41 protein-coding genes, 4 tRNA genes and 1 pseudogene (1 of these 46 running past the window's edge) are annotated in these 57,671 nt (G+C 32.7%); 40 read left to right on the top strand and 6 right to left on the bottom strand.

The features are described 5' to 3' along the window. The 3 genes in view from AAC008_RS12080 to hemL are tightly spaced (each overlapping or abutting the next) and all read left to right on the top strand, a layout consistent with a single transcriptional unit that may run on beyond the window. Positions 1 to 362: the 3' end of a pyridoxal-phosphate dependent enzyme gene (locus tag AAC008_RS12080; RefSeq protein ID WP_339889540.1), read on the top strand. The gene continues 544 nt to the left of window position 1, outside the view; 362 of the gene's 906 nt are visible here — the last part of the coding sequence; its start codon lies off the left edge, out of view; its stop codon occupies positions 360 to 362. Continuing rightward, complete coding sequence (locus tag AAC008_RS12075) at positions 352 to 1,173, top strand: glucosaminidase domain-containing protein (protein ID WP_339889539.1); 822 nt, start codon at positions 352 to 354, stop codon at positions 1,171 to 1,173. The genes AAC008_RS12080 and AAC008_RS12075 overlap by 11 nt, the downstream gene beginning before the upstream one ends. Continuing rightward, on the top strand, positions 1,173 to 2,459 hold the full coding sequence (gene hemL / locus AAC008_RS12070; RefSeq protein WP_339889538.1) for a glutamate-1-semialdehyde 2,1-aminomutase: 1,287 nt from the start codon (positions 1,173 to 1,175) through the stop codon (positions 2,457 to 2,459). The genes AAC008_RS12075 and hemL overlap by 1 nt, the downstream gene beginning before the upstream one ends. Before the next feature lie 55 nt (positions 2,460 to 2,514). Here hemL and AAC008_RS12065 read toward each other — a convergent pair whose 3' ends face one another. The 3 genes from AAC008_RS12065 to lysS form a co-directional block, all read right to left on the bottom strand. After that, positions 2,515 to 2,841: a hypothetical protein gene (locus tag AAC008_RS12065; RefSeq protein ID WP_339889537.1), complete on the bottom strand. Its 327-nt coding sequence runs from the start codon at positions 2,839 to 2,841 to the stop codon at positions 2,515 to 2,517. Positions 2,842 to 2,926: 85 nt separating this feature from the next. After that, positions 2,927 to 3,370, bottom strand: coding sequence for a DUF4890 domain-containing protein (locus tag AAC008_RS12060; RefSeq protein WP_339889536.1), 444 nt, complete (start codon positions 3,368 to 3,370; stop codon positions 2,927 to 2,929). 163 nt (positions 3,371 to 3,533) lie between these two features. Continuing rightward, the gene (lysS, locus tag AAC008_RS12055; RefSeq protein WP_339889535.1) at positions 3,534 to 5,231 is read right to left on the bottom strand and encodes a lysine--tRNA ligase; all 1,698 of its coding nucleotides are present in this window, start codon (positions 5,229 to 5,231) and stop codon (positions 3,534 to 3,536) included. 242 nt (positions 5,232 to 5,473) lie between these two features. Between lysS and lipB the strand changes: the two genes are divergently transcribed. Beyond that, positions 5,474 to 6,172: a lipoyl(octanoyl) transferase LipB gene (lipB, locus tag AAC008_RS12050; RefSeq protein WP_339889534.1), complete on the top strand. Its 699-nt coding sequence runs from the start codon at positions 5,474 to 5,476 to the stop codon at positions 6,170 to 6,172. A gap of 29 nt (positions 6,173 to 6,201) precedes the next feature. Here lipB and AAC008_RS12045 read toward each other — a convergent pair whose 3' ends face one another. After that, on the bottom strand, positions 6,202 to 6,801 hold the full coding sequence (locus tag AAC008_RS12045; RefSeq protein ID WP_339889533.1) for a ribonuclease HII: 600 nt from the start codon (positions 6,799 to 6,801) through the stop codon (positions 6,202 to 6,204). A gap of 199 nt (positions 6,802 to 7,000) precedes the next feature. On the opposite strand from AAC008_RS12045, the gene AAC008_RS12040 reads away from it, so the two are divergent. From AAC008_RS12040 to AAC008_RS11895, 30 genes are all read left to right on the top strand, one after another. Beyond that, on the top strand, positions 7,001 to 10,093 hold the full coding sequence (locus AAC008_RS12040; RefSeq protein WP_339889532.1) for a SusC/RagA family TonB-linked outer membrane protein: 3,093 nt from the start codon (positions 7,001 to 7,003) through the stop codon (positions 10,091 to 10,093). 12 nt (positions 10,094 to 10,105) lie between these two features. Continuing rightward, positions 10,106 to 11,599, top strand: coding sequence for a SusD/RagB family nutrient-binding outer membrane lipoprotein (locus tag AAC008_RS12035; RefSeq protein WP_339889531.1), 1,494 nt, complete (start codon positions 10,106 to 10,108; stop codon positions 11,597 to 11,599). Positions 11,600 to 11,621: 22 nt separating this feature from the next. Continuing rightward, a complete protein-coding gene (locus tag AAC008_RS12030) occupies positions 11,622 to 12,482 on the top strand; it encodes a hypothetical protein (protein ID WP_339889530.1) in 861 nt (286 codons plus the stop codon). 14 nt (positions 12,483 to 12,496) lie between these two features. Beyond that, a complete protein-coding gene (locus AAC008_RS12025) occupies positions 12,497 to 13,507 on the top strand; it encodes a hypothetical protein (RefSeq protein WP_339889529.1) in 1,011 nt (336 codons plus the stop codon). A gap of 88 nt (positions 13,508 to 13,595) precedes the next feature. Continuing rightward, positions 13,596 to 15,482 (top strand): putative porin, encoded by a 1,887-nt coding sequence (locus AAC008_RS12020; RefSeq protein ID WP_339889528.1) that lies wholly within the window; start codon positions 13,596 to 13,598, stop codon positions 15,480 to 15,482. A gap of 272 nt (positions 15,483 to 15,754) precedes the next feature. Further along, positions 15,755 to 16,735, top strand: coding sequence for a pyridoxal-phosphate dependent enzyme (locus AAC008_RS12015; protein WP_339889527.1), 981 nt, complete (start codon positions 15,755 to 15,757; stop codon positions 16,733 to 16,735). Between the two features lie 88 nt (positions 16,736 to 16,823). Next, the gene (locus AAC008_RS12010; RefSeq protein ID WP_339889526.1) at positions 16,824 to 18,092 is read left to right on the top strand and encodes a DUF2851 family protein; all 1,269 of its coding nucleotides are present in this window, start codon (positions 16,824 to 16,826) and stop codon (positions 18,090 to 18,092) included. A 28-nt stretch (positions 18,093 to 18,120) separates the two neighbouring features. Beyond that, complete coding sequence (locus AAC008_RS12005; RefSeq protein WP_339889525.1) at positions 18,121 to 18,342, top strand: PspC domain-containing protein; 222 nt, start codon at positions 18,121 to 18,123, stop codon at positions 18,340 to 18,342. A 73-nt stretch (positions 18,343 to 18,415) separates the two neighbouring features. Beyond that, complete coding sequence (locus AAC008_RS12000; RefSeq protein WP_339889524.1) at positions 18,416 to 20,230, top strand: sodium:calcium symporter; 1,815 nt, start codon at positions 18,416 to 18,418, stop codon at positions 20,228 to 20,230. 2 nt (positions 20,231 to 20,232) lie between these two features. Further along, a complete protein-coding gene (locus AAC008_RS11995; protein ID WP_339889523.1) occupies positions 20,233 to 20,394 on the top strand; it encodes a hypothetical protein in 162 nt (53 codons plus the stop codon). 12 nt (positions 20,395 to 20,406) lie between these two features. Beyond that, positions 20,407 to 21,294, top strand: a complete 888-nt coding sequence (locus AAC008_RS11990) for a helix-hairpin-helix domain-containing protein (RefSeq protein ID WP_339889522.1) — start codon at positions 20,407 to 20,409, stop codon at positions 21,292 to 21,294. A gap of 24 nt (positions 21,295 to 21,318) precedes the next feature. Continuing rightward, positions 21,319 to 22,488 (top strand): acyl-CoA dehydrogenase family protein, encoded by a 1,170-nt coding sequence (locus AAC008_RS11985; RefSeq protein WP_339889521.1) that lies wholly within the window; start codon positions 21,319 to 21,321, stop codon positions 22,486 to 22,488. A 203-nt stretch (positions 22,489 to 22,691) separates the two neighbouring features. After that, positions 22,692 to 22,886 carry a 30S ribosomal protein S21 gene (gene rpsU, locus AAC008_RS11980; protein WP_026718432.1) on the top strand — a complete coding sequence of 65 codons (195 nt, stop codon included), beginning with the start codon at positions 22,692 to 22,694 and terminating at the stop codon, positions 22,884 to 22,886. A 67-nt stretch (positions 22,887 to 22,953) separates the two neighbouring features. Further along, positions 22,954 to 23,847, top strand: coding sequence for a tyrosine-type recombinase/integrase (locus AAC008_RS11975; RefSeq protein ID WP_339889520.1), 894 nt, complete (start codon positions 22,954 to 22,956; stop codon positions 23,845 to 23,847). 28 nt (positions 23,848 to 23,875) lie between these two features. Next, positions 23,876 to 24,178 carry a ribosome-associated translation inhibitor RaiA gene (gene raiA, locus AAC008_RS11970; protein ID WP_339889519.1) on the top strand — a complete coding sequence of 101 codons (303 nt, stop codon included), beginning with the start codon at positions 23,876 to 23,878 and terminating at the stop codon, positions 24,176 to 24,178. Between the two features lie 92 nt (positions 24,179 to 24,270). Then, a tRNA-Thr gene (locus AAC008_RS11965) sits at positions 24,271 to 24,344 on the top strand. A 68-nt stretch (positions 24,345 to 24,412) separates the two neighbouring features. Further along, positions 24,413 to 24,493, top strand: a tRNA-Tyr gene (locus AAC008_RS11960). 65 nt (positions 24,494 to 24,558) lie between these two features. Further along, a tRNA-Thr gene (locus tag AAC008_RS11955) sits at positions 24,559 to 24,630 on the top strand. Positions 24,631 to 24,692: 62 nt separating this feature from the next. Continuing rightward, entirely contained in the window at positions 24,693 to 25,880 is a 1,188-nt protein-coding gene (gene tuf / locus AAC008_RS11950) for an elongation factor Tu (protein WP_339889518.1), read from the top strand. A gap of 65 nt (positions 25,881 to 25,945) precedes the next feature. After that, positions 25,946 to 26,016, top strand: a tRNA-Trp gene (locus AAC008_RS11945). Positions 26,017 to 26,032: 16 nt separating this feature from the next. Continuing rightward, positions 26,033 to 26,230, top strand: coding sequence for a preprotein translocase subunit SecE (locus tag AAC008_RS11940; protein ID WP_339889517.1), 198 nt, complete (start codon positions 26,033 to 26,035; stop codon positions 26,228 to 26,230). A gap of 9 nt (positions 26,231 to 26,239) precedes the next feature. Beyond that, positions 26,240 to 26,791: a transcription termination/antitermination protein NusG gene (nusG, locus tag AAC008_RS11935; protein WP_339889516.1), complete on the top strand. Its 552-nt coding sequence runs from the start codon at positions 26,240 to 26,242 to the stop codon at positions 26,789 to 26,791. A 67-nt stretch (positions 26,792 to 26,858) separates the two neighbouring features. Next, positions 26,859 to 27,296, top strand: a complete 438-nt coding sequence (gene rplK / locus AAC008_RS11930; RefSeq protein ID WP_339889515.1) for a 50S ribosomal protein L11 — start codon at positions 26,859 to 26,861, stop codon at positions 27,294 to 27,296. A 19-nt stretch (positions 27,297 to 27,315) separates the two neighbouring features. Next, entirely contained in the window at positions 27,316 to 28,005 is a 690-nt protein-coding gene (gene rplA / locus AAC008_RS11925) for a 50S ribosomal protein L1 (protein ID WP_339889514.1), read from the top strand. 22 nt (positions 28,006 to 28,027) lie between these two features. Beyond that, a complete protein-coding gene (gene rplJ, locus AAC008_RS11920; RefSeq protein ID WP_339889513.1) occupies positions 28,028 to 28,522 on the top strand; it encodes a 50S ribosomal protein L10 in 495 nt (164 codons plus the stop codon). A 55-nt stretch (positions 28,523 to 28,577) separates the two neighbouring features. Continuing rightward, positions 28,578 to 28,949 (top strand): 50S ribosomal protein L7/L12, encoded by a 372-nt coding sequence (gene rplL / locus AAC008_RS11915; protein ID WP_339889512.1) that lies wholly within the window; start codon positions 28,578 to 28,580, stop codon positions 28,947 to 28,949. Positions 28,950 to 29,194: 245 nt separating this feature from the next. Next, positions 29,195 to 33,007, top strand: coding sequence for a DNA-directed RNA polymerase subunit beta (rpoB, locus tag AAC008_RS11910; RefSeq protein ID WP_339889511.1), 3,813 nt, complete (start codon positions 29,195 to 29,197; stop codon positions 33,005 to 33,007). Between the two features lie 81 nt (positions 33,008 to 33,088). Next, a complete protein-coding gene (gene rpoC, locus AAC008_RS11905; protein WP_339889510.1) occupies positions 33,089 to 37,399 on the top strand; it encodes a DNA-directed RNA polymerase subunit beta' in 4,311 nt (1,436 codons plus the stop codon). Positions 37,400 to 37,612: 213 nt separating this feature from the next. After that, positions 37,613 to 37,924, top strand: a complete 312-nt coding sequence (locus tag AAC008_RS11900) for a DUF3467 domain-containing protein (RefSeq protein ID WP_339889509.1) — start codon at positions 37,613 to 37,615, stop codon at positions 37,922 to 37,924. Positions 37,925 to 38,181: 257 nt separating this feature from the next. Beyond that, on the top strand, positions 38,182 to 40,254 hold the full coding sequence (locus AAC008_RS11895) for a T9SS sorting signal type C domain-containing protein (protein ID WP_339889508.1): 2,073 nt from the start codon (positions 38,182 to 38,184) through the stop codon (positions 40,252 to 40,254). Positions 40,255 to 40,553: 299 nt separating this feature from the next. Here AAC008_RS11895 and AAC008_RS11890 read toward each other — a convergent pair whose 3' ends face one another. Further along, entirely contained in the window at positions 40,554 to 40,766 is a 213-nt protein-coding gene (locus AAC008_RS11890) for a hypothetical protein (RefSeq protein WP_339889507.1), read from the bottom strand. Positions 40,767 to 41,601: 835 nt separating this feature from the next. Here AAC008_RS11890 and AAC008_RS11885 point away from each other — a divergent pair. The 4 genes from AAC008_RS11885 (at position 41,602) to AAC008_RS11870 (ending at position 52,596) form a co-directional block, all read left to right on the top strand. After that, positions 41,602 to 47,070: a GEVED domain-containing protein gene (locus tag AAC008_RS11885; protein ID WP_339889506.1), complete on the top strand. Its 5,469-nt coding sequence runs from the start codon at positions 41,602 to 41,604 to the stop codon at positions 47,068 to 47,070. Between the two features lie 12 nt (positions 47,071 to 47,082). Next, positions 47,083 to 47,283, top strand: a complete 201-nt coding sequence (locus AAC008_RS11880) for a hypothetical protein (protein ID WP_339889505.1) — start codon at positions 47,083 to 47,085, stop codon at positions 47,281 to 47,283. A 289-nt stretch (positions 47,284 to 47,572) separates the two neighbouring features. Next, the gene (locus AAC008_RS11875; protein WP_339889504.1) at positions 47,573 to 52,381 is read left to right on the top strand and encodes a lamin tail domain-containing protein; all 4,809 of its coding nucleotides are present in this window, start codon (positions 47,573 to 47,575) and stop codon (positions 52,379 to 52,381) included. Between the two features lie 44 nt (positions 52,382 to 52,425). After that, positions 52,426 to 52,596: a hypothetical protein gene (locus tag AAC008_RS11870; protein WP_339889503.1), complete on the top strand. Its 171-nt coding sequence runs from the start codon at positions 52,426 to 52,428 to the stop codon at positions 52,594 to 52,596. A 70-nt stretch (positions 52,597 to 52,666) separates the two neighbouring features. Here AAC008_RS11870 and AAC008_RS11865 read toward each other — a convergent pair whose 3' ends face one another. Beyond that, positions 52,667 to 54,256, bottom strand: a complete 1,590-nt coding sequence (locus tag AAC008_RS11865) for a peptide chain release factor 3 (RefSeq protein WP_339889502.1) — start codon at positions 54,254 to 54,256, stop codon at positions 52,667 to 52,669. Positions 54,257 to 54,635: 379 nt separating this feature from the next. On the opposite strand from AAC008_RS11865, the gene AAC008_RS11860 reads away from it, so the two are divergent. Both AAC008_RS11860 and AAC008_RS11855 read left to right on the top strand, forming a co-directional pair. Then, complete coding sequence (locus AAC008_RS11860; protein ID WP_339889501.1) at positions 54,636 to 54,926, top strand: hypothetical protein; 291 nt, start codon at positions 54,636 to 54,638, stop codon at positions 54,924 to 54,926. A 31-nt stretch (positions 54,927 to 54,957) separates the two neighbouring features. Next, a pseudogene (locus AAC008_RS11855) lies at positions 54,958 to 57,671 on the top strand (hypothetical protein); the annotation flags it as partial.

The raw sequence follows: 57,671 nt of genomic DNA, 5'->3' as shown, positions 1-57,671 counted from the left end.
ATGGTCAACAAATTGTTGGTTTTCCTTCCTTAAAAGGTGATTTTATTTCAAATGAGATTAGTAACTTTGCAAACAAATCTAATTGGAATATAATTTCGGACTATCATTTTGGAGGTTATGGTAAAATAACTGAGGATTTAATTCGTTTTATTAATGAATTTTATACAACTCATAAAATACCATTAGACCCAATTTATACAGGAAAAATGATGTTTGGAATTGATGATTTAATCCAAAACAATTATTTTCCTAAAGGAAGTAAAATTTTAGCCATTCATACAGGAGGTTTGCAAGGTATAAACGGAATGAATACTTTATTAGAAAAACAAAAAAAAGAAACAATAATAACTGATGAAATTTAAAATTGCCCTAATCGTTATCTGCACTCTATTTTTAATGAGTTGTGGTTCGCATAGAAAAGTTAGAACAACAAGTTCCAAAAAGCCTGCTAAAAAAACTAATGTTGCAACCAAAAGCAAAATAAATAAAAACGAACTAGAAAAATTGGAAGCTACTTCATTTGTAGTGGTAACTTTTGAAAACGTTGAAGAATATATTTCTTGGTTTAAAAATACAGCCATTAGCAACATGATTAATTATAAAATTCCGGCAAGTATTACTTTGGCTCAAGGGATTTTAGAGTCTGGTGCAGGTAAAGGGGAATTGTGTAAAAAAGCAAACAATCATTTTGGAATAAAATGTCATGTTGGTTGGGAAGGAGCAAGCGTGCATCATGATGATGATGAAGCTCAAGAATGCTTTAGAAAATATAATCATCCAGCAGAATCGTATAGAGATCATTCTTTGTTTTTAACTTCTAGAGACAGGTATAAATCTTTATTTAAATTAAAAGGAAATGATTATAAAGGCTGGGCTCAAGGTTTAAAAGATGCTGGTTATGCAACCGATCCAAAGTATCCAGCAAAGCTTATAGCTATCATAGAAAGATATCAATTGTATAGATTTGATGCTGAAACGTTAGGTATTTCAAATGATGATGTTGTTTATGAAGCTCCTAAAAAAGCAATAAGCAATTCGGAATATGAAGTAATTAAAGGCGATACATTGTATTCAATTTCAAGAAAACATAATATCTCTGTAGACGATTTAAAAAGTAAAAATAATATTTCTGACAATGCCATTTCTATTGGTCAGATTTTAAAGATAAAATAATGTTATATAAAAGAAGTAGCGAATTATTTGTTGAAGCTAATAAAGTAATTCCAGGAGGTGTAAATTCACCAGTAAGAGCCTTTAAATCTGTTGGGGGAACACCAATATTTGTAAAAAGTGCCAAAGGACCTTATTTGTTTGATGAAGACGGAAATAAATTAATTGATTATATCAACTCTTGGGGACCAATGATTTTAGGTCACGCTCACGAACCAGTTGTTAATGCAATAATTGAAAGAGCTAAGCTAGGAACATCTTTTGGAACACCAACAGAACTAGAGACAAAGATTGCTGAATTAGCAGTTTCTATGGTCCCAAATATTGATAAAATTCGTTTTGTAAATTCGGGTACAGAAGCTTGTATGAGTGCAGTTCGTTTAGCTCGTGGTTATACCAAAAGAGATAAAATAATAAAATTTGCAGGCTGTTATCACGGCCATTCAGATTCGTTTTTAATTCAGGCAGGAAGTGGAGCTATTACTTTTGGTTCGCCAAATAGTCCTGGAGTTACAGAAGGAACAGCCAAAGACACATTATTAGCAAATTATAACGATGTTGAAAATGTAAAAGCCTTATTTGAAGCAAATAAAAATGAAATTGCAGCTTTAATCATTGAACCTGTTGCCGGAAACATGGGTTGTATTCCTCCAAAAGAAGGTTTTTTGAATGCTTTAAGAGATCTTTGTGATGAATATGGTGCAATGCTGATCTTTGATGAAGTAATGACTGGATTTCGATTGGCAAAAGGTGGTGCACAAGAATTATATAACATCAAAGCAGATATTGTTTGTTTCGGTAAAGTAATTGGTGGTGGTTTACCCGTTGGAGCTTTTGCAGCAAAAACAGAAATCATGGATTATTTAGCACCAATTGGTCCTGTTTATCAAGCAGGAACATTGTCAGGAAATCCACTTGCAATGGCTGCAGGATTTGAAATGCTGAAAGAATTAAATTCAGATATAGAAATCTACAGCAGATTACAAGAAAAAACAGCTTACTTACATAAAGGAATTTACAAAGTTTTATCAGATAAAAAAATTGATTTTACTATAAATAGAGTAGGTTCGATGATTTCGGTACATTTCGATAAAAACGAAGTATCTGATTTTGAAACAGCCAAAAATGGGGATAATGAAAGTTTTAAAAAGTTCTTTCATAGTTTGTTAAACGCAGGGGTTTATATTGCTCCATCGGCTTACGAAACGTGGTTTATTACTGATGCTTTGTCTTATGAAGATTTAGATTTCACCATAAATGCAGTAAATAAAGTAGCGGATAGTTTGTAAAAAAAAATCCCGTTTAGTTTTTAAACTAGACGGGATTTTTTTAATAGTAAGATAATTAATTTTTAATTAATTTCTTGTATAATTCTGGATCGGCTTTTAATTTTTCAATTTCACCAGCATCCAATGTAGCTGCTAATTTATGCTCAATTACATCAGATAAAACTTGTATTCTTTCTTGAGATAATCCTTGAATTAATAAAGTTCGATGTTTTTCGATAAATAAATTCTGTAAATCAGTTACAATTTGACCGTCAATTTCTAAATATTGAGCTAATGCTACTGCATCTTGTTTTCCTAATTCTTCAGCAGTTTTTCCTTCTTGTGCATTTGCATTAAAAGAAAGTGCAAACATAAATACGAAAAGTGCAATTATTTTTTTCATGATATTTTATTTGTTTTGATTTTGAAAGTCAAATCTAACTAAATTTTTTTAATTTCAAAATAATATAGCTACTTTTTTATTTTACTTATTCTGATTTTTTAGCTCTTCTTTCTTTCATTTTTTCTTTTCGATCGCCCATTTTTTCATTTCTATCTTCTTTTGTTGCTTCCCATTTTTTATACTGGTCGTCTGTTAAAATAGATTTCATTTTTGCATCAATAGCTTCTTTTTTCTTGTCCATTTTTGCTTTCATTTCTGCTCTTTGTTCTTTGGTAGCTTTCTCGGCAGTTTCTTTCATTTCTTTTCTTTTCTCCATCATTTCAGAACGATCTTCTTTCTGAGTATTTAAAAGTTCTTTGACTTCTTTTTGTTGTTTTTCATTCAAATCAAGATCTTTTGTCAATTTCTTAACTTGCATTTCTGTTCTTTGTTCTGGAGACATTTCTTTTCCTTCTCCTCTTTTACCTTTTTCTTGAGCAAATGTTGTCAAACCAACAACTAATAATACTAATACAAATAATTTTTTCATTTTTATAATTTTTAAAGTTTGATGATAAGACCATCAAAAAATAAAAAGGTTTAATCTTTAACAAAAATTTAAATTTTTTCTAAAAAAAAATAGCCACAGATTCATAGATTTTTATTTATAATCTGTGAATCTGTGGCTAAATATATTTTAAGCCTATTGACTCTTAACTTTTAAGCTCTACAATTTTACTTTCCCCTTCAACTCTAACAGAAGTCATGTTGTGTTTTGCTAAACCTTTCATAGCAGCATCCCATTTTTTTCCACTTAAATCAGCTTTTGTTTTAAGTTCCGCTAAATCCATTGCATTTTCGTTTTTAGCTAACAAGTCAACAATCATTTTTTCTTCTTCCGACAATTCAACTTGTTTTTTCTCTGGTCTCATTTGAGGAAAGAATAACACTTCTTGAATCGATTGATTGTTTGTTAAAAACATGATTAATCGGTCCATCCCAATTCCTAATCCAGAAGTTGGAGGCATTCCGTATTCTAAAGCTCTTAAGAAATCTTCGTCAATAATTCCGTTTGCTTCATCATCTCCTTTTGCTGCTAAAGCCATTTGGTTTTCAAAACGAGCTCTTTGGTCAATTGGGTCATTTAATTCAGAATAAGCATTTGCTATTTCTTTACCACAAACCATTAATTCAAAACGTTCTGTTAATTCTGGATTATCTCTATGTTCTTTACATAATGGAGACATTTCTTTTGGATAATCCGTAATAAATGTTGGTTGAATAAAGTTTCCTTCACATTTTTCACCAAAAATTTCATCAATTAATTTCCCTTTACCCATAGTTTCATCAACTGCAATTCCCATTGAACGAGCAGCGTCAAATAATTCTTTTTCAGATTTTCCAGTAATGTCAAATCCTGTAAAGTTTTTAATGGCATCGGTCATAGTAACTCTTGCGTAAGGAGCTTTAAAACTCACTTTATGTTCTCCAAAAGTTGCATCCGTTGTTCCGTTTACTTCATTAGCACAGTGTTCTAATAAATTTTCGGTAAATTCCATCATCCAATTGTAGTCTTTATAAGCTACATATATTTCCATTGCCGTAAATTCTGGATTATGCGTTCTGTCCATTCCTTCATTTCTAAAGTTTTTTGAGAATTCATAAACACCATCAAATCCACCAACAATCAATCTTTTTAAATATAATTCATTCGCAATTCTCATGTACAAAGGAATATCCAAAGCATTGTGATGAGAAATAAAAGGTCTAGCTGCAGCTCCACCCGGAATAGCTTGTAAAATAGGAGTTTCAACTTCTAAATAACCTGCTGTATTGAAGAAATTTCTCATAGCCGTAAAAAGTTTAGTTCTCTTTACGAAAACCTCTTTTACTTTTGGGTTAACTACTAAATCTACATAACGCATTCTGTATCTTAATTCTGGATCAACAAAAGCATCATGAATATTTCCTTCAGTATCTGTTTTTGGTAACGGTAACGGACGAAGTGTTTTACTTAATAAAGTTAAATTAGTTACTCTAACCGATTTTTCACCAACTTGAGTTGTGAATAACGTTCCTTCAATTCCAATAAAATCACCTAAATCAAGTAATTTTTTAAAAACCTCATTGTATAAAGTTTTATCTTCATCAGGGCAAATTTCATCTCTATTTACATAAATCTGAATTCGACCCTCACTATCTTGCAATTCCGCAAACGAAGCTTTTCCTTGGATACGAGTACTCATCACACGACCAGCTAGAACCACCTTTTTACCTTCTTCATAGTTTTCCTTAACTTGTTTTGAGGTAGCATCCACAGGAAATAAATCTGCTGGATAAGGGTTAATGCCTAGACCACGAAGTGTGTTTAGTTTTTCTCTTCTAATGATTTCTTGTTCGGAAAGTTGCATATTGTTTTTATTTTAAGCCTGCAAAGATAAGTAATTGTTTAAAAGTTTCAGAGTTTCAGCGTTTTTTTCTGAACATCCTAAATCTGAACATCCGAAAATCTATTAGAAGCAAATGGTTTGGGCTTCTTTAGTTATGTAATTCCTGCCATCCATTCTATCTTTTTTTTACAAAAAAAGGATGCCATTCCTGTCAGGGCTATTTGAGAAATCATTTGTATCTTTGTGGAGATATAATTAAAGGAATGAATAAAGCAATAAGACTTCAAGATTTAGGACAAAAAGATTATAAAAATACTTGGGATTATCAAGAAGAACTTTTCAAAGAAATAGTCGATTTAAAAATCAAAAACAGAAGAGAAGAAAGGAATGATGAAACACCAAATTATTTTTTATATGTTGAGCACCCTCATGTTTATACTTTAGGTAAAAGCGGAGATTTATCAAACTTGCTTTTATCCGAAAAACAATTGGTCGATAAAGGAGCTACTTTTTACAAAATAAACAGAGGAGGAGATATAACTTATCATGGACCAGGACAAATTGTTGGTTATCCAATTTTAGATTTAGAGAACTTCTTTACAGACATTCATAAATACTTACGTTTTCTAGAAGAAGCTATAATTTTAACTTTAGCAGAGTATAATGTAATAGGTACAAGAAGTGAAGGCGAAACTGGTGTTTGGCTTGGAGTAGGAACACCATTTGCTAGAAAAATTTGTGCATTGGGTGTTAGAGCAAGTCGTTGGGTTACTATGCATGGATTTGCCTTAAATGTAAATGCAGATTTAGGCTATTTTGATAACATAATTCCATGTGGTATTAAAGGAAAGGCAGTTACCTCATTAAATGTAGAACTTGGTGTTGAAAAAATAGATGAAGAAGAAGTTAAAAGTAAAATTCTAAAACATTTTTCTATATTGTTTGATTGTTCGATTATATAAATTTTCGAGAAATCGATGCTTCGAGAAATTTAAAGATCCAAACTCAATTGTTCGGGCAATAACCTAAATGTCATTCTGTGGTATTTGGTTGGTCCATATTTTCTAATAGCTTCTCTGTGCTCTTTTGTTGGGTAGCCTTTATTTTGCCTCCAATTATACATAGGAAATTCTTCATGTATCTTATTCATATATTCGTCTCTGTAAGTTTTAGCTAAAACTGAGGCAGCAGCTATGCTCATAAATTTACTATCACCCTTAACTATTGTAGTATGTGGGATGTCATTTACAGGTTTAAACCTGTTTCCGTCAACAATAATGTATAAAGGAGTAGGATTTAACTTTAAAATACTTTCTTGCATTGCTTTTATTGATGCGTTTAGAATGTTAATTTCATCAATAATTAGTGGTTCTAAATGCGTTACTGCAAAAGATAAAGCTTCGTTTTCTATAATTGGTTTTAATATTTCTCTGTTTTTTTCTGATAATTGTTTAGAATCATTTAAAAGATTGTTTCTAAAATTGTCTGGAAGAATTAGGGCAGCTGCAGTTACAGGACCGGCCAAACAACCTCTTCCGGCTTCGTCTGTACCGCATTCATGCTTAAATCCTGAAAAGTTAAATTTTAACATTCCTTTTTTTTGATAAAAATATAAATTTTAACGCAACCTTTTGCATTATTCTGCATCTTTTAAATGTCTTTATAAAGCAAAGTTAGTTTTAGGGTAATAAATTTTAACATAATTAAAAACTAATTATTAGTTAATAAAATTTGTTTATTTAAGAAATTATTAAGAAGTTTGCTGAATAACTAACTCAAATAAATTTAATATGAGATCGAAGTTCAAATGGATTTTTACGCTTTTAGTAGCGTTTACAATGCAGTTTTCGTTTGCACAAGAGAAAACTGTTACGGGTAATGTTTCTGATGAATTAGGAACATTGGCTGGTGCAACTGTTGTTGTTCAAGGTTCAAACCGTGGGGTAACAACAGATTTTGATGGAAATTATTCAATTTCTGCAAAGCAAGGTGAGGTTTTGGAATTTTCTTTCGCAGGAAAGAGAAAGTCAACAGTAACCGTTGGTGCTGCAAATGTTTATGATGTTGTTTTACAAGAAGGTTTCGTAGGAGACGAGATTGTATTAACAGGTATCGTGGGTGTTGCTAGAAAAGCTGATGCTGTAACTTCAACTTACCAAGTGGTGAAAGCAGAAGAATTGAATCAAGCAGCCAATCCGAATGCTGTACAAGCTCTTGCTGGTAAAGTTTCAGGATTGCAAATTTCAACAACTAGTAATGGTGTTAACCAAACTAACTCAATTGTGTTAAGAGGTAACCGTTCTATTACAGGTAGTAACGAAGCGTTGATTGTTATTGACAATGCAATTTCTTCTGCTACAGTTTTACAAAACTTAGCTCCAGAATCAATCGAGTCTATGAACGTAATTAAAGGTGCTCAAGGAGCTGCTTTGTACGGAGATAGAGGGGTTAATGGTGTTATTGTTGTAACAACAAAAAGAGGTAATGGTGAAGAAAAAGTGAGTATATCTCTAAACTCTTCTATTGCTTTTGAGAATATTTCATTCATGCCTACACGTCAAGAACGTTTTGGTCAAGGATGGAGTGGACAACATGTAACTTATGAAAATGGTGCATGGGGTGCAGAATTTGATGGTGTTTCAAGAACAGTAGGTCAAGTTCAAGCTGATGGTACTTATATCATGGCTCCATATTCTCCAATTGATAAAAATATCAATGAATTCTTTAAAACAGGTACGTTATTCCAAAACGGAATTAGTATTAGTGGAGGTTCTCTTGAAAAAGGGTATGTAAGTATTACTGCTAACAAGCAAAATACTGACTTCGTTGTTGATGGAGATAAATTAGATAGAGCATCTTTTATTGTAAGAGGTGGTAAGAAAATTGGTAAATGGACATTAGACGGAAACGTTAATTACATTACGTCTAAGACAGAACAAACTACACCGGATATATTACAAGAGCTTTTACAAGCTGCTACTAATATTCCTGTAGAGAAATTTAGAAATTCAGGAAATGAAGGTGCTTGGACATCTTACTACAGAAATCCTTATTGGAGAGCTGACAATGAAAGACAAATTGATAGATCTGATTACATGACTGGTAGTGCAACTCTTGGTTATGAAGTTAATAAAAACATTAAATTAAATTATATTGCTAACGTAAGAACTTTCCAAAATAACGGATATAGCTATATTAACGAATATATTGATAATATCCAGTTAGGTGGAGGTGATGCATCTACTGTATCTTCTTTTTCACAATATAATTCAGGTCAAAGAGATTTCTACGGAGATTTAACTGCTAACTTTAATTATAAATTAACTGATAAAATCGGATTTAATGGTACTGTTGGTAATAATGTTACTGATAGATTCTTTAAAAGAACTACTGTTGGAGGAACTAATTTAACTATCCCTGGTTTATATACTATTGATAATGTTGAAAATGTTGCTGCAACTACAGGAACTAGTAACTATGAAACAAGAGCTAGATCAGCTTCTTTCTTTACTAACTTAGATTTTGATTATAATGACTATTTATATTTAACATTAACAGGTCGTTATGATATGATTTCTGAATTAGTTGGTAGTTCTCAAGGAAATAAATATTTCTATCCATCTGTTGGTATGTCATTTATTCCTACAAAAGCTTTTGAAGGACTTAGAAGTGATAAAGGTTTAAAATATGCTAAAGTATATGCTAACTACATTAGAGTAGGTAATAGATCTACTATTGGTGCATATGATTTAAATAATTTATATACTGGTGGTGCTGGTTTCCCTTATGGTAACAACAATTCATTTGTACAAGATATAACTGTTACTGATGGTGCAATTAAGCCAGAATTTCAAACAACTCTTGAAGGAGGTATTAACTTAGGTTTCCTTAAAGATAGATTAACTTTAGATTTTTCAGCTTACAAAACAACTACTACTGACCTTATTACAAGTGTAGATGCTTCTGCTGCTTCTGGATTATCAAGATTAGAAACTAATATTGGTAAAATGACTAATAAAGGTTTTGAAGTTGATTTAGGATTTACTCCAATTGCAAAATCAAGTTTTAATAACTTAGGTTTAGTATGGGAAAACAGATTAAGTTATACAACTTATAAAGCTATCGTTGATGAAGTTTCTGACCAAGCGGATGAAGTTGCATTAGTTACTGGTGCTGAAGCTAGTATTTTTGCTGTTAAAGGTGAAGAATTCCCTGTAATTAAAGGAACTGCTTACGAAAGAGATGATCAAGGAAGAGTAATCATTGGTTCGAATGGTAACCCATTACGTGCTGAAGGATTAAAAGTATTAGGTAAATCAACTCCAGATTATATTCTTAACTACAGTACTTCTGTAAGTTTCAAAGGTGTTAAATTATCTATGGTAATGGATTATAGAACTGGTCACCAGTTTTATGCTCAATCAAAAGATTGGTTATCATGGTCAGGTCACTTATATGAGTCTGCAGTAAATGGAAGATCTGGATTTATATTCCCTAACTCTTCTATTGAAACTACTCCTGGTGTGTATACAGCCAATACAAGTACAGTAACTGGTGGTAATACTTATTCTTCTTATTTATCTTATTTTCAAGATGAATATGCAGATATAGCTGAAAACATGGTGTTAGATGCTACTGCTTTAAAAATTAGAGAGATTGCTTTAAGTTACGGTTTACCAAGTGAAACTGTTAAAAGAATTGGTCTTTCTTCGCTACGTTTTAGTGTTTCTGCAAGAAACCCATTCGTATTCTTAGCTAAAGAAAACAGAGGTTATGCTGATCCTGAATCTTCTTTCTCTAATGGTAATGGTAAAGGTTTTGCTAATATTGGTAGATACCCTACAACTAGAACTATGGCATTTACATTAAACGCAACATTTTAAAAAAAATTAGATATGAAAAAAATAAAAATTTTAGCTCTGTTCGCATTTCTAAGTTTTATGTCATGTGATAATTATTTGGATATTAATGATTCTCCAAATAATGCTAAAGATACTGATGTAACACCTGATTTAGCTTTGGCAGCAGCTCAAACAAGTTCTTACGCAAACGTAACAACTTCAATGAACTTTTTAGGTAATTTATTTATGAATAACTGGGGGTATGACGTAAATTCATTTGCGGTAACTAATCCTGCTGAGTTTTCTTATTCAATAGATAATAATTTTTACGCAGCAATATGGAATACTCCTATGCGTAATACGGCTAACTTAAGTAATATTATTAATACTGAGTTTCCTAATTATGAAAATCACGTAGCTATTGCAAAAATTTGTAAAGCTTACTATTTTCAAATTTTAGTAGACATGTATGGTGATGTTCCTTATACAGAAGCTCACCAAGGTGTAGCTGATATTACTCCTGCTTATGATGGTGCAAAATCTGTTTACCGTGATTTATATGCACAACTAGATCAAGCTATTGCTTTAATTGACAATTCTCCATCAGCAAAAGCTGTTGGTGCAGAAGATGCAGTTTTTGGTGGTAACATGTCACAATGGAAAGATTTTGCTAATACAATGAAATTAAGATTGCTTATGCGTCAAGTTGATTTAGCAGAAGCTGGTACTGATAGTGAAACAACAACTTATGTTGCTGATAAATTTGCTCTTTTATCTGGTGCTTCTTTCTTAAGTGTTAATGCAACTTTAAACCCTGGTTACTCAGATACTCGTGCTGATACTCGTAATCCATTCTGGAATATTATGTATGGTGAGGATAACACAACAGTAACTGCTTTCTACAGACAATACAAAGCGTCTAAAAGAAATGCTGACAACTTAAATTCTACTTCTGATCCAAGAAGATCAAGATTATTTACTTTAGTTGGTGGTTCTGTAGTAGGTGTATTACAAGGAGATAGTTCTGTTGTAAATGGAGGAACTGCTCCTGCAGTTTTATCATCTTTTGGACTTGGTGTTTTATCAAGTGCTTCTCAAGATGCTTACATGTTCTCGTTAGCAGAAAGTTTGTTATTACAAGCTGAAGCGGTTCATAGAGGTTATTTAACTGGAAGTGCTCAAAGTTTGTTTGATGCAGCAATTGATGCGTCTTGTATTCAATTGGGAACAACAGCAGGAACTTATACAGGTTCTATTAATGGTACTCCTGGTAAAGGATATGGTTCTGGTACGTATGCTCAAAAAATTGAAGCAATTATGTATCAAAAAAATATTGCATTACAAGGTACAAGCCAATCTTTAGAAACTTTTATTGAATATACAAGAACTGGTCTTATAGATTCTGTTCCTGGTTCAATCTTAGGAGCTACTCAAGCTAATAGACCAAGACGTTTATTATACCCAACATCAGAATATACTAGTAACTCAGCAAACGTTCCTGCTCAAGGTAATGTTTTTGCTACTGGTTCTTTCTGGTATGCATATTAATCAATTTAAAAAAATATAAATTATGAAAAAGATTTTATCATTATTTGCTATTACAACGGTACTTTTTTCTTGTACCAATGATGATATTAGAGCTGAACATCAGCTTGACTCAGGAAGCAAGATTGTAGGTTTCTCAAAATCATTTGAAACTGTATCTTACTTTACTGATGAAGGGCAAATACAATTAGGATTTCCTGTTACTTTAATTGGTACTGGAAATGGTCAAACTTTAAGCGCTCCAATAGAAGTGCAATATCAAGTTGACTTAGCTAGTAGTACTGCTACTGAAGGTGTAGAGTTTAACTTTGCTAATACTACTGGAAAAGTTACTATTCCAGCTGGAGGTACATTTGCTGAATTTCCTCTTTTAATTAACACTGGGCAATTAAACCCAACAATGAAAACTGAATTAGTTGTTAAATTAACTTCTGCTAGTAACTCTACAGTAGTTGGTACACAATATGAGTCATTAAAAGTGATTTTTGTAGGGTGTCAATCTTTAATTGCTGGTCCATCAGGTGTTGGAAATTATACTGTTTCTGTTAAGAGAGCGGATCTAGCATCACCTTCTGTATTTGTTGGAGAAACTGTTACTGAAACATCAGTTAATAATTTTGTAACTCGTACTTCTGGTAACTATGCGTTTGGAGTTTTGAGTGCTTCAACTAGACAAGGTTATGATTTTGCTGATATTTGTGGAGAAATTACTATTCCAGAACAAAATTTAGCATCTGTATATTCTAATATATTAAGACCAAATAGTGCTAATAATGGTTTAGACGGAACAGTTACAGATATTAATCAATTCATAACAAAATATGAAATTGGTTTTACAGGAAACACTGTATGGAGAAGCTACACTGGTACTTATACAAGAATTTAATTTAAACTTAAAACATGAAAAAACATTTTATAAATAAAGCTTTTTTTGCTTCAATAATGGTTTCGTTGTTTTTTACATCTTGTAATGAGATTGAGAATGACACTACTGACGCTCGTTCAGTAAAGCCAGTTGTTACTGCGAATCAAACTAATTTTACAATTGAGGAAGGCGAAACAGCAACTGTAACATTAACAACTGCTACAGCTCTTAACCTTGATATGACTTTTAAATTAGAGTTGGTTGGTGGAACAGGATCTTTTGGTGACTATATGTGTTCTGGAACAGAAACTTCAGATGGTGATGGTTTTGGTGCTATTGGTCATATTGTAACTGTACCTGCTTATGCTTCTACAGGAACATTTGATATTACTCCAATATTTGACTTATTGCCTGAAGGTACAGAAACACTACAATTTAGATTGTATTCAGATTCTTATTCAAGAGGTGCTATTGCATCTGGATCAGATATGATTAATGTTTCGGTAATTAACAAAACTTCTTCGGATTTTGTTACTGTACTTGATTGGACTCAAACATCTGCTAATTCATTTGGATCTGTAAGTGAAGGTTCTTATCTTGGTACAGATGGAAATCAGCATGGTTATTGCGATTTAGATTTTGATTTAGAGATATATGACGAATTTGAAACTAGTGTAGTTGCAGATAGTTACTCTAGTTGTCCTGAATCTATTACTTTAGATGCTACAACGCCTGATGGTACTTATGTTATTGTTCCAAGTTTATGGACAACAACTGGTAATTCATTACCTGCAAGTGATTTCTTCTTTAAAGTTAAAGTAACGATGTCTAAGCCTGGTGTATTCATTAAAGAAATTAATGTTGACAACAACTGGAAATTTTCTGAAGGTGGTGCTCAACAAGGTAATCCTAGTGCATATTATCCAATTGCTAGATTAACAAAAACTGGTACTAATTATGTTGTAAAAGACTATACTACTGGTGATGTTTTAGCATCTGGAAAACTTGCTAACTTCAAGTTAAAATCAAAAAAAAATAAAATTTAATTATAATTAAATTATAAATTTTTAAAGACTGCTTTTTAAGCAGTCTTTTTTTGTTTTTAAATTATTACATTTGCTCTTATTTATGCAAATGAAAAATATATTTTTACTATTCTTTTTTTTAATAAGCTTATCTTCTTTTTCTCAAGAAGACAATGTTGATGGACTTGAAACATTTCCTAAAAAGGAAAAACCTTCTATTGATCTTTATAAAATATATACATTAGAAAAAGATACTACGTTTCTAGATACTACTTTAAGCCTACAAAAAGAATATAAATTCAATATGTTAAGAAAAGACATATTCGGACTGCTTCCTTTTACTAACGAAGGTCAAACTTATAATACACTAAACTTTGGGTTAATAAATAATGGAACTTTGCCTAACTTTGGTTTTAAAGCAAAACACTTTAATTATTTAGAAGTAGATGATATTAAGTATTATTCTGTTCCAACACCTTTGTCAGATTTATATTTTAAAACCGTTATGGAGCAAGGACAATCGCTTGATGCTTTCTTAACCATAAACACAAAGCCAAATTTAAATTTTTCTATAGCATACAAAGGGATTAGATCTTTAGGGAAATATATAAATAACTTATCAAGTTCAGGTAATTTTAGATTTACTTCAAGTTATTTTACAAATGATAAAAGATATGTTTTAAATGCTCATTTTACCGGACAAGATATATTAAACCAAGAAAATGGAGGTATAACTACTAATGCTGATTTTGAGAGTAGTGAAGCACCTTACGATGAAAGAGCACAATTAGATGTGTATTTTAGAGATGCCAAAAATCTTTTAAAAGGTAATAGGTTTTTAATAGATCACTCATTTAGACTTTCTAAAACCAACCCTAATAGTTTAGTTTTTAGCCATCAATTTAATCAAGAATATAAGTTCTTCGAATATAATCAAAAAACAGTAAGTACTAGGTTTGGAGATTCATTTTCAAATTCAATTTATAATAAAACAAGATATAATCATTTTTATAATAAACTTGGTGTAGCCTACAAAACAAAAGATTTTGGTAACGTTGAGTTTTTTGTCGATGACAATAACTATAATTACTATTACAACAGTGTCGTTAATGATACTTCTGGAAACATTACAGTTCCAAATGCCCTAAATGACAGAATAAATAATGTTGGAGGAACTTACACTTACTTTGCTAATAATTTAGTGGCTAAATTATTAGTCTCTAATGCAATTACAGATCAATCTATTTCAAATATTGAAGCAAATGTTACTTATAAGTTAAATGACGATTATAATTTTTCATTTGAATACCAAAAGCTAAACAGCCTTCCTGCTTTAAATTATACTTTATATCAAAGTAATTACGTAGATTATAATTGGTATAATAACTTTAAAAACGAAAAATTAAACCAATTTAAAATTTCTGCTACTACCAAATGGATTGATTTAGCTTTCAATTATAAAATCATAAATGATCATTTGTATTTTGAAAATGAGAATAACGACATCACATTGTTAAAAGTTAAACCAAAACAATTTGATAATACTATAAATTATATTTCATTTCAAGCCAAAAAAGAAATTAAATTCTGGAAGTTTGCTTTAGATAACACTGTTTTATATCAAAATGTAGATCAATCAAGCAATGTGGTTAATGTGCCTCAAATTGTAACAAGAAACACTCTTTATTTTACGGATAAGATTTTCAAAAAAGCCATGCAAATCCAAACCGGAATTACCCTTAATTATTTTACGGAATATTATGCAAACGATTACAATCCTTTGCTAGGTGAATTTTATGTGCAAAACCAAACCAAAATTGGTGGATTTCCGACATTAGACTTTTTTATTAATGCAAAAGTACGTCAAACCAGAATATTCTTAAAAGCGGAGCACTTTAACTCTTCTTTCACTGGATATAACTATTATTCTGCACCCAATTACCCTTACCGCGATTTTATTGTTCGATTTGGTTTAGTTTGGAACTTCTTTCAATAATTTTTTAGAATTGCATACTTAGCTTGTCATTGTCTGTAATTCCTGCTTTTCGTTAGCACTACAAAGTCGTAGTGTTCATCGAATTCAAACATGTAAATAGCGTTTTGTGAGATAATCTGTGTTAGATGTCATTTTGTATTGCTTTTCTATAAAGGTCTCTAAAAAAGCGTTATTACAACAAATCGTAAACTTATTTTGCTATCCTATATCAAACTCATATCTTTGCACGCAATTAAAAGAATCTATAATTATAACGATTCAATAACAAAGACATGATATACGCAAAAAACATACTAGAAACTATTGGAAATACTCCAATGGTTAAAATAAACAAACTTACCGAAGAACTTCCTTGTTTAGTACTAGCTAAATATGAAACCTTTAACCCAGGAAACTCTGTTAAAGATAGGATGGCTCTTCAAATGATAGAAGACGCTGAAGCCGATGGAAGACTAAAACCCGGTGGAACAATCATAGAAGGAACTTCTGGTAACACTGGAATGGGATTAGCACTTGCAGCCATCATTAAAGGATACAAATGTATTTTTGTAATGGCCGACAAACAATCCAAAGAAAAAGTTGACATTTTAAAAGCTGTTGGAGCAGAAGTAGTAGTTTGTCCAACAAATGTAGATCCAACTGATCCAAGATCGTATTATTCAGTTTCAAAACGATTAGGAGAAGAAACTCCAAATTCTTGGTATGTAAATCAATACGATAACCCAAGTAATGCAAAAGCACATTATAAAAGTACTGGTCCAGAAATTTGGGAACAAACGGACGGAAAAGTTACTCATTTTGTAGTTGGAGTTGGTACTGGTGGAACAATTTCGGGTGTTGGAAAATACTTAAAAGAAAAAAATCCAAACATCAAAATTTGGGGAATAGATACTTATGGTTCAGTATTTAAAAAATACCACGAAACCGGAATTTTTGATGAAAAAGAAATATATCCTTACGTAACAGAAGGAATTGGAGAAGACATTTTGCCTCTAAATGTAGATTTTTCAATTATCGATGGTTTTACAAAAGTAACCGATAAAGACGCAGCAATTTACACACAAAGACTTTCAAAAGAAGAAGGAATGTTTTTAGGAAATTCTGCTGGGGCTGCGATTAAAGGTTTATTACAATTAAAAGAACATTTTAAACCAGAAGACGTAGTTGTTGTGTTGTTTCATGATCACGGAAGTCGTTATGTAGGTAAAATGTATAATGATGAGTGGATGAAGAAAATGGGTTACATTGATTAATCTGTTTTAATAAATAAATGCATAGAAATCCCAATTGATATTTTTTCAATTGGGATTTTTTATATCTTAGTGTTTCAATTTTAAGTTAATGAAAGAAGATTTTCTACACTATATCTGGCAAAATAAAAAGTTTGATTTTTCTAACCTTAAGACTACACAAGGAGAAAATGTTCTACTTGTCAATGTTGGTAATTATTTGCAACAAGAAGGACCTGATTTTTTTAATGCTCAATTAATAATAGATAATCAAAAATGGGCAGGAAATGTAGAGATACATATGAAATCTTCTGATTGGTATTTACACAATCACGAAAAAGATACAAATTATGATAGTGTAATCCTTCATGTAGTTTGGGAGCATGATACCGAAATTTATAGAAAAGATAATTCAGTAATTCCTGTTTTAGAGTTAAAAAACCTTGTGCTTCAAGAAGAATTATCTAAATACAATGAATTGCTAACTCCAAAATCTTGGATATTTTGCGAAAAAGAAATTGCTTCTGTTAAGGAAATAGTGTTAACTAGTTGGCAAGAAAGGTTGTTTTTTGAACGATTAGAAAATAAAGCCATTCCTTTCAATGTTTTATTAAAAGAAAATCATTCAGATTGGGAAGCTACACTCTTTTGTATGTTAGCCAAGAATTTTGGACTCAATATCAATGGTCAATCCTTTCTCGATTTGGCAAAGTCAATTCCGTTTTCAATTCTAAAAAAAGAATCTTTCGAAGTTGAAAATTTAGAAGCCTTGTTTTTTGGAAGAGGTCAATTGCTAAACGATGAAAAGCAAGATAATTATTTAATTGATTTACAAAAACGTTGGCGATTTTTAGCTCATAAATATCAATTAAAAACTTCACACATAACACCCATTCAGTTTTTTAAATTAAGACCCGATAATTTTCCAACAATTCGTTTGGCACAATTAGCAATGCTTTATCACACAAAACAGACCTTGTTTATAGAACTAATATTAGCAAACTCAAAAGAAGAAATTTATACCGTTTTTAATAATGCAACGTCAAATTATTGGATAAACCATTATAATTTTGATTCGCAAAGTAAAAGTAAAGTAAAGAAAATTAGTAATTCATTCGTAGATTTAGTCATCATCAATACAATAATTCCTTTGAAATTTCTATACGCAAAAGCTAATGGAAAAGAGAATGTTGAAGATTTAATTGATTTGATTCAATCTTTAAAATCAGAAAAAAATGCTATTATAGAAAAATTCGATTTCTTTAAAATTAAATCGAAAAATGCTTTTGAATCGCAATCTTTATTACAGCTAAAAAATGAGTATTGTAACAATAAAAAATGTTTACAGTGCGCTATTGGACTAACATTATTAAAGAAATAATTATATCTTTGAATTAAGAAAAAACACAATGATTAGAAATATATTACATTTTTTTGAGAAAAACGGATTTTTTGTTGCTTCAAGATTGGCTGATCGATTAGGCATGAAAGCAACCAATGTGCGTTTGTTTTTTATTTATATTTCATTCATTACGGCTGGTTTGTGGTTTGGTGTTTATCTAACTTTAGGGTTTTTGTTAAAGCTTAAAGATATGGTTTATACAAAACGTTCTTCTGTGTTTGATTTGTAAAAGTCAATAAATTCTTTGTTTTTTCAATGGTTTTATTATCTTTGAAAAACTAATAACTAACCAAAAATATTTTATGTCTACAAAAGCAGATTCTTGGGGCTCACGTGTCGGCCTTATATTAGCAATGGCTGGAAATGCAGTTGGACTTGGAAATTTCTTAAGATTTCCCGTCCAAGCAGTGCAAAATGGGGGTGGAGCCTTTATAATTCCTTACTTAGTTTGTTTCCTTGTAATGGGAATTCCTTTACTTTTTATTGAATGGTCAACCGGTAGATATGGTGGAATTAGAGGAAATCATAGTACACCTTACATTCTTAATACAATGGCAAAAGGTAGAGTTTGGAAATACATTGGTGTTTTCGGAATTTTTACAAACATAGCAGTAGCAGCTTATTATTGTTACATAGAGTCTTGGACAATGTCTTATGTTTATCATACGTTAATTGGTACTTTTAATGGTATGAGTCAAGCTGATGTGGCTGGGTTTTTCAACTCCTATGTTGATGTTGCTCAGTCTACAACAGGTATTCCTTATGAAGCGGTTGTCTTTTATATAATCTGTTTGCTTTTAAATACTTATATTCTTTCTAAAGGTTTAGGTGGTATTGAAAAAGTAGCAAAAATAGGTATGCCCTTATTAATCATGTTTGGAGTTGTTTTAGCAGTTCGTGGATTAACACTCGGGACGACAGGTGCTTCAGATATATTTCCTGATGCAAATGCATGGGATGGTTTAAATTTCTTATGGACACCGCAATTTGATTCGTTGACTAATCCAAAAGTCTGGCTGGCAGCAGCAGGACAAATTTTCTTCACATTATCTGTGGGAATGGGAACTATTCAATGTTACGCTTCGTACATTAGAGAAAAAGATGATATCGCTCTTAATGCCGTTTCGGCTGGTTTTATGAATGAATTTGTTGAAGTTGTATTAGGTAGTTTAATTGTAATTCCAATTGCAGCAGGTTATTTAGGATTGGATTGGGTACTTCAAAACGCAGGTTTTGGTATGGCTTTCCAAACAATGCCATATTTATTCCAACAATGGGGTGATACTCTTTCCATATTTGCCGGAGTTTTCTGGTTTGGATTGTTATTCTTTGCAGGAATTACGTCTTCATTAGCCATGGGAACACCTTGGATGGGATTCATGCAAGATGAATTCAATTGGAGTAAAATTAAAGGAGCTTGGTCTTTTGGAGGTTTAGCTTTATTAATGGGATTACCAACTGTGATTTTCTACAAACAAGGTTTGTTTGACCAATATGATTATTGGGCAGGAACTGTAAGTTTAGTTGTTTTTGCATTCCTTGAAACTATTTTATTCTCTTATATTTTTGGAATCAAAAAAGGATGGGCAGAAATCAACAGAGGCGCAGATATAAAAATTCCTGGAATCTATAAATACATAATTTTAATTGTAACGCCATTATTATTAGGTTCTGTGCTTGTAACAAGTATTCCAGATTGGATAGATAAAGTAAAAGATGCTGATACGAATAACAAAGAATGGTTTACAGATACATATTATGCTGAAAATTTTGATGCTACAGGAACCAAAAAAGGTAAAGTAGAAGAGGTTAGTGCTAATTATATCAAAATTTCATTCGAAAACGAGAAAAAAGTTTTTGATAAAGAAACTGAAAAAGTAAAAGTTGTAAACTATCAAGATGCAATTGACTATAAATTTGATGCTTCTAAAAATCAAATAACAACGGTTAAATTAGGAGACGAAATTTCGCCAAACGATAAAATTGCTACGGGTAATTTTACAAACAATACATTTCATAAATTCTTAGGAAGAATGTTGCTTTTATCATTGTTCTTATTTATTTCATTAGTTGTATATTTGGCTTATAAAAAACGAATTAAAGAAGGGAGAGAATAATTATGAACACAACAGCAATAATAACAATGGTTTGTGCACAAGGGATAGTAGTTAGCTTTGCAGCTTACTTTTTCTATAAAGTTTTAACTATTCCACCAAAACAAGAACCTGATTCGTTTTCAGATAATGATGACGAATTAGTTAGACAAGAACCTAAAAAATAAATTTTAGGAAGAATGAAAAATATAAAATCCTACTTCATGTTTTCAAGAGAACACAGAAGTGGGATTTTTTTGTTGTTACTAATCGTAATTTTGTTTCAAATTGGTTGGCATTTTTATGATTTTAATCCAAAAACTATTAATCCATCCAATAAAGAATTAGAATGGTTGGCTATGCAAAGTGAAATAGATAGTCTAAAGCAAATAAGCAACAATAAGAAATATGAAATTAAACCTTTTAACCCAAATTTCATAACAGACTATAAGGGTTCAATTTTAGGTATGTCAGTTGATGAAATTGATAGACTTCATAAATTTAGAGCACTAGACAAATATGTAAATTCAATAAAAGAATTCCAGCAAGTAACTCAAGTTTCAACCGAACTATTAAACAAAATTTCGCCACATTTCAAGTTTCCTGACTGGGTTACAAATAAAAATAATTCAACGTATAAAGATTATTCAAATCCCAACTTTAAAAAATTTCCAGAAAAGAAAGCCATTGTTCTCAAAGATATAAACACTGCTTCAAAAGAAGATATTATTGAGGTTTATGGAATTGGTGAAAAAATTTCCGAAATCATTCTTCAAGAAAAAGAGAAATTTGGAGCTTTTGCCTCTATTGAGCAATTGCAACATGTTTGGGGAGTTTCTCCTGAAGCTTATGAAGATATGCAAAAAAGATTTTTTGTTGGACCAAATCCATCAATCAAAAAAATAGACATTAATAATTTGTCCATAAAAGAATTGTCAAAGTTCCCTTATTTTGATTATAATCTTGCACGACAAATTGTAATTTACAGAAGCGCAAATGATGACATTAAGAATATTGAGGATTTAACAAAAATTAAAGGAATGCCTAACGAAAAAATAAAAATAATAGCCTTATATTTGGAATTCTAAAAAAACAACAAGAAATATAGATATATGAATTCATTATACTTTACAGAAGAACATCAATTATTTAGGGCAAGTTTACGTGATTTTTTACAAAAAGAAGTCGTGCCTAATATTGATAAATGGGAAAAAACAGGAACAATAGAGCGTTTCATTTGGAAAAAATTTGGAGATATGGGTTTCTTCGGAATTAATTATCCAGAAGCTTATGGTGGAATGAATCTAGATTTATTTTATACTGTGATTTTTTTAGAAGAACTTCAAAAAATTAATTCAGGTGGTTTTGCTGCTGCCATGTGGGCACATGCTTATTTAGCAATGACACACTTAAATGCAGAAGGAGATGAAAGAATTAAACAAGACTATTTAACTCCAAGTATATTAGGGGATAAAATAGGAGCTTTGTGTGTAACGGAGCCTTTTGGTGGAAGTGATGTTGCAGGAATGCGAACTACTGCTGTTAAAAAAGGAGATAAATACGTTTTAAATGGTTCTAAAACTTTTATTACTAATGGAGTTTATGCCGATTATTATGTGGTTGCTGCTAAAACGAGCCCAGAATTAGGAAACAAAGGAATTAGTATGTTTTTAGTAGATACTAAAACAACTGGAGTTTCTGCTACTAAATTAGATAAATTAGGTTGGAGAGCTTCAGATACTGCAGAAATTGCTTTTGATAATGTAGAAATTCCTTTAGAAAACCTAATGGGTGAAGAAGGAAAAGGTTTTCCATACATCATGCAGCATTTTGCTTTTGAACGCTTAATTATGGCTGTAAATGCACACGCAAGATCAGAGTTTGCGTTAGAATATACAATTGACTACATGTCACAACGTGAAGCTTTCGGAAAAACAATCAATCAATTTCAAGCGCTACGTCACAGAATCGTAGAACATGCAACAGATGTTGAACATTGTAAAGTGTTTAATTACGCTGCAGTTGCACGTTTAGATAAAAAAGAATACGTTGTAAAAGAAGCAACAATGGCAAAGCTAAAATCAACCAAAGTAGCAGACGAAACTATTTATAGTTGTCTTCAAATGCTAGGTGGTTATGGTTATATGGAAGAATATCCATTGGCAAGAATGTCTAGAGATAGTCGTTTAGGACCAATTGGAGGAGGAACTTCAGAAATCCTTAAAGAAATTCTATCAAAAATGATAATCGACAAACAAAATTATAAACCAGCAGTAAAATAGGTTTTAATTAAAAGATAAATTATTAAGCCAAGATATAAGAAATTATATCTTGGTTTTTTTAATAGAAGCTAATCCAGCTATCCACTATATCTTTTTATTTTTTTAACTCAAACATCATTTATTAAAATAATTCGTAATTCATAACTCACAATTCATAATTAATAATTACATTTGCATCCTTAACGAGAGGAGGTGTCAAAATTATGTTAATTATACCAATTAAAGACGGAGAAAATATAGATAGAGCTTTAAAGCGCTACAAGAGAAAATTTGATAAAACAGGAACTGTTCGTCAATTAAGATCGCGTCAAGCGTTTCACAAACCATCTGTAGTAAATAGAGCAAAAATTCAAAAAGCTGCTTATATTCAGAACATGAAAGACGCATTAGAAAATTAATATTTTTTAATGTCAAGATAATAACCGTTAGTTTATAAAGTGTAACTTTGTAGCTAACGGTTTTTTTATGGTTACTAATTTGCAAGCTTATCAGGATTATCTTCAAAAAGAGAAAAACTATTCTTCTCTAACTTTGCGTGCCTACTTAGATGATATCAAATCCTTTCAAAAGTATTTAGAAGAAAATCACGAAAAACTTCCTTTAGAGCAAATTAATTATTCACAAGTAAGAAACTGGATTGTTGTTTTGGTCGAAAGCGGCATTGCCAATAAATCCATAAACCGAAAAATTTCCTCTTTAAAATCATTTTATAAATTTTTGTTGAAGATTAAGCAAATTGAGTTTAGTCCACTTTCAAAACACAAATCCTTAAAAGTTCCTAAAAAAGTTCAAATTCCTTTTTCAGAAAAAGAATTAAATAGCGTTTTGGATATGGGGTTTGTTGAGAATGATTTTGAATCAATCAGAAATAAGCTAATAGTCGAATTGTTTTACACTACTGGAATTCGTCGTGCTGAATTGATTAATTTAAAAACTAATAATCTAGACAAATACAATAAAACTTTAAAGGTTTTAGGAAAAAGAAATAAAGAAAGAATAATCCCTTTGTTGGATTGTACCATTGATTTAATTGACTTGTATAGTTTGCAAAAAGATAAGTTAGAAAGTATCCAAAATACTGATGTGTTAATTTTGTCTAAAAAAGGAAAAATTCTTTCTGAAACATTTGTGTATCGAATGATTAATTCCTACTTTAGTGCTATATCTGAAAAGGTAAAAAAAAGCCCCCATGTTCTTAGACACACGTTTGCAACTCATTTATTAAACAATGGTGCTGATCTAAATTCGGTTAAAGAATTGTTGGGTCATGCTAGTTTGTCTTCTACTCAAATTTACACTCATAGTAGTTTGTCGGAATTGCAAAAAGTTTATAAAGATGCGCATCCTAGGAATAAGTAATAGTGTATAACCTTAAAAAACTAGAATTATGAAAGTAAATGTTCAGGCAGTAAATTTTAATGTTGACAGAAAACTTGTCGACTTTACACAAGAAAGATTAGATAAATTAGAAAAATTCTATGATAAAATAGTCTCATCAGAGGTTTTTTTAAAAGTAGAGAATACAAGTGATAAAGAAAATAAAATTGCAGAAGTGCGAATTAACGTACCTGGAGATGATTTAATGGTTAAAAAAACAGCAAAATCTTTTGAGGAAGCGGTTGATTTATGTACAAATTCTTTAGAACGTGTACTGGTAAAAAGAAAAGAGAAATTAAGAGCTCACGTATAAAATAAAAATATTTGCAAAAAACATTTTGATTAAACAAATATTTCCATACATTTGCAGTCCGTTAGAAATAGCGGACTTTTTTTATTGATTAGGCCGGTGTAGCTCAGCTGGCTAGAGCAGCTGATTTGTAATCAGCAGGTCGTGGGTTCGAGTCCCTCCACTGGCTCTATATTTTAGAGTACTAATTTGGTTTTTATAAAATCATTTTAAGGTTTATTGAAATAATTAAAAGTTGGGGAGATACTCAAGCGGCCAACGAGGGCAGACTGTAAATCTGCTGTGAAAACTTCGCAGGTTCGAATCCTGCTCTCCCCACAAGTGAATTAGAAAATGGATTTAGATATTCTAAGTCCTAGTTTCTAACTTCTGAACTCACATAAGCCGGTGTAGCTCAGGGGTAGAGTGCTTCCTTGGTAAGGAAGAGGTCTCGGGTTCAATTCCCGACATTGGCTCAAAAATGTGAATAATTAGAACACTATAAATAAATAAATAACTAAGATTAAATTATTAAATCATGGCAAAAGGAAATTTTGATCGTTCCAAACCACACTTAAACATTGGTACAATTGGACACGTAGATCACGGTAAAACTACATTAACAGCTGCAATTACAAAAGTATTGTCAGATGCTGGATACTCTGAAGCAAAATCGTTTGATCAAATTGATAACGCACCAGAAGAAAAAGAAAGAGGTATTACTATTAATACTTCACACGTTGAATATGCAACAGCTAATCGTCATTACGCTCACGTTGACTGTCCTGGTCACGCGGATTACGTAAAGAACATGGTTACTGGAGCTGCGCAAATGGACGGAGCTATCTTAGTAGTTGCTGCTACAGATGGTCCAATGCCACAAACAAGAGAGCACATCCTTTTAGGACGTCAGGTAGGTATTCCTCGTATGGTTGTATTCATGAATAAAGTGGATATGGTTGATGATGCTGAATTATTAGAATTAGTAGAAATGGAAATTAGAGATTTATTATCTTTCTATCAATATGATGGTGATAATGGACCTGTAATTCAAGGTTCTGCTTTAGGTGGATTAAACGGAGATCCGAAATGGGTAGCTACTATCTTAGAATTGATGGAAGCTGTTGATAACTGGATCGAAATGCCTCCACGTGAAATTGACAAGCCTTTCTTAATGCCTGTTGAAGATGTATTTACAATTACTGGTCGTGGAACTGTAGCTACAGGTCGTATCGAAACTGGTATTGCAAACACTGGAGATGCAGTTGAAATCATTGGTATGGGTGCTGGTAAATTAGCGTCTACTATTACTGGTATCGAAATGTTCCGTCAAATCCTTGATAGAGGTGAGGCAGGAGATAATGCAGGTATCTTATTAAGAGGTATTGCTAAAGAAGATATTAAAAGAGGAATGGTAATTATTAAGCCAGGATCTGTAAAACCACATGCACATTTCAAAGCAGAGGTTTATATCTTGAAAAAAGAAGAAGGTGGACGTCATACTCCATTCCATAATAACTATCGTCCACAGTTTTACGTTCGTACAACTGACGTAACAGGAACTATTACTTTACCAGCTGGTGTAGAAATGGTTATGCCTGGAGATAACTTAACTATTGAAGTTAATTTATTAAGTCCAATTGCATTATCTGTTGGTTTACGTTTTGCAGTTCGTGAAGGTGGTAGAACAGTTGGTGCTGGTCAGGTTACTGAAATCTTAGACTAAGCATAACAAATAATTATTTTATAACCAGTGTCGTTTTTTTATAACGACACTGGTTTTATAAACAAACGGGCGTAGTTCAAGGGTAGAATAGCGGTCTCCAAAACCGTTGATGGGGGTTCGAATCCCTCCGCCCGTGCTATAAAAGAAAACATATGACAAAAGTTGTTAATTATATTACAGAAGCATTTGTAGAATTGAAAACAAATGTAACATGGACAAATTGGGCAGAATTGCAAAGACTTACAATAGTTGTTGCAGTTTTCTCTATCCTTTTTGCTTTACTAACATTTGGTATTGATAGTGCATTTGAAGTAGTAGTTAAAAATATTTACAGTTTTTTAAAATCATAAAATATCCCTATGTCAGATAATAACATAAAGAAATGGTATGTAGTAAGAGCTGTAAGTGGTCAGGAAAATAAAGTTAAAAACTATATTGAAACTGAAATCAATAGACTTGGCTTATCTGACTATGTTTCTCAAGTTCTTGTTCCAACTGAAAAAGTGGTTCAAGTAAAAGACGGGAAAAAAATTAGTAAAGAAAAAGTTTATTTTCCAGGTTATATAATGGTTGAAGCTAACCTTACAGGTGAAATTCCTCACATAATTAAATCAATTACAAATGTTATTGGCTTTTTAGGTGAAACAAAAGGAGGAGATGCGGTTCCATTACGTCAGTCTGAAGTAAACAGAATGTTAGGAAAAGTTGATGAATTGGCTGTAAATGCTGATAATGTTGCAATTCCATTTACAACAGGAGAAACAGTAAAAGTAATTGACGGACCTTTCAATGGTTTCAATGGAACAATTGAAAAGGTTAATGAAGAAAAGCGTAAACTTGAAGTTATGGTGAAAATTTTCGGAAGAAAAACACCATTAGAGTTAAGTTTTATGCAAGTAGAAAAAGTATAATATTTGTTACATTCATAATAAACAACATCTATCGCTTCCATGAGAAGATGTTAAAATTTTAAAAACAATGGCTAAAGAGATTAGTAAAGTAGTTAAACTACAAGTTAAGGGAGGTGCTGCGAACCCATCGCCACCGGTAGGACCTGCTCTGGGAGCTGCTGGTGTTAATATCATGGAGTTCTGTAAGCAATTTAATGCTAGAACTCAAGATAAAGCTGGCAAAATTTGTCCTGTACAAATTACCGTATATAAAGACAAGTCTTTCGACTTCGTTATTAAAACGCCACCTGCTGCAGTTCAATTATTAGAAGCAGCAAAATTAAAGTCTGGTTCAGGAGAGCCTAACCGTAAAAAAGTAGCAAGTGTTACTTGGGATCAAATTAAAACTATCGCTGAAGATAAAATGCAAGATTTAAATGCATTTAAAATCGAATCTGCTATGAGTATGATTGCGGGAACAGCTAGATCTATGGGTATAACAGTTTCAGGAACGGCTCCTTTTTAATCCGATAAAGAATTAGACAATGGCAAAATTGACAAAAAAACAAAAAGAAGCAGCATCAAAAGTTGAGAAAAATAAATTATATTCATTAAGAGATGCTTCTGCATTAATTAAAGAACTTTCTTCAGCTAAATTTGATGAGTCTGTAGATATCGCTGTTCGTTTAGGAGTAGATCCTAGAAAAGCGAATCAAATGGTAAGAGGGGTAGTAACATTGCCTCACGGTACTGGAAAAGATGTAAGAGTATTAGCTCTTGTAACTCCAGATAAAGAAGAAGAAGCTAGAGCAGCTGGTGCTGACCACGTAGGTTTAGATGATTATCTTCAAAAAATCAAAGACGGTTGGACAGATATTGATGTAATTATCACTATGCCAGCAGTTATGGGGAAATTAGGTCCTTTAGGTCGTATTTTAGGACCAAGAGGTTTAATGCCTAACCCAAAAACAGGTACAGTTACTATGGATGTAGCTAAAGCTGTTGAAGAGGTTAAAGCTGGTAAAATTGACTTTAAAGTTGATAAAACTGGTATCGTGCATGCAGGAATTGGAAAAGTATCTTTCGATGCTGATAAAATTTATGACAACGCACATGAAATTATACAAACATTAATCAAAATGAAACCAACTGCAGCTAAAGGTATATATGTTAAGTCTATTTACTTATCTAGTACTATGAGTCCTGCAATTGCTTTAGATCCTAAAGCAGTTTAATTGGTAGTTAAAACTTTATAGTATGACTAAAGAAGAAAAATCAATCGCGATTGAAAATTTAACTGCACAGTTAGCGGGAGTTAATGTTATTTATTTAGCAGATATTTCTGGACTAAATGCAGATAGTACAACTAATTTAAGAAGAGCTTGTTTTAAAGCTGGAATTAAATTAGAAGTTGTGAAGAATACATTACTTGCAAAAGCAATGGAATCTTCAGAAATAAATTTTGGTGAATTACCAACAGTTTTAAAAGGAAATACTTCTATAATGATCGCTGATGTAGCAAGTGCTCCAGCTAAAATCATTAAAGATTTCCGTAAAAAAGGTTTAAAACCAATCTTAAAAGGAGCTTATATCACTGAAGATATTTATATCGGAGATGAAAATCTTGACGGATTAGCAGCTATTAAATCTAGAGCAGAAGTTCTTGGAGAAATCATCGGATTACTTCAATCTCCAGCTCAAAGAGTTATTGCAGCATTACAAAATCAAGGAAAAGAAGAAGCTGCTGAATAAACAAGCGCACATTAATAAATTATATTTTTACAAAACATTTTAAACGATAGAAAAAATGGCAGATTTAAAACAATTCGCAGAGCAATTAGTTAACTTAACAGTTAAAGAAGTTAATGAATTAGCTACAATATTAAAAGATGAATATGGTATCGAACCAGCTGCAGCTGCAGTTGTAGTTTCTGGTGGTGCTGGTGCTGGTGAAGCAGCTGAAGAAAAATCAGAATTCACAGTAGTACTTAAAGAAGCTGGTGCTTCTAAATTAGCTGTTGTAAAAGCAGTTAAAGAATTAACAGGTTTAGGACTTAAAGAAGCTAAAGATTTAGTGGATGGAGCTCCTTCAAACATCAAAGAAGGTGTATCTAAAGATGAGGCTGAAGGTCTTAAAAAATCTTTAGAAGAAGCTGGAGCTGTTGTTGAGCTTGTTTAATTAAAACATAACAATTAAGCTGGGTTTAGACCTTGGGAGCAATCCCAAAGGTCTAAACCATTTTGCATATAAAGAATTTGTTGTTTTTTATATAATAAAATAATCAAAAACGAAGAAAGAAAAAAAACTACCTTTCCTGGTTTATTTTTAAAGATGTTTTGATTATTTGCAATAAGGAAGTATAAAATATACCGTGTTTTTAACACAAAAAATTTACTTTTTTTAAATCATAAATTTATTCATTGATGATTGCTAATCAGACTGAAAGATTAAATTTTGCTTCTACCAAGAACATCCCTGACTATCCAGATTTTCTAGATATTCAAGTGAAGTCATTCCAAGATTTTTTTCAATTAGAAACTAAATCAGACGAAAGAGGCAACGAAGGTTTATATAACACCTTCATGGAGAACTTTCCAATTACAGATACAAGAAACAACTTCGTTTTGGAGTTTCTTGATTATTTTGTAGATCCACCACGTTATACAATTGAAGAATGTATTGATAGAGGATTAACTTACAGTGTACCTCTTAAAGCTAGACTTAAGTTATATTGTACTGACCCTGAACACGAAGATTTTGAAACTATTGTTCAAGATGTGTATTTAGGAACAATACCATATATGACTCCAAGCGGTACTTTTGTTATCAATGGAGCTGAAAGAGTTGTAGTTTCTCAATTACATAGATCTCCTGGTGTTTTCTTTGGTCAGTCTTTTCACGCAAATGGGACTAAGTTATATTCTGCTAGAGTTATTCCGTTCAAGGGTTCTTGGATTGAATTCGCTACAGATATTAACAACGTAATGTATGCGTACATTGATAGAAAGAAAAAATTACCTGTAACCACTTTGTTTAGAGCAATCGGTTTCGAAAGAGATAAGGATATCCTTGAAATTTTCGACCTTGCTGAAGAAATAAAAGTTTCTAAAACAGGTATAAAAAAATATATCGGTAGAAAATTAGCTGCTCGTGTATTAAATACATGGCATGAAGATTTCGTAGATGAAGATACTGGTGAAGTAGTTTCTATCGAACGTAATGAAATTATATTAGACCGTGATACCATTCTTGACAAAGATAATGTTGAAGAAATTATCACTGCTGATGTAAAAACTGTTTTATTACACAAAGAAGATAGCAATCAAGCTGATTATGCTATCATTCATAATACATTGCAAAAAGACCCTACAAACTCTGAAAAAGAAGCTGTAGAACATATATATAGACAACTACGTAACGCTGAACCGCCTGATGAGGAAACAGCACGTGGTATTATCGATAAATTGTTTTTCTCTGACCAAAGATATAACTTAGGTGAAGTTGGACGTTATAGAATAAACAAAAAGTTAGGTCTTGATACTCCTATGGAAAAGCAAGTGCTTACTAAAGAAGATATCATTACTATTGTTAAGTATTTAATTGAATTAATTAATGCGAAAGCAGATATTGATGATATTGATCACTTATCAAACAGACGTGTAAGAACAGTTGGTGAACAATTGTCTCAACAGTTTGGTGTTGGTCTTGCTCGTATGGCAAGAACAATTCGTGAAAGAATGAACGTTAGAGATAACGAGGTGTTTACACCAATTGATTTGATTAATGCTAAAACATTATCATCTGTAATTAACTCATTCTTCGGAACTAACCAGTTATCTCAATTTATGGATCAAACGAATCCATTAGCTGAGATTACGCACAAGCGTAGATTATCTGCACTAGGGCCTGGTGGTTTATCAAGAGAAAGAGCTGGATTTGAGGTTCGAGATGTTCACTATACACATTACGGTCGTTTATGTCCAATTGAAACTCCTGAGGGTCCAAATATTGGACTTATTTCGTCACTTGGTGTTTATGCTAAAGTAAATGGAATGGGATTCATTGAAACTCCTTACCGTAAAGTTACTAATGGTGTAATTAATATTACAGACGAACCTATTTATTTAAGTGCTGAGGAAGAAGAAGGAATGATGATTTCTCAAGCAAATATCGATATTGATGCTAAAGGTAAAATTTTAGCAGATAGAGTAATTGCTCGTGAAGAAGGAGATTTCCCAGTTGTGGAACCATCTGCTATTCATTATGCCGATGTTGCTCCAAATCAGATTGCTTCTATTTCTGCTTCATTAATTCCTTTCTTGGAACATGATGATGCGAATAGAGCCTTGATGGGATCAAACATGATGCGTCAAGCTGTGCCTTTATTGCGTCCAGAAGCTCCTATTGTTGGAACTGGATTAGAAAGACAAGTAGCTTCAGATTCTCGTGTACTTATCAATGCAGAAGGTAATGGAGTTATTGAATATGTTGATGCAAACTCAATTACTATTAAATATGACAGAACAGAAGAAGAAAGACTTGTAAGTTTTGACTCTGATGAAAAATCATATAACCTAATTAAATTTAGAAAAACCAACCAAAGTACATCTATTAACTTGAAACCAATCGTAAGAAAAGGGGATAGAGTTGTAAAAGGTCAAGTACTTTGTGAAGGATACGCTACTCAAAATGGAGAATTAGCACTTGGAAGAAACCTTAAAGTAGCATTTATGCCATGGAAAGGTTACAACTTTGAGGATGCAATTGTAATTTCTGAAAAAGTAGTTCGTGATGATATATTTACATCTATTCATATTGATGATTATACTTTAGAAGTTAGAGATACAAAATTAGGAAACGAAGAGTTGACTAATGATATTCCTAACGTTTCTGAAGAAGCAACAAAAGACTTAGATGAAAATGGAATGATTAGAATTGGAGCAGAGGTTAAACCTGGTGACATTCTTATCGGAAAAATCACACCTAAAGGAGAATCTGATCCAACACCTGAGGAAAAATTACTTAGAGCAATCTTTGGTGATAAAGCTGGTGATGTAAAAGATGCTTCTTTAAAAGCTTCACCGTCATTACATGGTGTAGTTTTAGATAAAAAATTGTTTGCAAAAGCAGTTAAAGATAAGCGTAAACGTACAAAAGATAAAGAAGATATTGATAAACTTGAAACAGAATTTGATGTTAAATCAAACGAGTTGAAAGAAAAACTTATCGAAAAATTATTCACTATTGTTAACGGAAAAACGTCTCAAGGTGTAATGAATGATTTGGGTGAAGAAGTATTGCCAAAAGGTAAAAAATTCACTCAAAAAATGTTATACGCTGTTGATGATTTTGCTCACTTAACAAAAGGTCAATGGACAACTGATGATTCTACAAACTCTTTAGTTAATGACTTAATTCACAACTACAAAATCAAATTAAACGATTTACAAGGTTGGTTAAGAAGAGAGAAATTTACTATTACAGTTGGTGATGAATTACCAGCTGGAATCTTAAAACTTGCTAAAGTTTACATCGCTAAGAAACGTAAACTTAAAGTAGGAGATAAGATGGCAGGTCGTCACGGAAATAAAGGTATTGTGGCTCGTATCGTTCGTCATGAAGATATGCCATTCCTTGAAGACGGAACACCTGTTGATATTGTATTGAATCCTCTTGGAGTACCTTCTCGTATGAATATTGGTCAAATTTATGAAACAGTTCTTGGATGGGCTGGTCAAAAATTAAATAGAAAATTCGCTACACCAATTTTTGATGGAGCAACTATTGACCAAATCAATGAGTTAACAGACGAAGCAGGAATTCCTCAATTCGGTCATACGTATTTATACGATGGTGGAACTGGAGAACGTTTCCATCAAGCAGCAACTGTTGGAGTAATCTATATGTTGAAACTTGGACACATGGTTGACGATAAAATGCACGCTCGTTCTATTGGACCCTACTCACTTATTACACAACAACCTCTTGGTGGTAAAGCACAATTTGGAGGTCAGCGTTTTGGAGAGATGGAGGTTTGGGCACTTGAAGCTTATGGAGCATCAAGTACGCTAAGAGAAATCTTGACTGTTAAATCTGATGATGTAATTGGTAGAGCTAAAACTTACGAATCAATCGTTAAAGGTGAAGTTATGCCAGAACCAGGATTACCTGAATCATTCAATGTATTAATGCATGAATTAAAAGGACTTGGATTAGACATTAGATTAGAAGAATAAAAAAATAGTTGGCAGTAACAGTGTTTGGAAATATCTAAACACTGTTTACTGAACACTGAACACTTTTTAAATGTTACGACTATGATGAACAATAGAAATAGAGACAATAAAAATACTCCAATTAAGAGATTTAGTAAAATCTCGATAGGACTTGCTTCTCCAGAATCAATTTTGGCAGAATCAAGAGGTGAGGTTTTAAAACCAGAAACCATCAACTATCGTACACACAAGCCAGAAAGAGATGGCCTTTTCTGTGAGCGTATTTTCGGTCCAGTTAAAGATTATGAGTGTGCTTGTGGAAAATATAAAAGAATTCGCTACAAAGGAATCGTTTGTGACCGATGTGGTGTAGAAGTTACAGAAAAGAAAGTACGTAGAGATAGAGTAGGACACATCAACCTTGTTGTGCCAATTGCTCATATCTGGTATTTCCGTTCTTTACCAAATAAAATTGGATACATTTTAGGTTTACCGTCTAAGAAATTAGATATGATTATCTACTACGAAAGATATGTAGTTATTCAAGCAGGTATTGCTAAAAATGTTGATGGTGAAGAATTAAAAAGATTGGACTTTTTAACAGAAGAAGAATATCTAAATATTTTAGATACACTTCCTATGGAAAATCAATATCTTGATGATACAGATCCTAATAAATTCATCGCTAAAATGGGTGCTGAATGTATTATGGACTTATTAGCTCGTATTGATTTAGAAACTTTATCTTACGAATTAAGACATGCTGCTAACACAGAAACGTCTAAACAACGTAAAACGGAAGCCTTAAAACGTCTTGTAATTGTAGAAGCGTTTAGAGAATCAAACAAGAATAGAGAGAATCACCCAGAATGGATGATCTTAAAAGCAATTCCGGTTATTCCACCAGAATTACGTCCTCTTGTGCCTCTAGATGGTGGTCGTTTTGCAACTTCAGATTTAAATGATTTATACAGAAGAGTAATCATCCGTAACAATCGTTTAAAAAGACTTGTGGAAATTAAAGCTCCAGAAGTTATCTTAAGAAATGAAAAACGTATGTTACAAGAATCAGTAGATTCATTATTTGATAACACTCGTAAAGCTTCAGCTGTTAAGACTGAATCTAACAGACCTTTAAAATCTTTATCTGATTCGTTAAAAGGTAAACAAGGTCGTTTCCGTCAAAACTTACTTGGTAAGCGTGTGGATTATTCTGCTCGTTCGGTAATTGTTGTTGGACCAGAATTAAAATTATTTGAATGTGGATTGCCAAAAGATATGGCAGCTGAATTATACAAACCTTTCGTTATTCGTAAATTGATAGAAAGAGGTATCGTAAAAACGGTAAAATCTGCTAAGAAAATTATAGATAAAAAAGAACCAGTTGTTTGGGATATTTTAGAAAACGTAATTAAAGGTCACCCGGTTATGCTTAACCGTGCTCCTACGTTACACAGACTTGGTATTCAAGCGTTCCAGCCAAAATTAATTGAAGGAAAAGCAATTCAATTACACCCATTAGTGTGTACTGCCTTTAATGCCGATTTTGATGGGGATCAGATGGCTGTTCACTTACCATTAGGACCAGAAGCTATTTTAGAATGTCAATTATTAATGTTGGCTTCTCATAATATTTTGAATCCTGCCAATGGTGCTCCAATTACTGTACCTTCTCAGGACATGGTACTTGGTTTATATTATATGACTAAAGAGCGTTTATCAACTCCAGAAATGAAAATTAAAGGAGAAGGTTTAACATTCTATTCAGCAGAAGAAGTTAACATTGCCTTAAACGAAGAGAAATTAGAGTTAAATGCGAGAGTTAGAATTAGAGCAAAAGACTTTAATGAAGCAGGTGAATTAGTTTACAAAATTATTCAAACTACTGCAGGTAGAGTTTTATTTAATGAAGTTGTTCCTGAAGCTGCGGGTTATATTAATGAGGTTTTAACTAAAAAATCTTTAAGAGATATTATTGGAAAAATTCTTAATGCTACAAACGTTCCTGTAACAGCAGAATTCTTAGATAATATTAAAAATATGGGATATAAATTCGCATTTAGAGGAGGTTTATCTTTCTCTCTAGGTGATATTAGAATTCCTGAACAAAAAGGACAATTAATTGCAGATGCACGTGTTCAAGTTGACGCGATTTCTGTAAACTATAACATGGGTCTTATTACCAATAACGAACGTTACAACCAAGTTATTGATATCTGGACTTCTGCCAATGCTCAATTAACAGAGTTAGCGATGAAAAACATTAGAGAAGACCAACAAGGTTTCAACTCGGTGTATATGATGCTTGATTCTGGAGCAAGGGGTTCTAAAGAACAAATTCGTCAGTTAACTGGTATGCGTGGTTTGATGGCTAAGCCTAAAAAATCAACTGCTGGTGGTGGTGAAATTATTGAAAACCCGATTCTTTCTAACTTTAAGGAAGGTCTTTCGATTCTTGAGTACTTTATTTCTACTCACGGTGCGCGTAAAGGTCTTGCGGATACTGCCCTTAAAACTGCCGATGCAGGTTACTTAACACGTAGATTACATGATGTATCTCAAGATGTTATTGTAAACTCTGTTGATTGTGGAACTTTAAGAGGAATTGAAGTATCTCCATTAAAGAAAAATGAAGAAATTGTTGAAACTTTAGGAGATAGAATTTTAGGACGTGTTGCATTGCAAGATGTAATTGATCCTTTAACGACTGATGTTATTGTTCATGCTGGTGAAGAAATTGTTGCTTCTCATGTAAAGAAAATTGAAGAATCACCTATCGAAAGTGTTGAAGTTCGTTCACCATTAACTTGTGAAGCTAAAAAAGGAATCTGTGCAAAATGTTACGGAAGAAACTTAGCTACTGGTAAAATGACTCAAAGAGGTGAAGCAGTTGGAGTTATCGCTGCTCAATCTATTGGAGAACCAGGAACACAGTTAACACTTCGTACATTCCACGTTGGTGGAGTTGCCGGTGGACTTTCTGAAGAATCTAGTATCTTAACTAAGTTTGCTGGTCGTTTAGAATTAGATGACTTAAAAACTGTTAAAGGTGAAGATGCTGACGGAAAACCAATTGATATTGTGATTTCTCGTTCTACAGAACTTAAATTAATCGAGCCTAAAACAGGTATTCTATTAAATACACATAACATTCCTTATGGATCTACTATCTATGTTAAAGATGGAGATGTAGTGGATAAAGGAACTGTTATTTGTAAATGGGATCCATATAATGGAGTTATTATTTCTGAATTTACTGGTAAAGTTGAATATGAAGACATCGAACAAGGACATTCGTTCATGGTTGAAGTCGATGAACAAACTGGTTTCCAAGAAAAAGTAATTTCTGATTCAAGAAGTAAAAAATTAATTCCAACTTTATTGATTTATTCAAAAGAAGGTGAATTAGTTCGTTCTTATAACTTACCAGTTGGAGCTCACCTTATGGTAGATAACGGAGAGAAAATTAAAGCAGGAAAAATTCTTGTAAAAATTCCTCGTCGTTCTTCTAAATCAAGTGATATTACAGGAGGTTTACCAAGAATTACTGAGTTGTTAGAAGCTCGTAATCCTTCAAACCCAGCTGTGGTTTCTGAGATTGACGGTGTAGTTACATTCGGTAAAATTAAAAGAGGAAATAGAGAAATTGCTATTGAATCTAAGTTTGGTGAAGTGAAGAAATACTTAGTAAAACTTTCTAACCAAATATTAGTTCAAGAGAATGACTTCGTTAAAGCAGGAACTTCTCTTTCTGACGGAGCAATTACTCCAGAAGATATTTTGAGAATTAAAGGGCCAGCAGCTGTTCAACAGTATTTAGTTAATGAAATTCAAGAAGTATATCGTCTTCAAGGGGTGAAAATTAATGATAAGCACTTTGAGGTAGTAATACGTCAGATGATGCGTAAAGTTAGAATTCAAGATCCAGGAGATACTTTAATGTTAGAAGATCAATTGGTTCACACAAGTGACTTTATCTTCGAAAATGATAAGTTATACGCTATGAAATTCGTTGAAGATGCAGGAGATTCTGAAAACTTGAAAGCAGGTCAAATTATTTCAATTAGACAATTAAGAGATGAAAATTCGTTGTTAAAACGTAATGATAAGAACTTAGTTGAAGCTAGAGATGTAGTTCCGGCAACGGCAACACCAGTACTTCAAGGTATTACTAGAGCATCACTTCAAACGAAATCATTTATTTCGGCTGCTTCTTTCCAAGAGACTACTAAAGTGTTAAATGAAGCTGCAGTAGCAGGTAAAATCGATACATTAGAAGGTCTTAAAGAAAATGTTATTGTTGGACATAGAATTCCAGCAGGAACAGGTATGAGAGATTATGATGATATGATTGTAGGTTCGAGTGAAGAATACAACGAAATGGTTGCTTCAAAAGAAACATATAACTATTAAAAAATAGCTTTATATAAAACTGAAACCATGAGTAAATATCTTCTGATAAACTCATGGTTTTTTGTTTTAATCAACTCATTGCTTCAATTATTTCGAGGTGTCATTAAGTCTCGAAGTTTTGAGAAACGAATAACTTTTAAATAAAACTTAGTTGTCTATGTGTGAAAAAACGTATGACTTATAAGCTTTAAAAAACAACTAAAAAATAAAAACATGAACGACAACAACAACCCACAAAACCAAATAAACATTGAGCTAGATGAGAAAATAGCTGAAGGAATTTATTCTAATTTAGCTATTATCAATCATTCTAACACAGAATTCGTTGTAGATTTCGTAACCATGATGCCTGGAGTTCCCAAAGCTAAAGTAAAATCTAGAATTGTACTTACTCCTCAACATGCCAAGAGACTACTAAAAGCTTTAGCTGAAAACATTCAAAGATTTGAACAAGCACATGGGGAAATAAAAGAAGGTGATGCACCACAAATGCCTTTAAACTTTGGTCCAACGGGTCAAGCTTAAATTTAATTTTTTAATAACTTTAGCAGTTTTTTTAAGTTAACTTCAATAAAAAGCTAAAAAAAGAATATTTAGTCAATATTTTAATCTTCAGAGAGTTGATTGTTAACGTTTTTTTTTGGCGTTTAAACGAAAATGTCTTTTAGAACAATGATGTTTTATATTTTAATTGTAAATTTACAGTTAAAATAAAACTTACTTAGGTGTTTTTTTAGTCATTGACTCATAAATTCCGATAAGTATATATGAAAATTATTATTATGAAAAAATCTTTACAATTAATTTCTAACGATTTATTTGGAAAAAAAGTTTTTACTGCATTATTGTTTGTAATCTCTGCTTTTAGTTATGGTCAAGTCGATATAACGCCAGAACGTGTTAATGTTGCTGGTTTTAGTTCAACTTGGACAGATACGGATGTAACTGGTACTTCAGATATTAGATTGTTAAAATCCACATCTAATACAGTTTCACCTGCTATGGATTTTGATTCTTACAATTCAGAAATGTTAAGTTTTAAAGCAAAAAAGCAAGGTAGTGGTGCGGCAGCTGAATTTGTAATCACTGTCTCTATATCAGAAGATAATGGTTCGACATGGACTGTTTTAGGAACAAGAACTCCAACTTCTACAATTGCTTTAGCTCAAGCTTCTTTCGATATAAGTGCTTATAACGGTACAGAAGTGAAAGTTAAGTTTTCTGTAGCTGGAACAAGTGATACTGTTGGCGTTGCTATAGATAATTTAAGAATAACGGGTGTTTTGCCAACATGTACTTGGGATGGTTCTTCATGGTCTAATGTAGTTGGACCTGATGATTTTACCGAAGCTACAATTAATGGGGCATACACTACAGATTCTGATGGTGAATTTATAGCTAAGAAACTAACTGTAACATCTTCTGGGTCATTGACAATCAGTGCTGGGACTAATGTTTATGTGTTTGAGGAGGTTATAAATAATGCTACTGCTGCTAATTTTGTGGTAGAAAGTAATGGTAATTTATTACAAATTAATGACGTGCCTGTAAATGTGAATGTTGGAAACATAACTGTTAACCGTGTGACTTCACCCTTAAAACGTTTAGACTATGTTTTGTGGTCTTCTCCTGTTGAATATCAATATTTGCAATCGTTTTCTCCTTCAACTTTGCCAAATCGTTTCTACACTTATGATTCAGCAAGTGATATTTATGTTGCTGTTGCTTCTCCTTCTACAACTTATTTTGAAAAAGGGAATGGGTATTTAGTTAGAACACCTGATAATCACCCAACAGTTCCAACAATTTGGTCTTCTGTTTTTACAGGTTTTCCAAATAGTGGAAATATTTCAATGCCGGTAACGGCTAATACATATAATGCAGTTGGTAATCCTTATCCGTCGACTTTAGATGCTGATGGGTTTATTTATGAGAATAGTTTGGTGGAAGCACTTTACTTTTGGAGAAAAGATAATGGCGCAGCCAACCCTTCTTATGCAACCTATACACTTGCTGGAGGTACTGCCAATACAGCAGGAGGTTCAGCTTTAATTCCAACATATGCGATTCAAGTAGGTCAAGGATTTATTGCTAAATCTACATCAACTAACTTGAACTTTACTAACTCAATGCGTGTAGCTGATAATGATGATTTATTTTTTAAATCAAATAATTCTACTGATAAAAGTAGACTTTGGTTAGATTTAACTACTCCAACAGGTTTGTTTTGTCAAACATTAATTGCCTACATGCCAACTGCTACTTCAGGAATCGATAACGGTATTGATGGTAGAATTTTTAGTCAACCTGCAAACGGTGCAACGTTAACATCAATAATCGGTAGCGAGTCTTCTTTTGTTATTCAAGGAAAAGGAATTTTTGTTGATACTGATGTAGTTCCTTTAGCTTTCAAAACGGCAGTTGCTGGTAACTTTACAATTTCCTTAAGTAATGTTGATGGCTTATTTGCTAATAACGCACAAGCTGTTTTCTTAAAAGATAATTTAACAAATACAATCACTAATTTAAATAATGGTGACTATACTTTTGCTGCTGCAATTGGAGATTTCTTAAATAGATTTGAAATTGTTTATCAAAACACTGTACTTAATGTAAAAGACTATGTTTTAAATGACGTTGTTGTTTATGCAACTAATTCAGATGTTATTGTTAATGCTGGTCAGTCAGTTATTGATCAAGTTAGAATTTTTGATTTAAGAGGAAGACTATTGACAGAGATGCTTAATGTTAATGCCTCTGAAGCAACACTAAACGTATCTTCTACTAATCAAATTGTATTAGTTCAAATTACAGGTCAAGATGGTGCTGTAGTTACAAAGAAGCTTATTAAATAGTTGTTTATATAGCTAATTCTAATTTTATATAGAAAAAAAGCAGTTGTGATTAAGTATCACAACTGCTTTTTTATTGCATACTAATTTTAGCAATAGAATGTATTTAAAATGGCATAAACTATATGAATCTAAATAAAATAAACATGTTTTTTTTTGAGTGAAGTTGGGGTATAAAAAAAACTATAACAAAGTAAATTATTATAGTTTTATTAATTCTTATATTGGTATGTTAAAAATAAAAAGCTAGTTTTAGTCTAATATTTTTTGTTTTTAATATGTATTTTAAAGCCTGAGACTAATTAATTTAGTTGTTTTTTACTGCTTTTAATTTTGTAAAACATATATGCAATTCCAAGTAGGGCAAGGAAAATTAATTTGTTGCTTATAGGAGCAGCAGGTTCATCACCATCTAATCCTCCTGGAGTTCCGTCAGTATCACCGGGTTGCGCAAATGCTAAAACATTAAACATAAGCATAAAAACAGTTATGCTGATTTTTTCGTAATTTTTCATTTCATGTGTAATTTATGATGCTAATATATAAAATATATGTTTAAATATTTAATTTTTAACATGTTAAAACTTAAATACTCGATTTAGTGTAATGTATTACGGATTAACGGTAGCTATTTCTTGTTGATTGTAGATTTAAAAAGTTTAAAAAGCTAAATTAGTAGCTAATCTACAGACGTTTTATCTGATTTTTTATTGAAAAGTAAAAAAAGAAAAAATTTTCAAGAAGCTATTTTGTATTATGTTAATTCATCACGAATTGTAGCACAAGGCTTTGTGGTTGGTTATTCGTCCTAGGATCTTGAGATTGTTAATGAGAGTTAAAAATTAGTCTTGTAAAAGTCTGTAACCTAAAATAAAATCAAAATCTAGTTAACTTTGGGAATAACTGAAGAAATTGCATCCTACTTAATTTTTGTCAGCTATTTCAATAAATATTCTGTAATGTATTTCTTAATACTGTTACTAATATTACTAAAAGAAAAAGTAAAATTCCGAATGGTTTTAACGTGGCAACAAACCAAATGTTTATTTAAAGAATTTGCTTTGAATATCCAAAAGTTTGAACTAACTAACAGAGAAATAAAAGAAAAGTATGTTAAGAAAAGTATCTTTAAGCTATGGGTCTACAAGGTGTATCTGTTCAAATAGTATCTTAAAAAATACGACATTGGTGATTGTTTAAATATCTTATTTTTTTATCATAATTTTTATAATAAGACAATTTTAAATGTTAAAATTTACAATAAATCAATATTTGTTAACATTTTCTTAATGTATATTGTATTTATTCCTAAATTGGCGAAATATTTACACACAAAATATTATAAAAATTATGAAAAAAATTACATTATTATTAATGATGTTATTATTTGCTATGTTCTCTTTTGGGCAGGTAAGTAATTATACGTTTTCGCAAAGTATGGGAACTTACACTGCAATAACATCCGGAACTTTACACGGTACTGCAATTGATAATGCAAATTACTCTTTTACAATTCCTTTTACTTTTACGTACAATGGAGTTGGTTACACAGTTGCTCGTCCTACCACTAATGGGTTTTTAGTTTTAGGTAGTAATGCACCTTCAACTTCTCAATACACCCCTTTGTCAAGTGGTTCAACGAATTTTGCAATTGCTGCATTTGCAAGAGATTTAAATGCTACTGTTCGTTCAGAAGTAATTGGTACATCACCTAATAGAATTTATGTTTGTCAATGGTCGTCTGCTTATCGTTATGCGGTAGGTTCAGGTGAAAATTTGAATGCACAAGTTAGATTATACGAGGGAACTAATAAAGTCGAGATTGTCTATGGAGACTTTATAACAACCAATACAACTTCAGCTACAGGCACAGTACAAGTTGGTTTGAGAGGTTCTGCAACAACAGATTGGAATAATAGATCAACTAGTACGGATTGGGATGGTACAATTGCTGGAACAGCAAATTCAGCTGCTTGTTCTGGTACGACTACTGTAAAGCCAGCAATAGGAAAAACGTTGACATGGACGCCTCCAGTTATAGCTATAGACATGGCTTCAACGGATGTTGTAGGAATTCCAACAAGTGGTTGTGCTAACGGGTCAGTACCACTTTCAGTAACGATTAAAAATAATGGCGCTAATGCTATTGATTTTTCTACTAATAATGCAGCTGTTTCATTAAATATTACAGGTGCTTCTACTCAGGTATTAACGACAGCAGTTAATTCTGGAACTTTACCTTCAGGAGCATCTCAAACGGTATTAATCTCTCCAAATGCTGATTTTTCAGTTGCTGGTACACATAATATAGCCGCAACTGTTACTGTAAGTGGTGATGGATTAGCTGGTAATAATACTTTAACTACCTCAAAAATTATTGCTCTTGCTGCTGTTGTTGCGCCTTATTCAGAAGGTTTTACAAGTGCAGTTACTCCAACAGGATGGAATACAACAGGATGGACGATTGGTGCTACACATGCAAATGGAACTAATGGTATTTATAAAAGTATTTCTTCAGCAGGTACATCATTGCCATTCAATACAATTTCTGTTGGCCCTATAAGTGCCACTAGTCAGTTAAGATTTGACTATAGAATTGTTAACTCTACTTCTTACCCTGCAACAGCAACTCCTGCTGGTTGGGGAAGTTATAAAGTTCAAGTAAGTACGGATTGTGGAGTAACATTTGTTGATTTAGAAACTGTTAACGACGCTAATCATGCTACAGGTTTAAGTTGGTTTACAAGAGTTAATTCTTTAGCTGCTTATTCTGGACAAAACGTTCAAATTAGAATTTTACCGATTTGGGTAACTGGAAGTTATTTTTTAGATTTTGATAATTTCTCAATTGCTCCAGCACCAACTTTACCTCCAGATTGTACAACAGGTCATTCACCTGCAGATCTAGCAGCTGATTTTAGCAGAAATGGTACATTAACATGGATTGCTGCAACTGGTTTTCCGGCAAGTTATGATGTGTATTTTGGAACAAGTACAAATCCAACTTTAGTGACAAACACTACTGGACTGTCTTACACTCCGCCAACAATGGCAGGTGCTACAACTTATTATTGGAAAGTTGTTCCTAAAAATGAGAATGGAGACGCTTCAGGATGTACTGAGCGTTCTTTTACTACTGCAGCAAATTTTGTTTATTGTGCGCCATCATATTCGTCTGGATCAGGTACAACTGATGGAATTACGAATGTAACATTAGGTGCTTTAAATAATTCATCAGGTCATAGTGCTTCTCCATATTATACTTTTTTTAATACAGTAACAATTCCCGATATTACTCAAGCTACAACTACAGGTGTTTCAATTGCTTTTGGAGTTGATACTAGTCAATATTCGGCCGTTTGGATAGATTTTAATCAAAATGGTGTTTTTGAAGCTTCTGAAGGTTTTTTAGGGGCAAATAATACTAGTGCTGGGGTGACACCAACTCTTGTAAACATTTCAATTCCTGTGGGTGCAGTTTTAGGTAATACAAGGATGAGAGTTAGGGGTGGAAATGATTCTTCTTTGTTAGCAACTCAAGCTTGTGGAGCTACTACAAGTAGTTATGGGGAAACTGAGGATTATATAGTTAATGTTATTCAAGCTTCTGTATGTACTGGTACTCCAACTGCGGGTACTGTTTCGCCTATATCAACTATTTCATGTACAGGTGCATTGCCAGGTGTAAGAACAGTAACCGGTTCAACTTCTGGTGTAAGTGGGTTAACATACCAGTGGCAAGAATCTACAGATAATTTTGCAACAACAGTTGCAGATGCAGTTGGTGGTTCTGGAGCTACAACTTTAAGTTACACTCCTCCAGCTTATACGGCTAACATACAATATAGATTAAGAGTTACTTGTACAGCTACAAGTGAAATTGATTATTCAACAATATCTCAGGTTAATGGGGCAAGTGCTCCAACTACCCAAGCTTCAAATGTACTTGTTTCTAATGCTTTAACTTCATCAGCAATAAGTTGGACTAATGGTAATGGCGCTAGAAGATTTGTTGTCGTTAATACGGTTAATTCATTTACGGATCCTTCTGGAACTGCTGATGTTACTGGAGTTAGTACTGTGTATACTTCAGGTGAAAAAATTGTTTATGATGGAACTGGTTCAACAGTTACTGTAACTGGTTTAGCTTCAAACACACAATATTTTGTTAGAGTATTTGAATATGCTAGATGTACAGGGACACCAAATATTAATTACTATAATGTTACAACAGGAACTAATAATCCTAGCAGTTTTACTTCTGCTATTAATAATGATGTTTGTGCAAATGCTATTACAATAGCTTGTTCGGAGTCAATTACTACTTCTTTAGTTGGTTCTACAAATGAGAATCAAGCGGTTTGTGGAATATCTGGCGTTACTACTCAAAATTCTGCTGGTACTTGGTACAAATTTACAGGAAATGGAGATGATGTAACTATATCAACTGGTAGTTCAGCAACAAATGTTGATACTAGATTAGCTGTATTCAGCGGAACATGTGCAGGATTAACTTGTATAGGAGGTAATGATGACATAGTTAGTGGTAATGTTAGATCAGAAGTTTTATTTAGTACTTCTGTGGGTACAGATTATTATATTTTATTGTACTCTTATAGTTCAACTACACCAACTGCAGCAATTGTTTTAACTGCAACTTGTACTCCAGCATGTGTACCTGCTACAAATAATGATGTTTGTGCTAATGCTTCATCAGTAGTAATTAATACGCCATTATCAACAAATAATTCTTGTTCTAGTCCTAGTGGAGTTTCTTATCCTACATGTGGCTCTAGTTTTGGAACTTTTTATGATACTTGGTATAGTTTTAACTCTGGTGCGGTAACATCTGTTCAAGTTTCTGCAACACCTACAACAACTGCTTTAGTTGGTTATGCTGTTTATTCTGGAGTTTGTGGTACTTTATCACAAGTTGCTTGTAACACAACAGGTGTATTATCTACAGTTGCTTTAACAGCTAATACAAACTACTATGTAAGAGTATTTTCAATTTCTCCTTCAGGCAGAGGGGATTTTACTTTAAATATTATTGCGCCAAATACGTGGACAGGTTTAACCAGTACTTCTTGGAGTGATGAAACTAACTGGTCATTAGGAACTGTGCCGAACGGTACTAGAGATGTAATAATTCCTACAACTGCTAACAATCCAATTTTAGCAACAGACTTTACTGTTCAAACTGGAAAAACCTTAACAATTAGCGGAACAGGTGCTTTGACTTTGTCTCCAGCAGCTAGTTTAACAATTCAAGGAACAGCGAGTTTTGGTGGAAAATCAGTAACATTACAATCTGACGCAACCGGTACGGCTATGTTAGGAGAAGTTACAGGTACGTTAACTGGAGCTACAAACGTAACGGTCGAACGCTATATTCCTGCAAAAAGAGTATGGAGAGCACTAACAGCTCCGTTAAAAGGGGTAAGCGGTTCTTTATATACTACTTGGCAAAATGGAGGTACTGTAACGGCTAACACTGGAGTTGAAATTTGGGGTCCAGCTGGAACTTCAATGGCTGTAGGTCCAAACTACTCAGTTCTAAATTACACACCTACAGGTTGGACAAGTGTAACAAATACAACAACAGCTAATTTATTTGATGCTACAACAAATAATGCCTATTTAGTTTTTGTAACTGGTGGTTACGGAAGTGGAAATATTGCTTCAACACTTCCAGCTACGGCAACAACTTTAAAAGCTACAGGAAGCTTAATTACGGGTGATGTTGCTTATACAGGTTTAATTGATACTAAACATACTTTAATTGGTAATCCTTATGCAAGTTCATTAAGCCCAAGCGCTATATTGACAGGTGCTACTAACTTAATTAATAAATTTTGGGTTTACGATCCAGCTTTAGGTTCTTCGGGAGGTTATGTTTCTTATGATGCAGGTTTAGGAACTTATTCTAATAGCACGGGAAGTTATGCTACGTCTACAACTGCGGTTCAAAGTGGTCAAGCGTTTTTCGTTAGAGCGACAACTAGTACTGTGGGTTCGTTTACTATATCAGAAAATAAAAAATCAACTGATGTAAGTAATGTATTTGGTAAAAACGCTAATCAAGCGGCAAACAATGCAGTAACGGCATCTATCTTTAGAGTTGGTTTCTACAAAGAAACAAGTTTAGGATGGAATCCATTAGACGGTGCAATTGCAGGTTTTTATCCTACAGCTAATAATTTAGTTGATGAGAACGATGGTAAGAAGTTTGCAAACGGAAGTGAAAATATTGCATTTGTTAGAAATAACACAACTTTATCTAGCGAGCACTTTTTAGAACCACAACCATTAGATGAGTTGTATATGAGAGTTTGGAATACGTCAGTGAATAATTATAAATTACGAATCAATACCGAATTATTTACAGTACCCAATATTGAAGCTAAATTAATCGATTTGTTCACAGGAGTTCAAACACCACTTGTTTTAGACGGTACAATTCAAGAGTATCCATTTGCTGTAACTTCGGCTACTGCAAGTACAGGAGATCGTTTTAAAGTAGTGTTTAGCGCTTCACCTTTAGCTACAACTGCATTTGATACTAAAGCTATAAAAGTATATCCTAACCCAGTAACAAACGGAATAGTAAACGTTCAATTACCTGAAGGAGACTATACGAATTATAGTTACGAACTGGTAAATGTTTTAGGACAAAAAGTGCTATCAAATACGATTGAAGTTTTATCAGGAAGTCAATTTAGTTTTAATACAAGAGGTTTAGCTAATACTTGGTATGTTTTACAACTACTAAATAATGGTAAACCTGTTTATCAAACAAAAGTTATAATCGCAAATTAAAAAGAAAACGAAATGAAAAATATATATAAAAGCCTATTGGTAGCAATCTTGTTGATTACATTTAATTTTACGGCTTATGCGCAAGAGGAACCTGATGACGTGCCTGGTGATCCAGGAGCAGCTCCAATCGGAGACTACGTTCCATTAATGCTAATTGCAGCAATAGGATTAGGCTATTTTGTAGTAAGAAAACAACAAATTAAAGAAGTGTAAAATATTTTTTTTTTAAAAGGGCTGTTCGAAAAGTAATTTTTGGACAGCCTTTTTTTTATTCCTTTTTGCTTATTTTACTTGCCTTAATGCGGATTCTGTTACTAGTAAAATGCTATCATTACTGTTAATAAACTTGGTGATTGATGCGTTTTTTAACAATTAAGTAACCTATACATTTGGATTATCATTAATTAATACTGTAAATTTGTATCATAATAGACTAATATCCAAGTGTTCAAACCAGCTAATTTGGTTAGAATATATTGGGTTTTAAAAAAAAAACATACACATGAATAAAAAATTACGATTTAAACATTTTTTAAAATCAATTCTATTTCTAGTCTTTTTGGGATTAGGACAATTGGGGTTTGGGCAAAATACTTATAACTTAGTTACTTCTACAACTGATTTAGTTGCGGGTTCTAAATATATAATTGTATCGTCTCAGACTAACGGAGCAGCAGTTGCCCTAGGTTATCAAGCTTCAAATAATAGACCACAAGCATCAATTACAATTGCTTCTGGGGCTATAATTACAACTGTCGCAGCATCAAGTTCTGAAACTAATAAGCCTTATGAAATTACTTTAGGTGGCTCTACAGGAGCTTGGACTTTGTTTGATACCGCCAATTCTGGATTTTTAAAAGCAACTAGTAGTTCGAGTAATAATTTACATAGTACTGTGTCATCAGCTAACTGGACAATAACTTTTGCTTCTAATGCTGCTGTTATGACATGTGTTACTGGTAGTTATTCTAGAAATATTTTAAGATACAATAGTATCTCTTCAATTTTTTCTTGTTATAGTTCAGGTCAAGCACCTGTATATTTATATAAATTAGCTTCAGGCTGTACGTCCCCAACAACACAATCCACATTAGCTTTTTCTAGTGTAACTTCATTTCAAATGGGTGTTGCCTTAAGTGGTGGAAACGGTGCTGGTAGAGTAGTTGTAATGAATACTGCAAATGTATTTACAGCTCCAACCAACGGTACAAATCCTACTGCGAATGCTACTTATGGTAGTGGTCAGCAAGTAGTGTATAATGGTACTGGGTCTTCATTTTCGGTTACGGGTTTAAATCCATTAACTACTTATTATTTTAGATCTTATGACTATTGTGATACTGAAAGAAATTATAATGCTACAGCAACAACTAATAGTCAAGCTACATTAGCGTCTACTAATCCAGTATTGAGTGTGTCAGGTAGTTTGTCTCATGGTTCGGTTTGTTCTTCAACTGCTGCTACACCGATTACATATACTATAACTAACAATGGAATCAATGCAGCAGATGGCATTACTATTGATTCTGATAATCTAACTGAATTTGTGATAAGTGGTTTATCTTCAACTTCAATTCCTGGAGATGGAGGAACTGCTACTTATGTCGTTACTTTTACGCCATCAAGTGCTGGAGCTAAAAGTGCAAATTTAACTATTACAAGTACAACTAGTGGAAGTAATTCAGTAAACAATGCTTTGACTGGAACAGGAATAGCTATAGTTAATCAAGCGGTTGTAACAAATACAGCTAATTCGATTACAATAAATAGTGCTAGTTTAAGAGCAACTTCATCAACATTTGGAATTTGTCCTGCAACAACAAGTAAAGGTTTTGTTTATGCTGAAACTTCATTAAATAGTGATCCTTTATTTGGAGGAAGTAATGTTGTTAATGTGCCTGTAACATTAGGTTCAGAGGGTTCTTTTAATGGAACTGTTTCTAGTTTGTCTTCTGGAGTGAATTATACTTACAAAGCTTACTTATACAACGGAACTACATATACTTATGGGTCTGTTCAAAATTTCACAACTTTAACTCCACCATTAAATGACTTATGTGTTAATGCAACAGTCTTAACTTTAAATGGCGTGAATTTAAATGGTACTTTATTAAGCTCAACTTATACAACTCCTTTTACTTCTAAAAATGACGTTTGGTATTCCTTTACTCCAACTTGTACGGGTAGTCATGTTTTAACCGTCTCTAACTTTTCTGGAGATGTAGATGTTACAGTTTTCTCAAACGCTAATAGTTGTCCTTCAAATACAACTTCCATAGCTAGTGCAGCTTCTTCTAGCGCTACTGAAACTATTACTTCAAATTTCACAGCTGGAGTTACTTATTTTGTTAGAGTTTTCGCATTTAATGTTGCAGCTGAATCTACATTTAACATTAATATTGTTTCGCCAAATCCAGTAACTGCATCAGTTACAACTGGCTTGCCTTCATTGGTTACTCAAACTTCAGCGACTTTAAATGCATCTACTTCTGTCTTTGGCGTTTGTCCTTCAACCACTATAAAAGGCTTTGTATATGCTGAAACGCTATTGAATAATGATCCTTTAATAGGAGGAAGCAATGTTGTTAATGCACCTCTAGCATTAGGTGTAGCGGGTTCATTTAATGAAGCAGTTTCTAGTTTGTCTTCTGATGTAAATTATACTTACAAAGCTTACTTATATAATGGAACTACATATACTTATGGTACAGCTCAAAATTTCACAACACTTATTCCGGTTCCAGGTGAACCTGTAGCAACAGACGCAACTTCAATTGGAAATAATCAATTTACTGCAAATTGGAATGCTGTAAGTGGTGCTACTAGTTACTCAATTGATGTTTATAAAATAAACGCAGGAGTCAATGCTTCAGATTTATTTATTTCTGAATATGTTGAAGGTTCATCAAGTAATAAGTATATTGAAATTTTTAATGGAACTGGTAATGATGTTGATTTAAGTGATTATAGATTACAATTATTTGCAAATGGTAATTCTTCACCTAATAATGACAATATTTTAGAAAATATATTGCCTAATAATTCTACAATTGTTTATAGAAATTCTGGAAATATTTATGTGGGTACTGATTATTATTCAACATCAACAAATTTCAATGGTGATGATGCAGTAGCTTTATTTAAAATTAGCACAAATTCTTTTGTTGATATTTTTGGAAGAATTGGAGATGATCCAGGTTCATCATGGTCTTCTAGTTCAAATTCTACATCAGATGAAACGTTAGTAAGAAAACAAAATGTATATGGAGGTGTAACAACAAGCCCAACAGGAACTGGTTCAAGTGCTTTTACTACTTTAGAGAGTGAATGGATTTCTTACCCAACAGATAATGTTTCAAATTTAGGTTCACATGTTTTTGATGGTGGGACTACTTTAGAATACGTAACAGGATATAATAATTTAAGTGTTGGTAATGTTTTAACACATAACGTAACCGGCTTAGAATCAGGTACAAAATATTATTACAGAGTAAGAGCGACAAATGCTTCTGGTACTTCTTCAAATTCTAATGTTATAGAAGTTACTACAACTGGCCCAGTAAGATGGATTAGTACAACAGCTACTGATTGGTCAACTGCTTCAAATTGGTCAAATAATGCAGTGCCAGACGGAACAAAAGACATTGAAATACCAGTTGGTAACCCAATTTTAAATACAAATTTTACTGTTCAAACAGGTAAAAGTTTAACGCTAAGTGGAACAGGAACATTAACTGTTGCTCCAACAGCTAGTTTAACTGTACAAGGAACTGCAGATTTTGGAGGAAAAGCAGTGCTATTGCAATCAAGTACAGCAGGGGATGCTGTTATTGGAGAAATAACAGGAACGCTTTCAAATGCTGCAAACGTAACTGTAGAACGCTATATACCAGCAAGAAGAGCATGGAAAGCCTTAACGACTCCTTTAAAAGGAAGCGACACCTCTTTATATAGTGCTTGGCAAAATGGTGGTGCTACTACTGCAAACACAGGAGTTGAAATTTGGGGACCAGCAGGAACTAACATGCCAATTGGTCCAAACTACTCTGTTTTAAATTATACACCAACAGGTTGGGCAAATGTAACCAATACAGCAACAGCCAATTTATTTGATACAACTGGTAACAATGCTTATTTGGTTTTTGTAACAGGAGCTTATGGAAGTGGTAATATTTCTAACGGATTGTCTGCTGCTACAACCTTAAAAGCAACAGGAGAATTAATTACTGGTAATGTAGTGCATTCTGCGATTATAAACTCAAAACATACTTTAATTGGTAATCCATATGCAAGTCCATTAGATCCAAGCAAAGTCCTAAACGGTGGAGTAAATTTGGCACCTAGTTTTTGGGTTTGGGATCCTTCATTAGCTACGACTGGTGGTTATGTTTCTTATGATGTCGCATTGGGAACTTATTCAAATAGTACGGGTAGTTATTCAACAAACTCAATTGCAATTCAAAGTGGGCAAGCTTTCTTTGTAAAAGCAAATATTGCAACAACAGGATTGTTAACTTTATCCGAAGATATTAAATCTAGTGCTGTGTCAAATGTATTTGGAAAAAACGCTAATCAAAATTTAAATAACTCAACAAATGCTTCAATTCTTAGAGTTGGGATGTTTAAAGAGTCGAACCAAGAATGGAAACCATTAGATGGTGCTGTTGCAGGTTTTTATGATACTGCTTCTAATTTAGTAGATGATAGTGATGGTAAGAAATTTGCAAATGGTGGAGAAAACATTGCTTTTGTTAGAAATAACATACCAATGTCTAGTGAACATTTTTCAACGCCTCAACCTTTAGATGAGATGTACATGAGAGTTTGGAATACGCCTGTGAATAATTATAAATTAAGAATCAATACAGAATCATTTACAGTTCCAAATATTGAAGCTACATTAGTTGATTTGTTTACAGGAGTTCAAACACCACTTGTTTTAGATGGATCTATTCAGGAGTATCCTTTTGCTGTAACTTCGGCTACTGCAAGCACAGGAGATCGTTTTAAAGTTGTGTTTAGTGCATCGCCATTAGCTACAACAGTATTTGATACTGAAGCCATAAAAGTATATCCAAATCCTGCAACAAACGGAATAGTAAATATTCAATTGCCACAAGGAGATTATACAAATTATAGCTATGAATTAGTAAATGTTTTAGGACAAAAAGTGCTATCAAATACTATTGAAGTTTTAACAGGAAATCAATTTAGTTTTAATACAAAAGGTTTAGCTAATAATTGGTATGCCTTACGAATACTAAATGCTGGTAAAGCAGTATATCAAACAAAAGTTATAATCGCTAACTAAAAAAAAACAGAATGAAAAATTTATATAAAAACATACTGGTAGTAATGATGCTACTTACAATAAATTTCACAGTCAATGCACAAGATCCTGATGGCCCAGGAGGAGACCCTGGTGAACCAGCCGCTCCAATTGGCGACTACGTTCCATTAATGCTAGTTGCTGCCATAGGACTAGGCTATTTTGTAATTAGAAAACAAAAAATAAAAGAAGTATAAATTTTATCACCTTCAAACAAAAAAACCACATCAATTACGATGTGGTTTTTTATTTATTTTGAATGTATTATTAATCTACTTCAGAGGTATAGTGCAGATTAACAGATGGAAATTTCTGTTTAGTCATCTGTATTGAAAACTCAGAATCAGCTAAAAACACCAATTGTCCATATTTATCAGTAGCTAAGAATTTTTGTTTGATTCTTTTAAATTCAGCAAACTCTTCATTTTTAGGATCATTAGGTTTTACCCAACATGCTTTATAAGCAGGAAAATTTTCATAAGTACATTTTGCACCATATTCGTGTTCAAGTCTGTATTGAATTACTTCATATTGTAACGCTCCAACTGTTCCGATTATTTTTCTTCCATTCATGTCCAAAGTAAATAATTGGGCAACACCTTCGTCCATTAATTGGTCAATTCCTTTTTCTAATTGTTTAGATTTTAGTGGATCAGCATTGTTAATGTATCTAAAATGTTCTGGTGAAAAACTTGGAATTCCTTTAAAGTTCATTAGTTCACCTTCAGTTAAGGTGTCCCCAATTTTGAAATTTCCGGTATCGTGTAATCCGACAATATCACCTGCATAAGAAATGTCAACAATCTCTTTCTTTTCTGCAAAAAATGCATTTGGACTAGAGAATTTCAAATTCTTATTTAACCTCATGTGATGATAAGCTTTGTTTCTTTCAAACGTACCTGAAACAATTTTAATAAAAGCTAATCTATCTCTGTGTTTAGGATCCATGTTGGCATGAATTTTAAAAACAAAACCACTCAACGTTTTTTCATTTGGATTCACTAATCTAGTGTCCGATTCCTTTGGTCGAGGAGAAGGAGCAATGTCAATAAAACAATCTAGCAATTCTCTAACGCCAAAGTTGTTTAAAGCAGAACCAAAGAAAACAGGCTGTAAATCTCCTTTCAAATAATCTTCTCTATTAAAATCAGGATATACTTCACTAATTAATTCTATTTCTTCTCTTAATCTTTCTGCAGGTTTTGAACCGATTAAGGTATCTAATTCTGGATTGCTTAAATCAGAAATGGCAATTGTGTCTTCGATGTCTTTTCTACTGTCACCTGAAAATAAATTAATATTCTTTTCCCAGATGTTATAAATTCCTTTGAAGTCATAACCCATTCCTATAGGAAAACTTAAAGGTGTCACGGTTAAGTTTAGTTTTTGTTCTACTTCATCTAGTAAATCAAATGCATCTTTTCCTTCTCTATCTAATTTGTTTATAAAAACTATAATAGGAATTTTTCGCATTCTACAGACTTCAACTAATTTTTCAGTTTGTTCTTCTACTCCTTTAGCAACGTCAATTACAACAATTACACTATCTACAGCTGTAAGGGTTCTAAAAGTGTCTTCTGCAAAATCCTTATGCCCTGGAGTGTCTAATATGTTTATTTTTTTGTCTTTATAAATAAAAGCTAAAACTGAAGTAGCAACAGAAATTCCTCTTTGACGTTCAATTTCCATGAAATCAGAAGTAGCTCCTTTTTTTATTTTATTGTTTTTAACAGCACCAGCTTCCTGAATAGCTCCTCCAAATAACAATAGTTTTTCGGTTAATGTTGTTTTTCCAGCATCAGGATGTGAAATGATACCAAATGTTCTTCTTTTTAAAATTTCTTTTTCTAAACTCATAGCTTTATTAAAGGTGCAAATTTATTAAATTGAATTTTAATACTAACATTTATATAGCCTTAATGTTTGTGTTTTTTATTAAATAGCAATAGTTCTTAGAAATAATGCTATTTTTAAAGGAATTTTATCGAATTAAATTGCTTTTTATCGTTGATAACCTATTTTTTAACAAATATTTATTGACTTGTTAACATATTCTATATATTTGCAAGTATCTACTTAACATGCACTAACACTGTTTGTTGAGTGTTGATAAGAATTTTAAGCATATTTAATTAGAATTAGTAAACACCTACTTTACTTTTTTTATAAGAATAGACATCTAAATAGTGTTAAATTACGTATACTATTTTATGATTACATCATAAATCCCAAATCTATGAAAAACAAAGAGCCCCAAAGCTTGTTTTTTACTTATGGAATAAAAAATGTAAAGTTATTTATATTAACAATAACTTTATTAATAGCTGTTTCTACACTTGTAGGTGAAGCATTTGCTTTTTCAAAAAACTCAACAAATCTTTCAGTATTATTATTTACTCTAGAATTAGCTTCGGGACTATTTTTTTATGGACTAATTAAAGCTCTATTAAGAAAATATAATAGAATTGATACTAATAATAACTTGTGTCTTGTCTATAGAGGATATTTCAAATTAACATTAAAATAATATTTGACGATATAAAAATAAAATTATGAAAATGATTTCAAATTTAAAAAAAATATATAGCAGTTATAGGTTATTGATAATAATTGCCATCTGTCTATTTGCATCAAATATACATGCCCAATGTCCTATGATTGGAGCAAACGGTGTATTTAATCCAAATGAAGACATATTAATTACATCTTACCATCAATCAATCGTTAGAACTACAACTGGTCTAGTAGCTTGGGGTGAGAATATGCGTGCAAATGGTTCAGATGCGACAACTATATCTGATGTTACACCAGCGAACGGTTATAATTATACGGGAACAATTCTTCGTTTTGCTGTTTCAGGTAATACGGGAGGTCAAGGATTTTTGGCTACAACAACTAATTTATACGCTTGGGGTACACCTGGTGAAGTAGTTAGTAATAGTTTTGTTACTAATGCCAATTTTGCACCTATGTTAAATCTCCCATTTGTAGCATCTACAATAGCTGATATACATGCAAATTCGGATGCTCTTTTTGTTGTTCTAAATACAGGACAAGTATGGGTTGCAACAACAGGTACAACAGCACCTTTTGGAAACGCTAGTACTAATACTACTATTTGGCAAAGAGTTGAAACTTCAGCTGGTGTGCCATTAACTGGAGTTGCTCAAATAACTGGTTGTAAATCTGCAGGATTTGCTTTAAGAAGTGACGGAACAATTTATGCATGGGGAAATAATGTAGAATTAGGGAATGGAGGTGGAACTCAAAACCTTACTTATGCTACACAAATGGTAGCGCCACCTGTTCCGGTTAGTTATATATCTATTATTTTTAGTGATAAAGTAGATCCTGGACTTTTAGCACTAGGGACAGATACAAAAATATATGGAGTAGGAAATAATACAGATGGTGAATTAATTACTACTGGGACTGGAAACGTAAATGTTTGGACTACTATTAAAAATAGTTCAGGAACTGATTTTACAGGTGCACTTTATTTGGCAACTACTAATACATCAGAAGATTACCCAGCTGCCGCAGTAATAACTGCTGGAGCAACAATTGGACTTCCAAAAATATTATACACTTGGGGTGAAAACAATACAAATTCAATTGGACAGTCTTCAACAATCACACAAAATCCTACCGTTCCTCCATCATTCAATTTAGGAGTTGACGACCCTGTTGCTGTTAGTATAGGTGGACACGCTACGACATATTTTAACAAAGCAAATGGAGGATCTATTTGTTTTGTTGGTCATATAACAAATGGTAGTACAGGAGGTTTAACAACAGGGAGTGGTAATTCTTTTGAGTGTATAGTACCCGCAGGTAATCTTTGTGGAACAGTTAGGCCTATAGTTGCTATGAATGATAGTGGTTCTGTCGTTCAAGGAGTAGGAGGAACAGCAATATCAAATGTATTATCAAATGATACAATTAACGGTACACCTGTTACAACATCAAGCATTAACTTAACACAAGTAAGTACAACTAATGCTGGTGTTACTTTGAACACTTCAACTGGTGCGGTTAATGTTACTACAGGTACACCTGCTGGTCAATATACAGTAGTTTATCAAATTTGTGAAGCAGTTAACCCAACAAATTGCCAGACAGCAAATGCAGTTGTATGTGTAAATCCTACTCAACCAACAGTAAGTGCAGTAACGCAACCAACTTGTTCAACGGCAACAGGAAATTTTACAATTACAAATTATAATGCTTCTTATACATATACATTCTCACCTACAGGACCAACAATAAGTGCAACAGGAGTTGTAACGGCATCTGCAGGAACTTATACAGTTACAGCAAGTGTTGGAGTGTGCTCTTCAGTTGTTTCGGCAACTCGAACAATAAACGCTCAACCAGTAACGCCAAGTGCTCCATCAGTTGGAACCATTACTCATCCAACCTGTTCAACAGCAACTGGAAGTGTTGTTTTAAGTGGATTGCCTTCAAGTGGAACATGGACTTTAACAAGAAGCCCAGGAGCTGTGACTACAACAGGAACAGGTACTAGCACAACAATCTCTGGATTAGCTGCAGGAACTTATACATATACAGTAACAAATTCAGTTGGATGTACATCTTCTTCATCTGCTAATGTTCTCATTAATCCGCAACCAACACAAAGTGCTCCAATAGTTGGAACTATAACACAACCAACTTGTTCTACGGCTACAGGAAGTGTGGTCTTAAGTGGATTGCCTTCAAGTGGTACTTGGACTTTAACAAGAAGTCCAGGAGCTGTAACAACTACAGGAACTGGAACTAGTACAACAATCTCTGGATTAGTTGCAGGAACATATACATATACAGTAACAAGTGCTGCTGGTTGTACTTCTACATCATCTACAAATGTTGTAATTAACCCACAACCAACCTCACCTAGTGCGCCAACACTTACCTCAAACAGTCCAATTTGTACCGGTTCGAATGCAGTTTTCACTATTACAGGAACAGCAGGAAACACTGTAAATTATACAGGTGCTGTTTCAGGAACAGCAACTATAGGGGCAGGTGGAACAGTAAATGTTACTGTATCGGCAGTAACGTCAAATACCACTTTAAATCTAACAAGTGTTAGTAACGGTACTTGTAGTATTTCTTTGTCACTTACAAGAACAGTAACGGTAACCGCTGCACCCGTAGCAGGAACCTTATCAGGAACACAAAATGTATGTGTTGGCTTAACGACCACTTTTTCTTCTACACAAACCGGAGGAACATGGTCATCATCAAGCACATCAATCGCAACAATAAA

Source organism: uncultured Flavobacterium sp., assembly GCF_963975515.1.
GTDB lineage: Bacteria > Bacteroidota > Bacteroidia > Flavobacteriales > Flavobacteriaceae > Flavobacterium.
Note: the sequence above shows the minus strand (reverse complement) of the source record. Positions and strands in the feature narration are given on the sequence as shown.

Bases quoted from the DNA above. Each gene is read 5' to 3' on its own strand.
- AAC008_RS11875 (WP_339889504.1), top strand. From the start codon at position 47,573: ATGAATAAAAAATTACGATTTAAACATTTTTTAAAATCAATTCTATTT.
- AAC008_RS12035 (WP_339889531.1), top strand. From the start codon at position 10,106: ATGAAAAAAATAAAAATTTTAGCTCTGTTCGCATTTCTAAGTTTTATG.
- rplJ (WP_339889513.1), top strand. From the start codon at position 28,028: ATGACTAAAGAAGAAAAATCAATCGCGATTGAAAATTTAACTGCACAG.
- AAC008_RS11940 (WP_339889517.1), top strand. From the start codon at position 26,033: ATGACAAAAGTTGTTAATTATATTACAGAAGCATTTGTAGAATTGAAA.
- AAC008_RS12000 (WP_339889524.1), top strand. From the start codon at position 18,416: ATGTCTACAAAAGCAGATTCTTGGGGCTCACGTGTCGGCCTTATATTA.
- AAC008_RS11865 (WP_339889502.1), bottom strand. From the start codon at position 54,256: ATGAGTTTAGAAAAAGAAATTTTAAAAAGAAGAACATTTGGTATCATT.
- rpoC (WP_339889510.1), top strand. From the start codon at position 33,089: ATGATGAACAATAGAAATAGAGACAATAAAAATACTCCAATTAAGAGA.
- AAC008_RS11975 (WP_339889520.1), top strand. From the start codon at position 22,954: ATGGTTACTAATTTGCAAGCTTATCAGGATTATCTTCAAAAAGAGAAA.
- AAC008_RS11900 (WP_339889509.1), top strand. From the start codon at position 37,613: ATGAACGACAACAACAACCCACAAAACCAAATAAACATTGAGCTAGAT.
- tuf (WP_339889518.1), top strand. From the start codon at position 24,693: ATGGCAAAAGGAAATTTTGATCGTTCCAAACCACACTTAAACATTGGT.
- AAC008_RS12010 (WP_339889526.1), top strand. From the start codon at position 16,824: ATGAAAGAAGATTTTCTACACTATATCTGGCAAAATAAAAAGTTTGAT.
- AAC008_RS12060 (WP_339889536.1), bottom strand. From the start codon at position 3,370: ATGAAAAAATTATTTGTATTAGTATTATTAGTTGTTGGTTTGACAACA.
- AAC008_RS12030 (WP_339889530.1), top strand. From the start codon at position 11,622: ATGAAAAAGATTTTATCATTATTTGCTATTACAACGGTACTTTTTTCT.
- AAC008_RS11885 (WP_339889506.1), top strand. From the start codon at position 41,602: ATGAAAAAAATTACATTATTATTAATGATGTTATTATTTGCTATGTTC.
- AAC008_RS11860 (WP_339889501.1), top strand. From the start codon at position 54,636: ATGAAAAACAAAGAGCCCCAAAGCTTGTTTTTTACTTATGGAATAAAA.
- raiA (WP_339889519.1), top strand. From the start codon at position 23,876: ATGAAAGTAAATGTTCAGGCAGTAAATTTTAATGTTGACAGAAAACTT.
- AAC008_RS11880 (WP_339889505.1), top strand. From the start codon at position 47,083: ATGAAAAATATATATAAAAGCCTATTGGTAGCAATCTTGTTGATTACA.
- AAC008_RS12020 (WP_339889528.1), top strand. From the start codon at position 13,596: ATGAAAAATATATTTTTACTATTCTTTTTTTTAATAAGCTTATCTTCT.
- lysS (WP_339889535.1), bottom strand. From the start codon at position 5,231: ATGCAACTTTCCGAACAAGAAATCATTAGAAGAGAAAAACTAAACACA.
- AAC008_RS11890 (WP_339889507.1), bottom strand. From the start codon at position 40,766: ATGAAAAATTACGAAAAAATCAGCATAACTGTTTTTATGCTTATGTTT.
- rpsU (WP_026718432.1), top strand. From the start codon at position 22,692: ATGTTAATTATACCAATTAAAGACGGAGAAAATATAGATAGAGCTTTA.
- rpoB (WP_339889511.1), top strand. From the start codon at position 29,195: ATGATTGCTAATCAGACTGAAAGATTAAATTTTGCTTCTACCAAGAAC.
- AAC008_RS12075 (WP_339889539.1), top strand. From the start codon at position 352: ATGAAATTTAAAATTGCCCTAATCGTTATCTGCACTCTATTTTTAATG.
- lipB (WP_339889534.1), top strand. From the start codon at position 5,474: ATGAATAAAGCAATAAGACTTCAAGATTTAGGACAAAAAGATTATAAA.
- nusG (WP_339889516.1), top strand. From the start codon at position 26,240: ATGTCAGATAATAACATAAAGAAATGGTATGTAGTAAGAGCTGTAAGT.
- AAC008_RS12045 (WP_339889533.1), bottom strand. From the start codon at position 6,801: ATGTTAAAATTTAACTTTTCAGGATTTAAGCATGAATGCGGTACAGAC.
- AAC008_RS11895 (WP_339889508.1), top strand. From the start codon at position 38,182: ATGAAAAAATCTTTACAATTAATTTCTAACGATTTATTTGGAAAAAAA.
- AAC008_RS11985 (WP_339889521.1), top strand. From the start codon at position 21,319: ATGAATTCATTATACTTTACAGAAGAACATCAATTATTTAGGGCAAGT.
- AAC008_RS12065 (WP_339889537.1), bottom strand. From the start codon at position 2,841: ATGAAAAAAATAATTGCACTTTTCGTATTTATGTTTGCACTTTCTTTT.
- AAC008_RS11990 (WP_339889522.1), top strand. From the start codon at position 20,407: ATGAAAAATATAAAATCCTACTTCATGTTTTCAAGAGAACACAGAAGT.
- AAC008_RS12040 (WP_339889532.1), top strand. From the start codon at position 7,001: ATGAGATCGAAGTTCAAATGGATTTTTACGCTTTTAGTAGCGTTTACA.
- AAC008_RS12005 (WP_339889525.1), top strand. From the start codon at position 18,121: ATGATTAGAAATATATTACATTTTTTTGAGAAAAACGGATTTTTTGTT.
- AAC008_RS12025 (WP_339889529.1), top strand. From the start codon at position 12,497: ATGAAAAAACATTTTATAAATAAAGCTTTTTTTGCTTCAATAATGGTT.
- rplK (WP_339889515.1), top strand. From the start codon at position 26,859: ATGGCTAAAGAGATTAGTAAAGTAGTTAAACTACAAGTTAAGGGAGGT.
- rplL (WP_339889512.1), top strand. From the start codon at position 28,578: ATGGCAGATTTAAAACAATTCGCAGAGCAATTAGTTAACTTAACAGTT.
- rplA (WP_339889514.1), top strand. From the start codon at position 27,316: ATGGCAAAATTGACAAAAAAACAAAAAGAAGCAGCATCAAAAGTTGAG.
- AAC008_RS11870 (WP_339889503.1), top strand. From the start codon at position 52,426: ATGATGCTACTTACAATAAATTTCACAGTCAATGCACAAGATCCTGAT.
- AAC008_RS11995 (WP_339889523.1), top strand. From the start codon at position 20,233: ATGAACACAACAGCAATAATAACAATGGTTTGTGCACAAGGGATAGTA.
- AAC008_RS12015 (WP_339889527.1), top strand. From the start codon at position 15,755: ATGATATACGCAAAAAACATACTAGAAACTATTGGAAATACTCCAATG.
- hemL (WP_339889538.1), top strand. From the start codon at position 1,173: ATGTTATATAAAAGAAGTAGCGAATTATTTGTTGAAGCTAATAAAGTA.